The following is a 56,135-nucleotide window of genomic DNA, read 5'->3' as shown; positions in this document are numbered from 1 at the left end:
CTCCTGGGGGGCGGGCGCTGCGCCGATACGTTTCAACAGGGACAGCAGCGGCTCCGGGTCCTCCTGTGCCACCTCCGCCAGCTGTTCCACCGCGACGGCGGTCGGCAGCTGCTTGCCGTTGAGGAACCGTTCCCACGACGAGCGGCTGTAGTGCGTACGGTCGGCGAGGCGGCCGAAGCTCAGCCCCGAGGCGTCCTTGATCCGCCGCATCTCCGCGAGCAGCCGGGTCCGCGCGTGGCGCTCGTCCTCGCCGCCGGGTCCCGCCGACGTGTGCTGGGCTTGGTCGTTCAACAGACAGTCCCCGCGTCGTCCCCTGTTCCGGCCCCCTGGCCGACGTGATGGGCATTCTAGGGCGCCGAAACCGGCCGTGTGCGGACTCTGACGAACAGTCACCAGCCCTCTTCCCATGGCGTTCCGCCACGCGGATGGCGTATCCCCGGGACGGCGATGACTGGAGGGAGGGCGGGGTGCCGTGCAGAGTGAGAGGGCGATCGCGTCGTCCGAACACCCCGCCTACTCCTCCGTCTGGAGAGACCCTTGGTATCCATCGATGCGTCCTGGGGCCACAGCCACAGCCACAGCCACAGCCACCGCCACAGCCACAGCCACCGTCACCCGAGCCGCCGTTCCCTCCTCTCCGGCGCGCTCGTCGTCGGTGCCGCCGCGCTGTCCCCGCTCGGCACCGCCGGCCGTGCCCACGCCGCCGGACCCGTGATCGCCGACTGCGCGACCTGGGGCGCCCGCCCGCCGAGCAGCCCCGTCCGGCTCACGGCCACCCGCCCGCACAAGATCCTGGTCCACCACACGGCGACCGCGAACTCCACCGACTACTCGCAGGCGCACGCCTACGCCCTCGCCCGGTCCATCCAGAACGACCACATGAACCGTCCCGGGTGGATCGACAGCGGCCAGCACTTCACCGTCAGCCGCGGCGCGCACATCATGGAGGGCCGCCGCGGCAGCCTGTCGACCCTTCAGGGCGGCACCCGCATGGTCGAGTCCGCGCACTGCACCGGCCAGAACACCGTCGCCATCGGCATCGAGAACGAGGGCACGTACACCAGCGTGAACCCGCGCAGCCGGCAGTACGCGGCGCTCGTCGACCTCTGCGAGCAGATCTGCCGCCGGTACGGGCTGCGCGCCTACCAGATCTACGGCCACCGGGACTTCAACAACACCGCCTGCCCCGGTGACCGCCTCTACGCGCTCCTGCCCCAGCTCCGCCGGGATGTCGCCGCGCGCGTCGGCGGCGACCCGACGGCCCCGGTGTGGCCGGTCGTCCGCGACGGCGACTCCGGGGAGCGGGTGCGCACCCTCCAGTACCTGCTGAGCACGAGAGGCGCCGCGCTGGTCGCCGACGGCCGGTTCGGGCCCGCCACCGAGGCCGCCGTACGGGACTTCCAGACCACCGTGCGCGCGTCCGTGGACGGCATCGCCGGCAACCAGACCTGGAGCCAGCTCAACCTCCCGCTCGCCCGGGGCGCGACCGGGCAGGCGGTGGAGGCCGTGCAGAGCCGGCTGGCGGCCCACTCCCTCCCCACCGCGGTCGACGGGATCTTCGGGTCCGGTACCGAGGCCGGGGTCGAGTCCTTCCAGTCGTCCCATGGCCTGCCGTCCGACGGCGTCGTCGACGCCCGCACCTGGAGCCGTCTGCTCGCGTGAGCTCGCACCCGGCCTTCCACGACGGGAGGGCGGCCCCTCGGAGCCCTTGCGCTCCGAGGGGCCGCCCCGTCCCGTACGCGGACGTGCTCGCCGCGCGTGCTCACACGACGCCGCTCTCCCACCACCAGGACTGGGCGCCGTACGGATACTCGACCCGGCTGTCGACGTGCTGCCAGGAGCCGTTCGCCACTCATCATCGGCGCTGATCCACGCCCCGGGGTGTCCCGCGGCGGGGTCCGGGACAACGTGGGACGGCCGGGACGTGAGACGCCCCGGTCAGGGCCCGGGTCCGTGGCGTACTCGCCGGGCTTCTCGACGGTGACAGATTGCCTGCGCCCGCGAGCACAGCCGTGCGGGTTCAGCTCGTCATGTGGTCGGTCGGCAGACCCGTGGCCGGAGGGGGCGGATCCGGTATCCATGGCTGGTCTAGACCCCTTGACAGGTCCATACCAGTGCGGTGGAGTGACCGCCATTCCCACGCGAAGGAGTGATGACGTGTCACGACGCTTCGGTGCCCTCCTGGCCGCGTTCGCCATGGCGATCGGCCTCACCGCCCTCCTCCCGGCCGCAACCGCGACCGCCGCCGAATGCGCGGCCCCGTGGAGCTCGTCCGCCGTCTACTGGGGCGGCAACACGGCCTCCTACAACGGCCACAACTGGCAGGCGAAGTGGTGGACCCAGAACGAACGCCCCGGTGCGGCGGACGTCTGGGCGGACCAGGGAACCTGCGGCTCCGGAACCCCCGACCCCGGCCCGACGAACCCGGACCCGTCCGGATTCGTGGTGTCCGAGGCGCAGTTCAACCAGATGTTCCCGAACAGGAACCCCTTCTACACGTACAGCGGCCTGAAGGCGGCGCTCGGCGCGTACCCGGCGTTCGCCACGACCGGCGGCGACACGGTGAAAAGGCAGGAGGCCGCGGCCTTCCTGGCCAACGTCGGCCATGAGACGGGCGGTCTGGTCCATGTCGTGGAGCAGAACACCGCCAACTACCCGTACTACTGCGACCGGAACCAGCCGTACGGCTGCCCGGCCGGCCAGGCCGCGTACTACGGCCGTGGCCCGATCCAGCTCAGCTGGAACTTCAACTACAAGGCGGCGGGCGACGCGCTCGGTATCGACCTCCTGAACAACCCGTACCGCGTGGAGCGCGAGGCGGCGGTCGCCTGGAAGACGGCCCTCTGGTACTGGAACACCCAGAACGGCCCCGGCACGATGACCGCCCACAACGCGATGGTCACCGGCGCCGGCTTCGGCCACACGATCCGCGCGATCAACGGCGCCCTGGAGTGCGACGGCAGGAACCCGGCGCAGGTCCAGAGCCGCGTGAGCAAGTACCAGCAGTTCACCCAGATCCTCGGCGTCTCGCCGGGCGGGAATCTGTACTGCTGAAAGCGCTCACTCACAGGAGTGAATTAGGCATATGCACGGAGGGCGGCCACCGGTCCGGTGGCCGCCCTTTCGTGTGGGTGGGGCCGGAAAACAGCAGGTGGGGCCGGGGGTCTGGTTTCCGGCGGCCGGTCGCTCAACGTTCGTATGACTAAATGGAGTTGGCTTGCGTGAACAAAGGAACGTGCGGATAGAGTCACGTCAGCAAAGCGTCATGGCGTCATAGCGCCAAAGAGAAAGCCCCCGCGGTGCGCCAACACCCGAGGGCCAGACACCAGGAGAAACGCCTCCGGATGCGAATCCACCGTACAACGCGCACGCGTAACTTCACCACGGTCGGCAACGAACTCCTCCGTGACCCGAACATCTCGTTCGTGGCCGCCGGAGTTCTCGTGTACCTCCTGAGCCTCCCCGAGGCGGCCTGCGTAGACATCCGCACCCTGGCCAAACGCCGACGTGAGGGCCGTACGCGCATCGGCAGGGCACTCCACGAGCTGGAGGCCGCCGGGTACCTGCGCAGGGAGTCGTACCAAGACCCCCGTACGGGTTACTGGTTGACGACGTACGACGTGTACGACACCCCGTTCGAAGATTCCCCCGCGGCGCCCACGGCGCCCGCGGCGCCGGCTGCCCCGCCCCCCGTCCGGGAACCGGCCCCCGGAAACCCGGACGCCGGAGACGCGGGAGCTCTCCCTCCGGTCGAAAAGACCGGGGTACAAGAACCTCCCTCCCCGTCCCCGACGCCGTCGCGAGCGGTGCAGCTCCTCACGTCCCTGGGGCGGCGGGAGCCGAGGCTCGCGGCGGGGGAGGGCGAGATGGCGAAGCTGGGGCCGCTGGTGGAGGAGTGGTTCGCCGTCGGCGCGACCGAGACGGCGGTCCGAGAGGCCCTGACGGCGGGCCTGCCCGACCCGGTCTACGCACCGGCAGCCTTGCTGGCCGACCGCCTGAAGCGCAAGAAGCCGGCCCCGCGCCCGGAGGCGCCGGTGCGACAGGAGTGCCCCGACTGCGGCCGCCCGACGCGGCCCGGAGGGCCCTGCCGCCACGGCGCGGCCCCGCCGGGGCCCTCACTGCCCGCCCCCGTCGCCGCCTTCGTCGCGGCCACCGGCCGAGGCGCCGCCATGACCCGCGAGGCCCTCAGGCGCGCCGCCGATGCCCTGCCGGGCGCGGAGGCGTCGCCGGGCGCCTGCTGAAGCTCCCGGCCGCGTAGGGCGGCCGGGTCCACCGAAGGGAAGGAGAGCCATGACCATCGCACTCGTGCGCCCGGAAACGGTATACCGTCGGTATACTTTCTATATGGCTGACACCACGATCAAGGTCGACACCGCAGTCCGCGACCGCCTCCAGGAGCTCGCCAGGGAGCGTGGCATCACCATGCGGGAGCTGGTGGCGCAGCTCGCCGGTGCGATGCCCACCAAGGAGGAGCTCGCCGAGCGGCGGGAGGAGACCAAGGCGTACATCGAGGAGCACTTCCTGGGTGAGCCGTACACCGAGGAAGACGCCGAGGCGGGGCAGCGGCTGTGGGCGGACATCGTGTCCGGCCGCGTGGGGGAGGTCCGGTGAAGCAGGACAAGTACCCGCTGCCGAGGGCGGTCGTTCTCGACGAGACCGCCGTGCTCGCCCTGGGCGCCGGTAACCGGATGGCGTCCCGGCTGGTCGTCGAGGCCGAGAACGACGCGACGCTTCGGATCTGCGTGCCCGCCGTGTGTCTGACGGCCGCTGAAGGCGAACGAGCGGGGGTGGCGGAGCACGTAGGGTCGCTGCCCTCCGTTGACATCGAGGCGCTGAACTTCGTGGGCGCGGCCGCGGTGGGCAAGCGCCTGCGCATGTACGGCGACGAGTGGAGCGGGGCGCACGCCGTGCACCTGGCGCAGCCCTCCGTCGAGTGGCCGAGGGGCCGCCCGGTCCTCAGCGGTGACCCCGAGCGGTACCGGGGGACCGGCGTGCGCGTCATCGCCCTGGAGAAGTAGCCCACGCGGGGCGGGGCCCGGACGCATCCCGGGCCCCGCGCCGCCGTGCGACCGTACCGGAATGTCGCCCGCCCGGCCGGCCGGCGATGCGGGTGTGGGCGGGTTTCGTGGACCGCCCCGGTCCAGTGCACCGGCGGCGACTTGAGCGGGCAGCTCGCCAGGATGCCCTCCGCTTCCTCCAGGGCGGCGGGCGAGAGGCCGGTCCCGGAGCGTCTCGCGGACCCGGGTTCGCTCGGGAGTCCCCCAGGGTGCCCGACGCCGTCAGGTCCTCGTGTGGTCGAGGATCGCCTCCGCGAGCGGGGCCAGTACCTGCTGCGGCAGCGCATGGCCCATGCCCGGGATCTCGACCAGCGACGCGCCCCGGATCACCTGCGCGATGTGCCGCGCGTGCGGCGGCGGGAACACCGGCTCGGCCGGGCCCGAGACGACGAGCGTCGGGACGCAGGTCTTCGCCAGGGCCTCGGTGCGGACCATGCCCGAGTCGTCGGCCTGGGCGTGGGCGGTGCTCACCCGGTGGTGGCCCGTGTGCTCGATGACGCGCCGCTCCATGGCGCGTGCGGCCTCCTCGTCGTACGGGATCTGGTCGCCGGCCAGCAGCCGCCCGTGCTCCACCCGCCAGTCCACCTCGGGGGCCAGGTCCTGGTCCTCGGCGCGGTGCGCCCAGATCTCCAGCAGGCGCGGGTCGATGCCGGGCAGTCGGTCGGGCGGCGTGCGGGTCCCGTCGGGGTGGGTGTACGGGGTGGTGCTCAGCGCGCAGGTCCCGATGAGCGTGGCGCTCAGGAGCCGCTCGGGGTGGTCGGCGATGAGGAGCTGGGCGAGCATCCCGCCCAGGGACATGCCGACGACATGCGCCCGCTCCACCCCGAGTGCGTCCAGCAGGGCCACCGCGTCGCGCGCGAGGTCCGTGAGCGGGTACGGCTCCTCCGTGTACGACCAGGTCGACCGGCCGGTGTCCCGGTGGTCGTACCGGATGACCCGGTGCCGCACGGCGAGCGCGTCGACCAACTCCTCGGGCCAGGCGACCCCGGAGGCCATCGCGCCCATGACGAGCAGCACCGGAGGCGCGTCGACCGGGCCCCGCTCCTCGGCCCACAGGCGTACGCCGGGCGCGGCGTCGACGAGGTGCTGCCGCGGGTGGTGCGGTGCGGGTTGCTGCTGCATGGGCGTCCCTCTCTATAAGACGAGACGTATCGTCTCGTTACTCACGCCAATGTAGCGCAGGCGCGCGTGCGAGGTACTGGTTTTCCCAGGAAGGGGGGTGGGCCCTCCCACGGCTGCGGCGCCCCCGCGCCGGCGTGGACCGGAACGGCGGGCGACCCCTCGGCGGCGTCGGCATCGGTTCACCCCTGCGACCGCACGACACCGCAGCGGCCGGCAGGGGCCGCCCCCCCGGCAACTTGCTGATTCACGCCGGGAAATGAGCGACAGAGTGCCCCTGCTAGGGTGCGCCGATGTCATCGATAAAGCAGTTCCAAGTCACCTTCGACTGCGCGGAACCTGAGCGCGTCGCTCGCTTCTGGTGCGAGGTGTTGGGGTACGTCGTACCGCAACCACCGGCGGGGTTTGCCACGTGGGACGATTTCGATAGCTCTCTGCCGCCTGAGCGGCAGGGGTCAGGGTTCGCCTGCGTTGATCCCTCAGGCGTGGGCCCGCGGCTGTACTTCCAGCGCGTCCCCGAAGGCAAGGTCGCCAAGAATCGGCTGCACCTTGACGTGCGAGTCGGCGCCGGGCTCGTGGGTGAGGAGCGCCTCGCCACGCTCGAAGCCGAGTGTGCACGACTGGTCGCGCTCGGCGCGGTACGCGTGCGATTGCTGCTTGCCGATGACCACAATGAGTCGTGCCTCGTGATGCAGGACATCGAGGGCAACGAGTTCTGTCTCGACTGAGCATCCTCCGGGACGGCGAGGCGGGAGCCGTCTCGCCAGGAGGGTGAAGCCTGCCTCACGCTCCAGCCGCAGATCGTGGCCTTGTTGGTCGCGGACGGTGCGTAAGGGACCTCGGGGCCTGTCGCGTAGCGGACGAAGAGGAGAGATGAGGGTCATGGCTGGACAGGTATTGACCGAGGTCAGCGCTGTCGTATCCCCCGAGCGTGAGAGTGACCTCGTGGCTGCCTACCGCGAGCTTGTCGCCGGCCCCCTACCCGATGGGCTGATGCGAACCGAACTGCTGAGCGGGCAGGACGGGCGCTGGCGCATCCAGACGTTGTGGCGGGACCGCGCCGCTCTGGACGCGATGCGTACGGCCCCGGACGGCCCAGCGGCGCCTCGACTTTTCCGCCAGGTCGGCGCTGAACCCGGGCTCGCACTGTTCGACGTGAAGGCCGGCTTCATCGCGCCGGTCGAACCCAGCTGACACGTTACGGGCCACCCACCGCAGCAGCCTCAGAGATATACGACGCGGACGACCGTGACCGTCAGGACGCTCCGGCTCACGTAGTACCGGATCACCACACCCGACACCGTGGCCTCCCGCCGGTCCTCGTCCCGCCCTATGGGCGCCGAGCCGTGCCCGTACGGGTCCGGGACCAGCGACGTGCGCATCCCGGCGTCGAAGCGCGTGCGCAGGCCGCCGTCCATGGTGTCGAGGGCCAGGTCCGCCGGGGGCGCGTACTGAAGGCGGTAGCCGCTCACTCCCGTACGTCCTCGCCCCGCGCCAGCCGCTCGAACAGCTCGCTGTCCTCCCGGTCCGCCTCGGTGGTGGACAGCGCCCAACGCGCGAGCGCCACGGGCAACTCGGCCACCGGTACGTGCGGGATCTCCGCGTCGAACACCTTCACCCGGTCCGCGTCCAGCGCGGCCCGGATCGCGGCGATGGTGCCGGGCAGTTCGACCAGCTGCCCGGCGATGACGGTTCTCAAGGCCGTACGGTGCCGGTCGCGGCGCCCGTGAGGAACGCCGACCAGGCCGACGGGGTGACGGCGAACGTACCGCCGTCAGGGTTCTTGGAGTCACGGACATGGACGGTTTGCGGGCAGGCGGCGACCTCTACGCACTCGCCGCCGCTGTCGCTGCTGTACGACGACTTGCGCCAGTCGAAGGCCACTTCGATGCAGTTGCCGCCACTGGAGCTGCTGTAGCTGGACTTGAACCACTGGAGGGTCCTGCTCATTACTGATCTCCTGCCAACCGCTCGATGAGGCCCAGCGATTCACGCGGATCCAGGGCCTGTGCTCGGATCCTCGCATACCGCTGCATGTACGTACTCACCTTCGCCGGGTCGCTGATCAGGAGGCTCTCGTCCTGGGGTTCCAGGTAGGCCAGGTGCTGGTGCTCTGAGGTTTCCACGACCGTGAGCGTGCCCCGGCCTCCTGCGTACTCGCCGCTGAGGGCAGAGTCCAGGGGGAGTACCTGGATCGTTACGTTGCGCCTGCGGGCGCACTTCGCGAGGGACCTCAACTGGTCGCGCATGATGTTCCTGCTGCCGATGGGGCGGAGAAGTACCGCCTCGTCCAGCACCAGTTCGATGAGCGCGGTGGGGTCGCGTTCGAAGATCTCCTTCCGAGCCATCCTCGCCTCCACCAGTTCCTCGACCCTCTCTTCCGGGAGGATGGGGAACCCGCCTGCGATGAGCGCCCTCGCGTAGTCCTCTGTCTGGAACAGGCCGTGGATTACCGGCGTCGCGAAGAGGTACAGGTTCAGCGCCTCGCGCTCCAGGAGCGCGTAGTTCTTGAACTGCGGCGGGTACTTCTCGATCCGCATGTACACCCGCGCCTCCTCGAAGAAGCCCAGCTCCCCACCGATCGTCTCCTCCAGCTTGACCAGCATCTGGTCACTCGCCGGCTGGGCGCAGGTCTCGACGCCGCTGACCGCCGCGCCCGAGAATCCGATCCTGTCACCGAGCTGTGCCTGTGTCAGACCCATCCGCCGCCGCATTTTGCTCGTCATGTGCGCGACGAGCTGTGCCGTCGGGGTGGCGTTTTCCTTGTTTTCGCGACCTGCCACTTTCGCTCCCCACTGCGACTCGACCGGTCTCAACCGGTCTCAACCGATCCCCGCCGAATTCGACTGCCGATCACTACGTTTGTGCAGGTCAACGCCCCTGTTACGCCTTGCGGCAGTTGCGGAAGACGCTAGCGCGGGGGGCCGACAATGTCCTTGTGAATGCGACAAGTTGCCAAGAGGAACCCGACTGGGTTCCCGCCTCCGGATTTCAATTGCGCAAGGCTGGTGTGCAATTCGACGCCGTACGCGTCGACGGTGACGACGGCCGCCGGGTCGCCGCCTGCCTGGAGCAGCTGACCAACGGCGACCCCGGGCCCGTCGTGACCGAGGCCAACGGGCGGCGCGGGGTGTACTTCCTGGTGCCGCCCGGCAGCACGCTGCACTGCCCGTGGCCCGCCGAGGCCGTGCGGTTCAACGCGGAGCCGGGGCGCGTCGGCTACGTACCGGTGCCCGCGCTGGAGGGGCGGACCTGGCCGCTCGCGTGGTGGTGGCCGCCCACGGAGCCGGGGCGGTTCGTGCACCCGCTGCTGCTGAGGAGCGCCGTCGTCGCCGTACTCACCGTGACGCCTGCCGCCGAGGACTTCGTCAGGCGGGCGGCCGCCGGTCGTGCGGGATCGTCCGACGGGTCGCCGTGACGATCGTCGCGTACCGGTCCTCGCAGGTCGCGGCCTTCGCCGTCAGGCCGTCAACCTCGGCGACCGCCATGGCCGGGGCCGCCTGGCGCTCGCTCGTCTCGAAGAGCAGCACCCCGCCCGGTGCCAGCCAGCGCCCCGCCTCGGCGGTGACGCGGCGCAGGACGTCCAGCCCGTCGGCGCCGCCGTCGAGGGCGACGCGGGCCTCGTGGAGGCGGGCCTCCGGGGGCAGCAGGGGGACCTCGGCGGTCGGTACGTACGGGACGTTGGCCAGCAGCACGTCGACACGGCCCCGGAGGCCGGGCGGGAGGGCCGTGAACAGGTCGCCCTCGTACACGGCCCCGCCCAGGGGCGCGACATTGCGGCGGGCGCACCGGACAGCCGCCGGGTCGATGTCGGCGGCGTGGAGCCGGACGCCCCCGTCCAGCGCGGCGGCCAGGGCGGCGCCCAGAGCGCCCGTACCGCAGCACAGGTCGACGACGACCGCGCCGCGCGGGGCGAGCGCGGCCGCCCGTTCCACCAGGAACTCGGTGCGGCGGCGCGGTACGAACACGCCCTTGTCGACGGCGACCCGCAGGCCGCCGAAGTCCGCCCAGCCGAGGACGTGTTCAAGGGGGTGGCCGGTGGCGCGGCGCGCGACCATGGCGTCGAGTTCGGCGGGCGTACGGGCCGTCGAGAGGAGAAGCTGCGCCTCGTCCTCGGCGAAGACGCACCCAGCGGCGCGGAGGACGGCGGCGACGGTGGTGATGCCGGGAGGTGTTGCGTGCGGCACGGTTGAGCCTTTCGGGAGCCGCTCTGCGAGTGCTCCCGGGGGGTATACCTACGGCGCGGCGACCGTACCGCCCTTGGAGACGAGCACCCTGCCTGACATGGCGTTGATGGGTCTCACCTCCTTCGTCGTACGGCGACCACGGAACCCTACCGGACGTCGATCGCCTCCATCGCCCGCGACAGTCTTTCCAGTACGCGGGCGGTCTCCGCGAACGCCTCCTCGCCCAGCTCCGCCGCCAGCCGGGCCGCCAGGTCGGCGTGGCCGGGGTCTATGCGGGCGAGGGCGGCGCGGCCCTCCTCCGTGGGGCTGAGGAGCTTGGCGCGGCGGTGGGCCGGGTTCGGGGCGTACGCGGCGAGGCCACGCTCCACGAGCAGGTCCGCGACGCGCTGGACGCTCTGCCGGGTGATGCCCATCGCCCGGGCGATCCCGGCGACGGTCAGCGGCTCGCGCAGTACGGCTCCGAGCACCTGCCACCGGGCGGCCGTGAGGCCTGCGGGGCGGGCCAGTTCCTCCGACACGGTGAGGAACTGGCCGTTGAGCCGGAAGACGCCCAGCGCGGTGCGGGAGAGCAGGTCCTTTTCGGCGGGGCTCACGCGTTGAGCTCCTCGTACGCCGCCGGGTCCGAGTCGTGGAACAGCCCGTACCAGGCGTCGAGCTTGCCGCCCTCGAACACGCCCAGCCTGCCGAGGACCTCGCGGGCGAACGCGACCGGCTCGGTCGGCCCTGCGGTGATCAGGTCGCCGGCCGTGACGGCGTCGGCCTCGGTGTAGTGGTCGGCGCCCTTGTAGCCGGAGGCCGCCAGATAGAAGGAGACCGCGCTGGTGTGGGGCCGGTCGTCGAGAAGGCCCTCGCGGGCCAGGCCGAGGGTCGCCCCGCAGATCGCGGCGACCGGCACGCCCGCGTCGAGGAACGTACGCGCCTCGGCGGCGAAGGGCGCGAGGTCGTCGCCCGCGTCCCACAGGTCGGCGCCGGTGAGGATCAGCAGGGCGCTGTCCTCGGCGCGCAGGTCGGCGAGCGCCAGGTCGGGGGTGACCCGCAGACCGCCGATGGTGGTGACCGGGTCGGTCGTCGGGCCGACCGTACGGATCTCGTACCCGCCACGGGCCAGCCAGGCGGTGGCGTGGCCGGTCTCCCAGTCGGCGAACGTGTCGTACACGGCGAGATGGACGGTCTTGCGGGGGGTGGTGGTGCCGGTCATGGCCGCCTCCTGGGCGCTGGTGGCCTGCTCTATATGACAACAGGCTGTCATAATGACAGCTTGCTGTCAATCGCTGGCCGGCGCGCCCGCCGCCCCGGGCGGCCCGGCCCGCCCCGACACCCTGCCGATCCGTACGCCCACCCCCATACAAGATGGCCATGTCCCCGACCGGTCCGCGCTTCCTACCCTCGCCCGCATGACCCCTCTCGCCGATCCGCAGGCGGGCGCCGCCGTCAAGGCCGCCGACCGCGCACATGTCTTCCACTCCTGGTCCGCCCAGGGACTGATCGACCCGCTCGCCGTCGCTGGCGCCCGGGGCGCGTACTTCTGGGACTACGACGGCAATCGCTACCTCGACTTCACGAGCGGTCTCGTCTTCAGCAACATCGGCTACCAGCACCCCCGGGTCGTCGCCGCGGTCCAGGAGCAGGCCGCCAGGCTCGCTGTCTTCGCGCCCGGGTTCGCCGTCGACGTACGCTCCGAGGCCGCCCGGCTGATCGCCGAGCGCACGCCCGGCGACCTCGACAAGATCTTCTTCACGAACGGCGGAGCCGAGGCGGTCGAGAACGCCGTCCGTATGGCCCGGCTGCACACCGGACGCCACAAGGTGCTCAGCGCGTACCGCTCGTACCACGGCGCCACGTCCACCGCGATCCACCTGACCGGCGACCCGCGCCGCTGGCCGTCCGACACGGGCGCGGCGGGAGTGGTCCACTTCTGGGGGCCGTACCTCTACCGGTCGCCGTTCTACTCGGAGACCGAGGCGCAGGAGTGCGAGCGGGCGCTCGCGCACCTGGAGGACACGGTCGCGTTCGAGGGGCCCGGGACCGTCGCGGCGATCGTCCTGGAGACGGTGCCGGGCACGGCGGGGATCATGCCGCCGCCGCCCGGTTACCTGGCGGGGGTGCGGGAGCTGTGCGACCGGCACGGCATCGTCCTCGTCCTGGACGAGGTCATGGCCGGGTTCGGGCGCACGGGGCGGTGGTTCGCCGCCGAGCACTTCGGCGTCGTGCCGGACCTGTTGACCTTCGCCAAGGGCGTCAACTCCGGGTACGTACCGCTGGGCGGCGTCGCCCTCTCGCCCGAGATCGCCGCGACGTTCGAGCGGCGGCCGTACCCGGGCGGGCTGACGTACTCCGGGCATCCGCTGGCCTGCGCGGCGGCGGTGGAGACCGTGCGGGTCATGGCGGAGGAGGGGGTGGTGGAGAGCGCCGACCGGCTGGGTGCGGAGATCCTCGGGCCCGGGCTGCGGGCACTGTCCGAGCGCCACCCCTCGGTCGGGGAGGTGCGGGGCATGGGGGCCTTCTGGGCGGTGGAGCTGGTGCGGGACCGGGAGACGCGGGAGCCGCTGGTGCCGTACGGGGCGGTGGGGGAGGCGAACGCCCCGATGGCGGCGTTCACGGCGGCCTGCCGCGCGCGCGGCCTGTGGCCCTTCGTCAACATGAATCGCACACACGTCGTACCCCCCTGCAACCTCACCGACGCGGAGGCGAAGGAGGGCCTCGCGGCGCTGGACGAGGCGCTGTCGGTGGCCGACGAACACACTGTGTGACATCCGCCTCGCCGAACCCCTTCAAGTGACCCCCTCCGACTGGCTTAAGGTGTCCGAAACCGGACGGAGGGGACCTGCCCATGGTCGCGAGCGGACCTGTGACCCGCAGCACTCTTCGTCAGCAGATCGCGGATGCGCTGCGTGACGAGGTGCTCGCGGGGCGTCTCCAGCCGGGGCAGGAATTCACGGTCAAACAGATCGCCGAGCAGTACGGGGTGTCCGCGACGCCCGTGCGGGAGGCACTGGTCGACCTGTCGGCGCAGGGGCTGCTGGACTCGGACCAGCACAAGGGTTTCCGCGTGCACCAGTTCACGGTCGACGACTACCGGGGCATGGTGGAGGCGCGGTCCCTGATCGTCGACGGCATACTGCGCCGGTACCCGAGGGGCGGCGCGGGGGACACCGGGGCTCCCGCCGCCCCGGGCACTCCCGGTGCACCGGGCACTCCCGGCGTCGCGGGCACTCTCGGTGCCCCGGGCACTCCCGCCGCCCCGGGCACTCCCGGCGTCCCGGGCACTCTCGGCGTCCCAGGGGCCCACGTCCCGTGCGTCCCCGTGGCGGCCCTTGTCTCGGTGCGGCGCCGGGCGGAGGCGGCGGCGCGGGCGGCGCGGGCCGGGGACCTGGACATCCTGATCGGCTACGACCTGAGGTTCTGGCGGGAGCTGGGCGGGCTCGTCGCCAACCACTACATCGCCGACTTCCTGCACCGCCTCCGCGTCCAGGCATGGGTGTTCGCCGTCCCGTACCTGCGCGGCGACCGCAGACTCCGCGACTGGCTGTGGAGCGGCCATGAGGACCTGGTCGACGCGGTGTCCCTGGGCACCCCCGACCAGATCGTCGCCGTCCTGGACGCCTACAACACCCACGCCCTCCGCTGGGCCACCCACCTGGAGTGCCTCCCGACGCCCCGGCCTGCCCCGGACCGCCACGCCTAGCCATCGCCTGGCCAGGCAGTGTCCGGCGGGTCTTTCTCCACCCCGCCCCGGGAAGCGGCGGGGCGGGGGAGATCCGCCGGATACGGCCTAGCGCTCCCGTACGAGGAAGAACACGCCCCGGCTCGACTCACCGTCCGCTCGGCTCCAGGGCGCGGTGACGGACCCCAGGGCGCCGTCCTCGGTCGCCCGGGGCACGCGCACCGCCTCGACGGCGACGCGGTCCGGGTCGAACTCCCCGTCGAGACGGGCGGCGACGGTCGGGTCCGGGGTGTCGCTCTCGCTCTGCGCCTGCGGCTCCGCCTTGCCCTGGACGAGCGCGAGGACCTGGGTGACGAGCACGGGGTCATGGGTGCCGTCGTAGACCCAGCGCGTGCCCAGCACTCCGTGCTCGGTCGTACCGATCAGGGCCTCGTCGGCTCCGTCGAGCGGGGCGCCGCGGTAGGTGAGCGGCACATGGTACGAGCGCGGCTCGTCGCCCGAGGTGTCGGTGACCACCATGAACTCGATGCCCACCTCGCCCTCCGGGTCGTCGAGCCGGAACCCGCCGGCCCTGGCGAGCTCCGGCTCACGGCCCGCGACGCCGCCGTACCAGGACCGGCCGGGCAGCCAGGCGGCGAGGAGCTCCAACTTGGTCGGACTCATCGTGGTCTTGTGAATGATCGCCATGACGGGTGAACCTCCGGCGGCATGGTGATGTTCCCCGGAGTACGGGGTGCCGCCCTCCCGGCGTGGGGCGTCGGCTCGCGCCTGGCGCGCCGGAGCGCCGGGTCACGCGGGCCCCAGCCTCACGTGGGCGAGGAGACCACGCTGCTGTCACTGGACGACGCCTCCGACTCACGCCCGCCGTTCCAGCGGTGGTGACGTGCCGTCAGGCGCATCAGTCGACCGGAACGCGGCGGTATTCGTACCGGATCCGGTCGGTGTACATACCGTCGGTGATCACGGACACGGTGCGCCGCAGCCGGTCGCCCTCGACCGCGACGATGTCGGTGATCGTGGTGTCGCCGTCGTCCAGACGGGGGCGTATGACATCGGTGTCCCGGTAGGGCGCGGCATAACTCACCGGCTCGCGCAGCAGCAGAAAGCTGCCGACGGCCGTGGTGACGATCCGGCCGCCGAACGGTACGGCCTTGGACTCACGCACCCCATCGTCGGTGAACCAGTCCACCGGGGCGCCGCCGGTCTCGGCGAAAGTCAGATCGGGTGCGACGGTGAGCGAGAGCCCGGAGGCGGGCCGGAGCGGCGGCACCTCCTCGAAGACCTGGCCGGCCAGCCACCGCCGGTTGAACTCCCGCAGCGGCATCCGGAGATCGCCGACGACCGCGGCGGGCTCCTCGCCGTCGGCGAACTGGTGCTTTACCGGGGAGCCCGTCGACACTGTGCCGTCCAGCTCCCATCGACCCGTGAACTCGTGCATGGGTGTTCTCTCTCTCGGCTGCTGTCGTGCCCTGCCCGCCCGACATTAGAGGGGAGGTCTGACAACGCGCCGTGGGCCGTCGGCGGGCGGGTGCCCGGTGTCCGCCGTGCCGCGCCCACGCGCTCCGGGCCGGCCCGCGCGGCATGTGCGCCGGGGATGGTCAGGCGGGCGGTATGGGTAAGGGTCCTGCACTAGTCTGTCCGTCGCCCCGACCCGAGAGCGAGTCAACCGTTGGCCTGTGACCTGTGGCTGGTCCCCCTTGTCGATGTGCTGTGCCACAGCCCCGACAACCCCTTCGCCGAGGAGATCGCCGCGTACGACCGGGCGTTGACCGAGTCCGGTCTGCCGAACGTCCCCGTCTTCGCGTACATGCCGGGCCTGTCGGGCGATGTCGCGCCGGTCGCCGGGTTCGACTACGACGCCCTGCACTTCCTGCGCCGGGCGTATCTGCTGCAGCTCTGCGGGCTCGCGGTGACCCCGGTCGACGAGTTGGGCGGCGACTACGAGCAGTTGCTGGAGATGTTCGAGTCGACGGCGCAGCAGTCGCACCTGGTCTGGCACTACGACCACGCGGGCGCGTACGTGCCGGTGGACTTCCCGGCGCCGCTGTCCACCGAGGAGCTGCTGGCCGGTGGCGGTCCGCTCGGCTCCGCACAGGGCCTGCTGCGCGAACTCGAGTACGTCGCCCCGTCGATCGGGATCGACCCGGCGAACCCGCCCTCCGCGCCGGAGCCGCCGCGGCACCCCACGTCGCTGGAGGAGCCGGCGGCCCCGATGGCGCACGACGACAACCCGTTCGCCCGTGAGCGGCATGTGTGGCTGGGCCTGCACGCGGCGGCGACCCGGAGCCTCGGCCAGGGCTCGATGATCATCTTCAGCTGACGCCGCTTGCCGGGGCCGGCGCCGGCGCCGCGACAGAGCCGACCGGCTCGGGGCCGATGGCCGACGACTCCGGCTCAGACGCTTCGGTTCAGCGGCCCGGACTCAGCGGCTCGGGCTCGGACGCTCCGGTTCAGCGGGGCTCCGGGGGGCGCTGGCGGGGCATGTTCGGGCGGGCCGCCGGGGGGAGCGGGAATCGGGTCCCCGGCGTCTGTCCGCCGCCCGCCTCCGGTCGCTGCGGGGCGGTGTTCAGGCCCTGTGTCACCAGCGGTGCCGGTCCCGACCGGAACTCCACCATCCAGTCGGCCGTCTCGGCCCGGACGAGTTCCGTCACGTCCTCGGTGAACCGCCGCAGCACGCCCAGGCAGCGCTCCGCGGCCTCGCCCGCCGTGCCCTCGGCGGGGCCGAGCACCTCTCGTACGCTCTCCGACGCCCAGTCGAACTGGAGGGTCTGGAGGCGCCGCTGCACCGCCTGTGCCGTGGCGACGTCCCGCATCCAGCCGGATGTGAGACCGAAGTAGCGGTCGCACGCCATGCACGCGGCGGCGAGCAGCAGCGACAGATAGCCCCAGCCGGCCGCGCCGTCGAGGGCGCCCGTGAGGTCCAGGAGCGGCAACGCGGCGCCGAGGACCGAGCCCAGCGCCGTACCGGCCCGCAGGGCGCGGGCGCCGCGGCGCTTCCACACCCGGTCGGCCAGATACCAGTCGGCGGTGCGCAGGGCGTTTCCCTCGACCCACCGGTAGAGCTCGTGCAGCCGCTCGGCCGGCTCGCCCCAGTCACCGAGCGGGAACGGCCGTCCGCTCAGATCCTCCCCCCGGGCGGGCCCCCCGGGCTGCATCTCCGGCTGGCTCACCGGGGCACTCCTCTGCGCTCTGCGTGACAATGCGTGACGTGCGGTGATGTGCGGTCCGTGGCGGTCCCTGGCGGTGGGTAGCGGTGGGTAGCGGTGCGTGGTGCCAGCCCTTCCTACCGCCGAATGGTGGTCCACGGGGGCGAAACCCCAGGATTTCCGCCCGCAAGTGGGGCTTGATCAGGTAGGGGGCGCGCCAGTCTTTCACCCTAAAGAGTGTCTCGGCGTGCGTGGGGCGAGCCGCCCGGTTAACACGTAGGCTCGGCCGTAACCGAAAAGAATCGTCTCGACGCGCCAGGAGTGACCGTGATCCCCGGTGGTGGCCAGCCCAACATGCAGCAGCTGCTCCAGCAGGCCCAGAAGATGCAGCAGGACCTCGCGCAGGCCCAGGAGGAGCTGGCGCGTACGGAGGTCGAAGGACAGGCGGGCGGCGGCCTGGTGAAGGCCACGGTCACCGGCGCCGGCGAGCTGCGGGCCCTGGCCATCGACCCCAAGGCGGTCGACCCGGAAGACACCGAGACGCTCGCCGACCTGGTCGTCGCGGCCGTGCACGCCGCGAACGAGAACGCGCAGCAGCTGCAGCAGCAGAAGCTCGGCCCGCTGGCCCAGGGGCTGGGCGGCATGCCGGGCCTGCCGTTCTGATCCGTACCGCCACCCGCTGAGGCTTCTGCGGCGCACCCCCAGCAACTACCGTAAGCACCAAGACTGCACTCCCGGAGAGGCGTTCCGTTGTACGAAGGCGTGGTCCAGGACCTCATCGACGAGCTGGGCAGGCTGCCCGGCGTCGGTCCCAAGAGCGCGCAGCGGATCGCCTTCCACATCCTCCAGGCCGAGCCGACGGACGTACGGCGGCTCGCGCACGCCCTGCTGGAGGTCAAGGAGAAGGTCCGGTTCTGCGCCGTGTGCGGCAACGTCGCCCAGGAGGAGCGGTGCGGCATCTGCCGGGACGCCCGCCGGGACGACGCGGTCATCTGTGTCGTCGAGGAGCCGAAGGACGTCGTCGCCATCGAGCGGACGCGGGAGTTCCGGGGGCGGTACCACGTTCTCGGTGGCGCGATCAGCCCGATCGAGGGCGTGGGCCCCGACGATCTGCGGATCCGTGAGCTGCTGGCCCGGCTCGCGGACGGCACGGTCACCGAGCTGATCCTGGCGACCGACCCCAACCTGGAGGGGGAGGCCACCGCGACGTATCTGGCACGGATGGTCAAGCCCATGGGCCTGAAGGTCACGCGCCTCGCCAGCGGGCTGCCCGTTGGCGGAGACCTGGAATACGCCGACGAGGTCACGCTCGGGCGAGCGTTCGAAGGGAGACGACTCCTCGATGTCTGACGCCACACTCCACGCCCACTCGCTCGACCCGGACAGCTTCGCCGTCCAGGTCGCCGACTCCATCGAGTCCTTCATCGTGGCCACCACGGAAGTGGCAAAGGGCGACGAGCCCGACAGTGCCATCCCGTTCCTGCTGCTCGAGGTCTCGCAGCTGCTGCTCTCCGGCGGCAGGCTGGGCGCGCACGAGGACATCGTCCCCGACGAGCGCTACGAGCCCGACACGGGTCCGGACATGGACGTGGACGATCTGCGGGAGCGTTTCGCCGCGCTGCTGGACCCGGTGGACGTCTTCTCGGAGGTCTTCGACCCGTACGAGCCGCGCAAGGCGCCGGTGCCGTTCCGGATCTCCGACAACCTGGCCGACATCATCATGGACCTCCGCCACGGCCTGGCCCACTACCGGGCGGGGCGTACGACCGAGGCGCTGTGGTGGTGGCAGTTCTCGTACTTCTCCAACTGGGGCCCGACGGCCTCGGCGACCCTCCGCGCCCTCCAGTCCCTCGTCTCCCACGTCCGCCTGGACCAGCCCCTGGAGGCGCTGGACGGCCTGGACACGGACGAGGACCTGGCGGACGAGGAGCTCGCGGAGGAGGCGGGCCGCGTCATGGCCGAGGAGATCGCCGCACCGCTGGGCATACGCTCCCACAAGTGACTCACCGCCGCCTCGGGCCGCCCGGGCGCGGGGCCTCCGGCCTCGGTGAGGCGGGCCGGAAGATGCCTGCCCGCGATGTGAGACAGCACACGTTCCGCGTAGGCGGCGTGGACCGGGGCAGGTGCTCGGCCGAGCGACCGGGTGCCCGGGATGATCACAGAATGAGCGGGACATCTCACGATGTGACTGTTCAGGGGCGTTTCCCGGTCGCTCGTTAAACTGAGCCGACCGCAAACGGATTGAGCGAGGAGCGCACGTGGGCCTTGTCGTGCAGAAGTACGGAGGCTCCTCCGTAGCCGATGCCGAGGGCATCAAGCGCGTCGCCAAGCGAATCGTGGAAGCGAAGCAGAACGGCCACCAGGTGGTCGTCGTCGTTTCCGCGATGGGCGACACGACGGACGAGCTGATCGATCTCGCCGAGCAGGTATCCCCGATGCCTGCGGGGCGGGAATTCGACATGCTGCTGACCGCCGGAGAGCGTATCTCCATGGCGTTGCTGGCCATGGCGATCAAAAACCTGGGCCACGAGGCCCAGTCGTTCACGGGCAGCCAGGCAGGCGTCATCACCGACTCGGTCCACAACAAAGCGCGCATCATCGATGTCACGCCGGGCCGGATCCGAACGGCGCTGGACGAGGGCAACATCGCCATCGTCGCCGGCTTCCAGGGCGTCTCCCAGGACAAGAAGGACATCACCACCCTCGGCCGGGGAGGCTCGGACACCACCGCCGTGGCGCTCGCCGCCGCCCTCGACGCCGAGGTCTGTGAGATCTACACCGACGTCGACGGTGTCTTCACCGCCGACCCCCGGGTCGTGAAGAAGGCCCGGAAGATCGACTGGATCTCCTTCGAGGACATGCTGGAGCTCGCCAGCTCCGGCTCCAAGGTGCTGCTGCACCGCTGCGTCGAGTACGCACGCCGTTACAACATCCCGATCCACGTCCGCTCCTCCTTCTCAGGGCTCCAGGGCACGTGGGTCAGCAACGAACCGCAAGGGGACCGCAAGGTGGAGCAGGCCATCATCTCCGGTGTCGCCCACGACACCTCCGAGGCGAAGATCACCGTCGTCGGCGTGCCCGACAAGCCGGGCGAGGCCGCCGCGATCTTCCGCACCATCGCCGACTCCGAGATCAACATCGACATGGTGGTGCAGAACGTCTCCGCCGCGTCCACCGGTCTGACGGACATCTCCTTCACGCTGCCCAAGACCGAGGGCCGCAAGGCCATCGACGCGCTGGAGAAGCAGAAGGCCGCCATCGGCTTCGAGTCCCTGCGCTACGACGACCAGATCGGCAAGATCTCGCTCGTCGGCGCGGGCATGAAGACCAACCCCGGCGTCACCGCCTCCTTCTTCGAGGCGCTCTCCGACGCGGGTGTGAACATCGAGCTGATCTCCACCTCGGAGATCCGCATCTCGGTCGTCACCCGCGCCGACGACGTCAACGAGGCCGTCCGCGCCGTCCACACCGCCTTCGGGCTGGACAGCGACTCGGCCGAGGCGGTCGTCTACGGCGGCACCGGCCGCTGACGACGCACGGCTGACGGTGACGCAGTCATGAGCCGCAAGCCGGCGCTCGCGGTCGTCGGAGCGACCGGAGCCGTCGGCGCGGTGATGCTCCAGATCCTGTCGCAGCACGCCGACGTCTGGGGCGACATACGCCTGCTCTCCTCGCCGCGCTCGGCCGGCCGCAAGCTGGCCGTGCGCGGCGAGGAGACAGAGGTCCTCGCGCTCGACGAGGAGACGCTCAAGGGCGTCGACGTCGTGGTCTTCCTGGCCCCGGAGGAGGTCGCCGCCCGGTGGGCGCCGGTCGCCGCCGCCCAGGGCGCCGTCGTCGTGGACGCCTCACCGGCGTTCCGCACCGACCCGGACGTGCCGCTCGTCGTGCCCGAGATCAACCCGCACGCCGTACGGGTCCGCCCGCGCGGCATCGTCGCCAGCCCCGGCTGCACCACGCTCGCGCTGATCGTCGCGGTGGGCGCCCTGCACGCCGAGTTCGCGCTGAGCGAGCTGGTCGTCTCCGCGTACCAGGCCGCGAGCGGCGCCGGGCAGGCGGGAGTGGCCGCGCTGCGCGGCCAGCTGTCGACCGTCGCCGGTACGGAGCTGGGCGCGACGCCCGGCGACGTCCGCAGGGCCGTCGGGGACGACGGGACGGGGCCGTTCCCCGCCCCCCTCGCCCTGAACGTGGTCCCGTGGTCCGGCACCGTCCAGGAGGACGGCTGGTCCTCGGAGGAGCTGCGGATCCGGGCCGAGACCCGCAAGATCCTCGACCTGCCCGGGCTGCGGGTCGCCGCCACCTGCGTACGCGTGCCCGTCGTCACCACCCACTCCGTCGCCGTGCACGCCCGCTTCGAACGGGCCGTGACCGTGGCGCGGGCGCACGAGATCCTCGCCACCTCGCCGGGCGTCGTCCTGTACGACGACCCCGCCGCCGGCGACTTCCCGACACCCGCCGACGTCGTCGGCACCGACCCGACGTGGGTCGGCCGGGTGCGCCGGGACCTGGACGACGAACGGACCCTGGAGTTCTTCGTGTGCGGTGACAACCTCCGCAAGGGCGCCGCGCTGAACACGGCGCAGATCGCGGAGTCGGTGGCGGCGGAGCTGGCCGCCGCAGGGTCTTTGTAGGATCTGTGAACGCCCTGTGTGAAAGTCTTCGGCCGGTACCGCTTGAACTGGGGCGATGGCATGTTCGAGGATGCTTGTCCCCTCTGCCGCAACCGGTGGTCGGTGGGAAGCGTCTCCGCGGTCGCCCCTGAGCGCTGCCGCGAACGGGGCACTTGAGGATGAGCGGATACGCATGAGGGCGAACGACGCACCGTCAAAAGCGGAGCAATGCGCGTACAACCCTGACGGGGGGCAACGTGTCCAACAGGCGTGGCAGAGGTACTCGACATCACAACAGCGGCTCCGTTCCGCGCCGGCTCGGCGGTTCTCCCGCTCGTGCGGCCGCCCCAGCGGACCCCGCGGAAGCGGCGGCGCGGCGGCGGCATGCCGGTGATCGCTCCCATGCCCGCCACGCGGCGTGCCCGCGTTCCTTTCGCGCGTGAAGACGCCGACGAGACGATGACGTCGGGTACCACCGTCGACCACCTCACCGAGACCTACCGCGCCCACTACCGGTCGCTGCTCGGCCTCGCCGCGCTCCTCCTCGACGACACGGCCTCCTGCGAGGACGTCGTCCAGGAGGCGTTCATCCGGGTCCACTCCGCGCGCAAGCGTGTCCGCGACCCCGAGAAGACCCTCGCGTACCTGCGCCAGACCGTCGTGAACCTCTCCCGGTCCGCGCTGCGCCGCCGCATACTCGGACTGAAGCTGCTCTCCAAGCCGATGCCCGACATGGCCAGCGCGGAGGAGGGCGCGTACGACCAGCTGGAGCGCGACGCGCTGATCAAGGCGATGCGCGGGCTGCAGCGCCGCCAGCGCGAGGTGCTGGTCCTGCGCTACTTCGCCGACATGACTGAGGCACAGGTCGCCGAGACCCTCGGCATATCGCTCGGCTCGGTGAAGGCGTACGGCTCCCGAGGCATCGCCGCACTGCGCATCGCCATGGGGGCGGCGTCATGACCGACCGCGCGCAGAGCGACGAGCACAACGACCACGGGCACCACCGGCCGGACGGGCCGTCGGACGACCGGACTGGAAACGAGACTGTGAACAGGGAGCAGGACGCGGACCGGGACGGCGGGGCGGCTTCGGGGGCCGCCGGGCCGGACGAGGTACTCGGCGGCGGCGCACTGGCCGGCGGTGGCGCGCGGGGCGGCGACGCACTGGCCGACGACGACGCCCCCGGCGCGGACGATCCCGACGCGGACCATCTCGGTGTGGACGAACTGGCGCTGCGCCGGTTGCTCCACGGCGCCGTGAGCGACCTGGCGCCCTCCGAGGGCGCCCTGGACCACCTCCGCCGGGCGGTCCCCGCGCGCCGCGCCCGCAAGCGCCAGGCGCTCGTCGGGGCGGCCGCCGCGGTGATCCTCCTCGGCACGGGAGTCCCGGCCTTCGTCCACGTCGCCGGCTCCGGCGGCACCTCCGACGCCAACCCGGTCAACGCCGGCCACGGCGAACAGGTCCAGGGCGGCACCGGCGACCACACCAGCGGTACGGCGGGCGAACAGGCCGCCGGCAACCCCTCCGGCGAGCTCGGCGTCGCCGGCAAGGACGGCAAGGACACCAAGCCGAAGCCGCCGCGGACCGCGTCCGGCACGTCCGACGGCGCCGCCGACGGTACGGCCGACCCGGCCACGTCCGTACCCGCGACCCTGCCCGTGTGCGAGGCCGACCAGCTCGGCGTGATCTCCGCGGACGCGGGAGCACCCGGCCCGAACGGCAAGGTCTACGGCACCTTCCGCATCGCCAACGTCTCCAGCGCCGACTGCGTTGTGGACGGCGCGGGCACCGTCGGGTTCCGCACGACCGGTGCGGCGGACCCGGCCCGCATCAGTGTCGTCCCCCACACGTCGGGCGACGCCGCGAGCGGCCTGCCCGACCCGTCGGCGTCGGTCGCCGGCCTGGCGCTGAAGCCCTCGGCGGCGTACGAGGTCAAGTTCGCCTGGGTCCCGAGCGAGACCTGCCCCGTCAAGGACGGCCCCACGCCCGAACCCAGCACGTCCCCCACCGAGGGCTCCCAGACCTCGACGGGCGGCTCCGCCACGGGCTCGACGGACGGCGGCACCGACACAACGACGCAGACCGAGCCCCAGCTCGCCACGTCGGAGGGCACCTCCGAGGGCAGCGTCCAGGTCACCCACACCCCCCAGCCCGGCGCCCCCCACACCGAAACCACCGTCCCCGACGCCTGCACCGGCACGATCTACCACACGGGCCTGCTGCCGGCGGAGTAACGCGGTGCTCGCCGCGGCCACTGCGGCCGGCCCGGGTGCGCCCCCGCCCGAGCCGGACGACGGCCCCGCCCGGTGGCCGCGCACGAGGGCGGTGGGTGGGTCGGGCCCCTGCCACCGGGACGGTGCCCAACGGCCCGGGGGCATGCCGGGGGTTCATCCCCGCCGCGCGCCCCTCAGGCCACGCCCTGGGGCTCCGGGTCCAGGCCGAGGGCGCGGTCGCGTTCCGCCTCGGCCTCGCGGCGCATGAGGCGGAACCACATGAAGAGCACGAAGCCCGCGAAGACGAACCACTCGCCCGTGTACCCGAGGTTCTGGAACGCCTTCAGGTCCAGTCCGGTCCCCGCCGCCGCGGCCGCCGGGACAGGTGTCAGCCCGGCAGGGGACTCCGCGAGGGTCACCCACGCGTCGTACACCTCGTCCGGCACCAGGTTCACCAGCGATGCCGCGCTGATGATGCCCAGCTGCCCCGCGGGGAGCCCGCCCGCCGCGCGCACACCGTTGCTCCCGGCGTGCTCCGACGCCTGCAGCGCACCCGTCACGGTGACCTCGCCGTCCGGCGGAGCCGGGGCGGCGGCGCCCGCCGGGAGCCAGCCGCGCACCACCGGCAGGGCCTTGCCCTCCGAGGTGTGGAGCAGCGTCAGCACATAGGACCCGGTCCTGCCGTCCAGCTCCCGGCCGGGCACGAGGAACTGCTTCCCGTACGTGCCGCTGGCCACCGCCTGCCGCCCGGACGTCTCCTTGTCGACCGGCAGCAGCTCACCCAGCGGCGCCGCCGCCTCCGCCGCCCCGGCGGCGGGCCGCTGCTCCGCCTCCCTGTGCGAGTCGACGCGGTCCTCGAACCTGCCCAGCTGCCAGATCCCCATGAACAGACAGAACGGGATCGCCAGCAGCACGAAGACGTTGATCCCCCACCAGCGGGGTGTCGTCAGGAACCGGTACACCCCTCCACGGTACGGAACACGCTCACCCCCCTTCCGGCCGGGTCCCGCTCGCCGCGGGCACGTGCCGGCCGGCGAAGTCCAGCTCCTGCCGCAGCTGCTTGATCCGCTCCTCGACCACGAGGGAACCGTGCCCCGCGTCGTACCTGTACACCTCGTGCACCGCGCCCCGGGCCGTGAGCCGGTCCACGTAGTTCTCCACCTGGCGGATGGGGCACCTCGGGTCGTTGACGCCCGCCGCGATGTACACCGGCGCCCGCACCGCGTCCACATGCGTGATCGGGGACGAGGCCATGAACCGCTCCGGGACCTCCTCCGGCGACCCGCCGAAGAGCGTCCGGTCGAGTGCTCGAAGCGCCTCCATCTGGTCGTGGTACGCCGTCACGTAGTCCGCGACCGGGACGTCCGCGATGCCCACGGCCCACGCGTCCGGCTGCGTGCCCAGACCCAGCAGGGTCAGATAGCCGCCCCAGGAGCCGCCTGTCAGGACCAGCCGCTCGGGGTCGGCCAGGCCCGAGGAGACGGCCCACTCGCGGACGGCCGCGATGTCCTCCAGTTCGATGAGCCCGATCCGGTGCTTGAGGGCGTCCGTCCAGGCCCGTCCGTACCCGGTGGAGCCCCGGTAGTTGACCCGCACCACCGCGTACCCGTGGTCCACCCACGCCGCGGGTGCCGCCGCGTACGCGTCGCTGTAGTGCCAGGCAGGGCCGCCGTGGACGTCGAACACCGTCGGCAGTGGGCCGGTCGCCCCCTCCGGGCGCTGGACCAGGGCGTGTATACGGCCACCGGGGCCGTCCACCCACACGTCCTCCACGGGCACGGACGGCGGCGCCTCCAGACCGGGCGGGTCGAGGATCACCTCGCCCGACGTCGAACGGACCACGGGCGCCAGCGCCGCCGACGACCACAGATACTCGACGGTCCCGTCCGGTCGGGCAGTCGCCCCCGACACCGACCCGGACGGCATGTCGATCCGCACCAGCCGCCGCGACGCGATCTCGTACCGCCACAGCTCGCTGCGCGCCTCGAAGCTGTGGACGATCAGCAGCCCGGAACCGTCCGGGTACCACTCCGCCGACACGTCGCCCGGCAGATCCAGGCCCAGGTCCGCCTCCTCGCCGGACGCCACGTCCCAGATCATCGGCTCCCACCGGCCGCGGCGCTGGTGCCCCACCAGCAGCCTCCGGTCACCGTCGACCGGCGCGAAGCCCAGCACCGTCAGGCCCAGCTCGACCGTGCCGCCCTTGGTGTCGTCGAGCTCCGCGACCAGCGAACCGTCCGGTCGCACGACCCGCAGCGCCGAGTGCATCGCGTCGCCGTGCTCGGTGTGCTCGATCGCGATCAGCGTCCCGTCGTGCGACAGGTCCCCGACCCCGGCCGACTCGCGGTGCCGGTAGATCTCCACGGGCGTGCGACCGGGCCGCACCACATGGATCGTGGAGCCCTCCTCCTCAGTGGACCGGCCGACCACCGATGTCCCGTCCCGCCCGATCGCCAGCCCCGCCGGGTACGACGGGTCGAGCCCCGGTGCCGCCGGCTCGTCCGCCCCGCCCCCGAACGGCTGCCGCAGCCACACCCCGAACTCGTCGCCGTCGGTGTCGGAGAACCACCAGATCCACTCGCCGTCCGGCGACAGCACACCGTCCGTGGTGCCGTTCGGCCGGTCCGTGGCCTGCCGCTGCTCACCGGTCTCCCGGTCCCAGGCGTACAGCTCGTAGGTCCCCGTCGCGTTCGACACGAACAGCGCTCGGCTCGGCGCGTCCAGCGCCCACTCGGGCAGGGACACACGCGGCGCCCGGAAGCGCTTCTCCCAGTCGGGCGTGGCGGGCATGGCGGGCGCGGCGGGCATGGTCACGTTCGTCTGTACGTCGGTCGGCTCAGTCATGTCGTCCATCATGCTCCGACCCGCCGACATCCCGCCCCGCCTGTGGATAACCCTCCTGGGCTCCACGGCCGGCGAGCGGTCGCCGGGCCGTCACGGCGGGCGGATCACTCCCCGCCCGGCCGCCGGGCCGCGTGGCGGGCCTGCGGGTTGGCCAGGGCCGTGCGCGGATCGGTCGCGCGGCTGATCGCCGACTCGATCGCGGCGATCCGGTCCGCCAGCAGCCCCAGCGCGGCGACCGCCCGCACCACCGGGTCCTCCTCGTCGCCGCCCAGAACCCGAGCCCGGGTGTGGGCGGCCTTCAGCTCGGCCCAGCGGGTGGCCTGCTCGGGCGTCATGGTGCCCTGGAGCTCGGCCAGCTTCAGCAGGTTCGCCTCGGCGCCGGCCGTCAGGGTCTGGGCCTCCGCCGTGTAGTGGTCCCGGACCACCGCGGCCAGTTCGGACTCGTTCATGACCGGCGAGATCCGTGCCGCGATCTTGTTCATGTCGCGGTACGAGCCCTGCAGCTGGAACCGCGGCTCGGTGCGCGTGTCGTCGGACTGGGCGGCCGACGCGATGTAGGCCGCGTTCACCGCGAGCACCGTCCGCCGGGCGGCCAGCAGATGGCGCAGCACCGCCAGGACGCCGTCCAGCTCCGACGCCGAGTACGGGTGCGTCAGCCGGTCCGCGTCGGCGGTCGGGTCGCCCGCCGCCAGCCGGGTCAGCACGCCCAGGTCCGCCAGGTCCCGGCCCGCGAGCGGCGCCAGCGCCGGGTTGGCGGTCAGGGCGTTCTCCACGAAGCTCAGCGCGAACGCCTCCTCCTTGCCGGTCAGGACGTCACCGAGGTTCCACACGTCGGCGCGGTTCGCGAGCATGTCGGGGATACGGAACCGGCGGCCCGACTCCGTGTACGGGTTCGCCGTCATGCACACCGCGAACCGCTTGCCCCGCAGGTCGTGGCCGTCCAGCGTGCGCGTCGCGTCGCACAGCGGGATGAACTTCTGCAGCAGCTCCGGGGACGTGTGCTGGATGTCGTCCAGGTGCAGCAGCACGTTGTTGCCGGCCGCCAGCGCGAAGCGGATCTTCTCCAGCTCGCGTCGCGCGGCGGAGTTCGGCGCGTCCGCCGGGTCCAGGGACGTCACCTCGTGGCCGAGCGCCGGGCCGTCCACCTTCACCAGCAGCATGCCGAGACGCTCGGCGACGTACTCCATGAGCGTCGTCTTGCCGTAGCCCGGCGGGGAGATCAGCAGGAGCAGTCCGTGGCTGCCTGGGCCCATCTGCTTGTCGAGGCTGTCGCCGACCAGCGGCAGGTACACCTCGTCGACCAGCCGGCCGCGTACGAAGGAGGCCATCGCGCGCGGGCGGTACGTGTCCAGCGCCAGCCGGTCCCGCTCGGCCGCCACCAGTGCGGCGCGACGTCGCTGGTAGGCGCGGTACGCGGGCGCGGTGTGCGTGGTGAAGTGCGCCACGCGCGCGAGGAGCTCGTCGAGGCGGACCTCCAGGGACCGCCCCCTGATGCGCGGGTGTGTGCCCAGGAGGCCGTCCACCGTCTCCGTCAGCGGCGCCTCGTGGTCGTAGCGCGGCAGCTCCGGGCACAGCTCGACCGCGACCGCCTCGGCCAGGTCGCCGGGCGCCGCATCGAGACCGCTCGCGGCGGCGTACGCCGACAGCCACGACTCGATCAGCCGGCGCCGCGCGTCCACCGACGCCACGCCCGCCAGGTCGTCGCCGTACGCGGCCGTGTCCACCGCGGCCCGGAACTTGTCCACCAGGGTGCGCGCCGCGGCCCCCGTCACGAAGCCCTCGGGCGCGGCGGCCAGCTCCTCCACCAGGTAGGCGGCGGCCTGCTCGTCGCCGACCGCCTCGCACAGCTCGGCCCGCAGCCCGTCGAGGCCCGGCGCCGTACCGAACGCGGCACGCGCGCGTGCCAGGGAGCGGGCCCGTACCGTCCACTCGTCCCGCGCCGCCGCGTCCGCGCCGTGCGCCCAGAACTCCTGCGCCGCCGCACGCGCGCGTGCCGGGTACCGCAGCAGCCCGGCACCGGCGTGCAGCCGCAGCAGGGCACCCAGGACGAGCGTCGCGTCCCGGTCGTGGACCCCGTGCTCGTACCCCTCGTCGTACGCGCCCTCCGCGGCCTCCCGCACCAGGGCACCCAGGTCGGCGGAGGCCCGCAGCGCGTCCGCGCCGTGCTCGGTGAGCAGCCGGGCCGCCAGGTACTCGCCCCGGTACACCTCGGCGTTCTCCGACGGCAGGCTCTGCTCCCAGAACGCCCTGGTCTCCGCGAAGTCCTGGTCCGAGTCCGTGACGGGCGCCCGGTAGTCCGTGCCGGTCACGGCGAACGCCGGACCGTCCTCGCCGTACGGGACGAGCGTCAGGTCCAGCGGCTGGGTGTTCACCGCGAACCGGTGCCGGCCCAGCCGGATCGCCGCGCCGCCGTCCGCGTACAGGTCGGTGCGGTCGCGCAGGGCCCGCGCGGCCTCCTGCCGGGCGGCCGCGATCCTGCCCTCCAGCTCCTCGGCCCGCACCAGGTCGCCCAGCCCGCGCAGTTCCTCCGCGCTGCGGCGCACCTTGGCGACCAGCGGGTCGGAGGCGAAGTACGTGTTGATCTCGTCCGTGTCGGCGAGCGACGCCAGCCGCCGCGTCACCGTGTCCAGGACGCGCGCCGCCGACGACGCGAGCCGCTCCGCGTGCCGCGCCCGCTCGTCCTGAAGTGTCTGCTTGCGTGCCGCGAACGCCTCGTACACTTCGTCGCGCTTCGCGCCCAGCACGCCCAGCGCCTCGTCGGACGCGCCGAACCGCGCCTCCAGGTTCTCCAGCCGCAGCAGCAGCCCGGCCAACTGGTCGTCGCATGCCTCGGGTGTGTCCGCGGCGGCCAGCGCGCCCGTCACGGCCTGCCCGAGGAGCGCCGTCTCCGCCGCGAACTCCGCGCGGGACTCGCCCGCCGCCAGCTCCCTGCGGCGCGCGTCCAGCGTGGCCCGCGCCCGGTTGACACCGGCGAGGACGGTGGAGATCCGCTCCAGGATGGCGGTCCGTACGGTCGCGTCGCCGATGTCCAGGCCCGTCACGACCTCCGTGACCGTGCGCAGCCCGGCCGACTGCTCGTCGATCCGCGCGGCCAGCGGCTCGGCCTCGGCGGCGGTCGCGATGTCCTCCGCGTCCGCCGTGAGCCGCTCCACCTCCTCGTCGTACGAGGCCAACGCGTCGTCCCGGGACAGGAACTCGACCGCCCGCCCGCCGAACGCCGCCAGGTCGCCGTCCACGTCCGCGGCCAGCTCGTCGATGCGCTCCGTGTCGGCGTACCGCATCTCCTTGAGCGTCATCAGACGGCCCTGGGCGCGGCGGAGTCCGGTGAGCCGCTCCACCCACTCGGGTGCGCTCCGCGGCACCTCGCCGCGGGTGCGCCGTACGAGCGTGGCGATCCGGGCGGCGGCCTCGGCGAGCGCCTCAGCGGCCTCCTGCCGCAGCGCGCGAACCGCCGCGAACTCGGTGAGGACCTGCTGGGCCGTCTCCCGCATCCCGGTGAGCGGCTCCAGCACGCCGCCCAGCTCCGGGTCGCCCAGCCAGTGGTACGCGTCGGCGGCGCGGACGCACCCGGCGAGCAGCTCCTCGTACGCCTCGGTCGTCGGCTCCGCCCGGCCGGAAGCCGCCTCGGCCAGGGACAGGCAGTCGGAGATGCCGCGGACGAGGTCGGGGTTGCCGATCCGCTCCAGGGGGCCGGTGCCGGCCGGGCGGCTCGCGGCGTACGTGTCGGATACGTACGGGCTCCGCCACACCTGCACCGGGTGCACGCGCGCGTGCTCCTCGGAGCCCGGTCCGGAAGCGGCGCCCCGCAGGACGTGCAGGGTGCCGTCGTCGAACAGGGCGTACCCGAGGCACGTGACGGGCGCGGCGACGGCCTTGCGGATGAGGTTGTAGGGGAGCAGGAGCGTACGGCCCTCCACGCGCGCGTGGAAGGCGTACAGCACGTCCTCGCCGTTCGGCGAGACGATCGCCCGCTCGAACTCGAGCCCGGATGTGTCGGTGGTGTCGAAGGTCTTGTGGCCGCCGTCGGACAGGCAGTAGCCGCCGGGGAAGACGACGCCCTGGTCGTCGGGGAGGCGTCGGCACGCCTGCCCGATCCCGTCGAGCCGGACGACGCCCCGGCTGGTGGTGTGGAAGACCAGGTACCGGTCGGTGTCCTCCTTGTACGGGCGGACGCGCAGCAGCACCAGCGCCCCTACGCGCGCGTGGGCGATGTCCGCGTCGGCGAGGGACTGGAGGGGCTCGGTGACCGGCTCCGCGTGCACGGTCCGGTCGTCGCACCGCACGGTCAGCGCCCCGCCGGTCGTGCCGACGAGGACGTCCACGTCCCCCGGGACCAGGGCATAAGGGGTGCCGTCGACGGTCCGGTGGTCCTCACGGGTCGTCGTCGTCCACGTCACGTCGTGGGCGGGCGGCAGGACGTGGTCACGCTCCCCGCGCGCGTCGATGAACTCGACCGTCCCGTCGGTCCGCAGCCGCCAGCGCAGCACCCGGATGTCGGCGGCGGTCTCGCCCGTACGGAACACGGCGAGCAGCTTGCCGTCGACGAGTCGCAGCCGCAGCAGCCGCGACTCGCGGTAGTAGCGGTACAGTGCCTGGAACTCCCGTACGAAACCGGGGTCGTCCAGCAGCCCCGGCACCGCGTCGTACGGCAGCGGCTCCAGGTCGTCGCGGCCGTGCAGCGCGAAGACGTCGGCCACCCCGACCTCGCCCACGACCGTGCTGTTGTAGCCGAACAGCAGGGCGTCACCGACGGCGACGACGTCCCGCCCCGCGGCAGGGCCCTCGGTGCGCAGCCGCTCCGTGCCGGCCAGCCGCAGCTCGGTGGAGCCGAACACCTCGATCCGTCGGTCGTTCAGCGCCTCGGCACGGCGGGCGAGTTCGGCGCCCTGGGCGGCGAGCCGCTCCCGGAGGACGTCGTAGGAAGCGGCGTCGACGGTGGTTTGGGTGCTGCTGCTCATCCTCGCTGGTCTCCCTCTTCGAGAAAAACGGCCCGGAGCTGCTGCCCCCCGTGACGGCAGCTCCGGGCCCTGTACGCCTGTCAGGTCCGATCAGACCTCGGCGGGCGTACCGTTCAGTGCGGCCACGGGCGTCTCCGACAGCCCCAACCGGTCAGCCGCGTCCAGCAGCCTGCGCAGCTCGGGGCTGCTCTCGACGCCGCCGCCCTGCCCCATGAGCTTCATCAGCAGCGCGGACACGGTCATGTTCTGCACGTCGCCGGTGGACAGCGAGCTGAGCACCCGGGTCACGTCCTCGGTGAAGTCCGCCGACCCGTCCAGCCACGGCTTGGCCAGGGTCTGCGCGGTCTTCGACTGGTCCATGAACCCGTCCACGCTCTTGCCGAGCGACATCGCGCCGACGATGCGGTCGAAGAACGCGGACTCGCCGCCGACGATGTTGATGTCGGCCTTCTCCAGTCCGGTGGCGAGCACCGTGGCCTGGGCCTCCGCGATCTGCCGCTGGGCGTCGAGCCCGGCGAGCCGGATGTCCTTCTCGGCCTCCAGACGGAGCCGGTACTCCTCGTGGCCGCGGGACGCCTCGTCGAGGGCGGCCATGGCGACGGCCTTCTCGTTGATGCCCTGGGCCTCCGCCTTGAGCCGCTCGGCGATCGCCTCGGCCTCCGCGAGGGCCTGGGCCCGTCGGCCCTCCGCCTCCGCGAGTGCCTTCGCCCGCTCGCCCTGGGCCTCCGCCTTGAGCCGCGCCTCGGTGGCCTGCGCCTCCGCGAGGCCGGCCTTCTCGATGACCTCCGCCTCGGCGTCGCGCACCTGGACGGCGGCCAGCCCCTCGGCGGCGGTCTCGGCCTGGACGCCCTCCGCGAGCCGCAGCTTCGCCTGCGCGTCGAGGTCGGCGGACTTCAGCCGGGCCTCCGCCAGGGTCAGCTCCTCGGCGGCGCGGTGCACGGCCGCCTGCTCGGCGGCCTCCGCGGCCTTGATGTCCTTGACCAGCCTCTCCTGTGCCTCCGCCTCGGCGGCGATGATGACGGACTGGCGCTCGCGCTCGGCCTCCTCGACGGCGCGCAGCCGCTTGATGGACTCCTCCTGCTCGGCGACCGTGCGGTCCACGGCGACGCGCTCCCGGATCACCTCGGCGATGTCGCGGCGCTCGGCCTCGACCTCCTTCTCGGCGGAGATCCGGGTCAGCGAGGTCTCCCGGTCGCGGGCGATCGCCTCCAGCTGGCGGTCCTTCTCGATGCGCTCGTTCTCGATGGCGATGACCCGCTCGCGGTTCTTCTCGGCGACGGCGATCTCCCGGGCCTGGTTCTCCCGCTGCACGCCCAGCTGCTCCTCCGTGCGGAGGAAGGCGCTCTGGGCCCGGAGCCGCTCCTCCTCGACGACGCGCGCGGTCTCGGCCTCCTCACGGGCCCGTACGGTCTCGATCTCGCGACGCTGCTTGATCTCGGCGTCGGCCTGGCGGCGTTCCAGCTCCAGGATGGCCTCGCGGGCGTCGACGTTCTGCCGGGTGATCTCCTTCTGTTCGTGCTGCCGGAACTCGTTGGTGCGGACGTGCTCGACGGCGGTCAGCTCGGTGATCTTGCGGATGCCCTGTGCGTCCAGGATGTTGTCGGAGTCCAGCTGGCTGAGGGGCGTCTGCTCCAGGTAGTCGATCGCCACGTCCTCGAGGCTGTAGCCGTTGAGGTCGGTGCCGATGACGGCGATGATCCGGTCCCGGAGTTCCTGCCGCTGGTCGTAGAGGTCGGAGAAGTCCATCTGCTTGCCGACCGTCTTGAGCGCCTCGGAGAACTTCGGCGCGAAGGTCCTCTGGAGCATCTGGATGTCGCTGGCGTGGGCGGTGCCGATGGCCTGGGCGACCTTGAGGACGTCCTCCACCGTCTTGTTGACCCGGATGTAGAACGAGATCCGGATGTCGGCGCGCAGGTTGTCACCGCAGATCAGGCCCTCGCGGCCGATGCGGGCGATCTCGATCGTCTTCAGCGAGATGTCCATGACCTCGGCCTTGTGCAGCACCGGCAGGACGACCTGCCCGGTGAAGGTCACATCGACCTTGCGCATCTTCGACACGATGAGGGCCTGGCCCTGCTCTACCTTCCGGAAGAGCCGGGTGATGACGAGGAGTGTCGCGATCACGATCAGCAGGACAACGGCGATGAGCACACCGATGCCCCAGGTGATGGCATCCATGAAGAATCCTTGCGAGTGAGGCGCGCGCGAGCGGAGCGCGGCGCGGCGCGGGAGCGCGTGGTTACGGGCCCGGGGTGGTGGTCGGGCGAGGTGGTCGGGCGAGGTGGTCAGGCGGCGCCGAGAGGCTGCGGGGTGACCCAGAAGAACCCGCCGTCGTCGTCGTACGCGTACAGCAGTCCGGTGGAGCCGCGGGTGAGCGGCGGCTCGCCGTCCTGTTGCCGGACCTGGACGACGGCCGTGGAACCGTCCCGCACCGCGACCTCCGCCTGGCCGAATCCGCCGTCCACCCGCCCGGTGCGGATGGTGCAGGACTGCCCGATGAAGTCACGCCGGGACGGCGCGGGTTCATGAGGACGGAGGGAGTGCCACAGCCGGGCGAGCAGCCGCGTCACCTGATGGGCCGCCAGGAGCGCGACGGCGAGCAGCACGACCGAGAGCAGGGCGCGTACGAGCCCGGGGCCGGTCAGCCGGTTGAGTACGACCGTGCCGGCGAGGCCGGTGAACCAGCCGGTGACGGTCACCGCGGACACGGCGACCGTGACGGGCAGCCCGCCGAGTCCGAGCGCGCCCAGGGGGACGTCCCCGTCGAAGCCGTCGGCGTCGGCGGCGCCGAACAGCACCAGGAGCCAGAAGCCGATGACGATGACGAGCGCGGCGGTGAAGAAGAAGGTGGGGAAGCCGATCGACGCGGTGTAGAACTCGCGCATCTCTCCGGCCTCCCTTGCCACTCCGATCCAACGGAGTCACCGAGAAACCGATGCCGGGGCATGCGCGCTTCCGCATCCCGGCACCGGCTCGGTGCCCCCGTTTCCGATGTATGCATCCTGACAGGGGGAGGGGGGCTTGTGCATTGCCGGATTCCGGCAATCTTTACGGCGCCTTGATGCCGAGGACGCGCCGGCCTACTGACGTGTCATCAGGGCTCAGTGGAGTGCGGGAGGGGTGTCGACGCCGGCCAGCGCCCAGATGACGAACACACCGATCGCGATCGAGATGAAGCCCCAGACCGGCTGGTAGGGCAGCCAGACGAAATTGGCGATGACCGCGAGCGCGGCAAGCGCCACACCGGTCACCTTCGCCCAGGACGCGCCGCGCAGGACGCCCCAGCCGACAGCCGCGAGGAGGAGGCCGAGGGCCAGGTGGATCCAGCCCCACGTCATGACGGTGAACTCGAAGACGTAGTCCCCGATGATCCTGCCGTACACATCGTCCTCGACGATCCCGACGATGCCCTGGAGCGTCCCCAGCACGCCCTCCACGAGGAGGAGCACCCCGGCGAGCATCGCCCCCGCGGACGCCCAGCCGCCCGTGGCCGGAGGCGGGGGCTGGCTTTCGTGGTGGGCCCGGGCGTGTCCGGGGGCTTGATCGTGCCCGTGACCCGCTGTGTCGCTCATGGCCTGCCCTCTCGCCGTATGCGGACGGGGTGCGTCTGCGCCCGCGTGTACGTGCCTGCGTGTATGTGGCTGCGTGTACGTGTGGATGTACGTGTACGAGCAGCGTGCGGCGGCCGGGGCCGCGCGGCGACCCGGCGACCCCCGACCGGGCGAACGCGCAGCGGTCGCGGCATCGGTGGCACCGTGTTGTGCTGGAGACGTGAGCGCGCCAGCAGTACGGACCGCCCGTGCCTCGTCGTGGCTCCGGCGCCGGGACCTGGTCACGGGATGGGCCCTGATGGCCCTGCTCGCGGCGCTCGCCTGGCTGCTCACGGTCGCCCAGGCCCGTGACATGGGGCCGGGCATGGAACCCGGCACGATGGGCCTCGCGCTCCCGCTCTTCCTGCTCCTCTGGGTCGTCATGATGGTGGCGATGATGTTTCCGTCGGTCGCCCCCGTGGCCATCACCTGGGCGCGGGCCATCGGGCGGCAGTCGACGGGCGTGGTCAGGGCGGTCCGGATCACCGAGTTCGCCGGGGGCTACCTGCTGGCGTGGACCGCCTTCGGGCTGGCCGCGTACGGGGCGCTGGCGGGCGCCGGGTGGCTGGTGGAACAGGACCCGGCGGCCGGGCACTGGCTGGGCGCCACCGCGTTCCTGCTGGCAGGGCTCTACCAGCTGGGTCCGCTCAAGTCCGTCTGCCTGCGGCACTGCCGCGACCCCTTCGGTCACCTGATGCGCTACGCCGGTTTCCGCCCCCGCGGCCGTGACCTGCGCGTGGGCGTGCACCACGGGCTGTACTGCGTGGGCTGTTGCTGGGGCCTGATGATCGTCCTCGTTCCGCTGGGCATGATGAACGTGGCGGCCATGGCCGGGCTCGCGGCCGTGATCTTCCTGGAGAAGCTGTGGCGCTGGGGGCCGTGGCTGGGCCGGGGCATCGGGGTGGCGTTCGTGGTGCTGGGCGTGCTGGCGGTGTTCCAGGACTGGATGCTGCCGGGGCTGCAGGCGGCGCAGCACGGCGGGATGTGACGTACGCGCGCGTAGCGGCGGACATGCGGAGGCGGGACACCACTGGTGTGGCGTCCCGCCCTGGTGTGCTGCGTGGTGTGCTGTGCTGCGTGATGTGCCGCGTGCGCTCTGGTCGCTTCGCTCAGGACCTCAGCCACGCCCGGCGGGCGCGCCCTCGGGCTGCTCGCTGCTGAACCGGAAGTCACCCCTTTCCCCGTAGGCGGCGTCGAAGGAGAGCCCGAAGGCGTTCGACTGGCCGGAAGCCCTGCCGATCCCGTACTCCGGGGCGAACCCGAACGGCGCGTTCTTCACCGTGGTGGGGCTGCCGTCGGCTCCGGTGACCGGCTCGTACTCGATATCGGTCTTGCCGCCGACCGATATCCGCGTCTTCTCCCCGTCCGACAGCCCCACGGCCGCACGTTCCAGGCCGAGGTACTCGCCGAAGAACTGCGACAGTTCGCCGAAAGTGCCGCCCTCGTCGCCGGAGAGGATGCGCTCCAGCGCGGCGGCCTGTCCGTCGCTGGCGCCCTCGTCGACGACGATGCCGACCTTCCAGCCGCCGGACGTCAGATTCGAGGGGAAGTGGTTGTAGAGGGCGAAGTCGACTCCGGACAGATCCGTGTCGTCCAAGCGGCCGTCGGCCACATGGAACACGGTCATGCCCACGCACTCCTCACGGCCCTGCGCGTCGCGCGGCTTCGCGTCGACCGGGCATCCGCAGACGACCACGCACGAGCAACCAGCCGCGTAACTGCCGGAGATACTCCACGTCATGGTGATTCATCCTCCCGCCTCTCTGGACTGCTCCCCGAGCGAGGTGGAGGTGGAGCGGAAGGACCCGGCACAGGGGTATCGAGCCGCCCGTTCACGACCTCCGCACCCGTTGAACTGCCTACAACTCCACGCTAGGCGCTTCGGCACCCGGCGCAAGCGGTGCCGACGCGGTGGCGAACAGCTCGAAGAACAGGGGGAAGGTGCCCAGTACACCGATACCGACGAGTACGAGGGCGACGACCAGCGCGCGCGTGGTCTCGACCGCGCGCTTCCGCAGCGCCAGATGGAGTCCGGCCCAGGCCACGACCCAGACGACGAGCGCCAGGAGGACCTTCCCGGAGAGCGGCCCGACGGGTCCGCTCCACGCCAGCCACTCCTTGACCGGCTCACTGGCCTCGGCCAAAGACGTGAGAAGACCGAGGGCTGCCGCCCCGACCCCCGCGGCGATGATCGCCGCGGAAACGGGTCCCTCCGGCTTGTCGCCGTGCGGGGACGCGTACGGAATCACAGCACCCACTCCTCCCTGACGCCTAGGTGACCGGCTCGGCCTTGGTGATGAGCGCGCCGAGGGCGCCGGCGACGGCCGCGAAGGCGAAGGCGAGCACGAACAGCACCATGACCGTGCGCCGGACGCGCTGGTGGCGGATGAGCAGGTCGCCGTAGTAGAGGACGGTGAAGGCGACGACGGTGGCAAGGATCGGGCTCAGCCACGCGATGTGTTCCTTCCACTCCATGCCGAAGGTGTGCCACTCGGCCGTCTCCGGGTCCGCCAGCAGCCGTGACCTGGCACTCTCCGGTACGTCCTCCCGGTACCACGGGTACACCACCCATGTACCGGTCACCACGGTGCCCCAGGCCGCCACCGCCATCGCCGTGACACCCACCTTCAGCCGCCGCATCCGCTCCGTGATCCCGGCCCCGGTGACGAGGGCACTCCGCAGCCCGTACAGATCGGCCAGCCCGCCGGCGAAGGCCAGCAGGAAGACGGCGCCCAGCACCATGCCGTGGATCAGGGTCCACACTTCGCGCTCGGTGAAGCTCATGGCAGCCTCCCAGTGCCTGCCCTTCAGCGTCGCACCGCACGACGCCGGCGGCTGGGCGGAAGGGCCGCACGGGTGAGGGCTCATCGACGCCCGACCGGGAGGTTCCAGTGGCGCCTGCGCCCCCGGCCGGGGGTCGTTCGGCCGGGGGCGCAGGCTGGTCAGGGGCTCGTGGGGGAAGGCCCCTGCGGGTTCCGTCGCGTCAGCCGGTGGGGGTCCAGCGCTGAGCGGCGGAGCCCGAGCAGGTGGTGAGCTCCAGCTCGGTGCCGTTGGCGGTGCCCGCACGGACCGGGGCGAGGCAGCGTCCGCCGCTCGTCACGGCCGACCGGGCGCCGAGTCGCCACTCCTGGGTGGCGGAGCCGTCGCAGGGCTGGACGGTGACGGTGGCCTCGGCGGCGTCGAGGCAGACGCCGTCCTTGCCGGTGAGCGTCCCGCTCGTGGTGAACGTCCAGCGCTGGTTGGTGCCGCCGTGGCAGGTGTAGAGGGTCGGCCGGGTGCCCGGGGCCGTGGCGCCGTACGGCAGGTCGACGCACGTGTCCGAAGCCCCGTTGACCAGGGTCGCGTTCGCGGGGAGCGGCGTCGCCCGGCCGGTCGCCGAGATCTCCGCGGCGCTCGTCCACGGTCCCCGGTCGCCCGCCTCCGTCAGGGCCCTCAGCCGCAGGTGGCGGCCCGTCTTCGGGACGGTGGCGACCGTCTTCTCCGCCGCGTCGTCGGTGAACGTGCCGACGGCGACGGGGCTGCCCCAGTCGGCCGTCGTGTCCGACACGTACACCTCGTACCTCCCGACGCGGCCGTTGCCGCCGCCGTCCTGGCGGGGCAGGTAGGAGAGGCCGCCGACGTCGTACCGCGCGCCGAGGTCGATCTGGATCTCGTGGGGGAGGGGCGCGGCGGTGGTGCCGGAGTACGCGGTGTGCCACATGGTGGCCGGGTCGCCGTCGATGGCGTTGGCGGCGGACCCGCTCTCGGCCGAGGTCTCCTGGCTGTCGGTGTACGCGACCTTCCAGGCGGCCTTGGGGATCGGCACCCCGGAGGATCCCGGGACCGGGTCGGCCGGAAGCAGCTCCAGGCCGGACGCGGTGACGGCGAACGCCCCGGACCTGCCGCCCGCCTTGACCCACAGGGTGCCGGAGCGGTCCGCGGCGTCGAAGTACCAGCCGGTGGCGGCGGAGTCGTAGGCGCTCTTGGAGGACAGTGCCTGGAGGGCCGCGCCGTCGACGGTGACGCCGGTGGGGGCGGCGGCCGCGTGGACGGTGAACTCATAGCCGCGCGACGCCGGCTTGCCGCTGTACGAGCCGGTGCTCGCACCGACGTCGATGCGCACGTCGCCGGTGCCCGAGGCGGGGGCGGTGACGTCCACCTTCTGCTCGGCGTAGGCGCCCTTCTCGTACTGGCGGGTGAGGCCGTCGTCCTCGTACAGCGTGAAGGTGGACGAGCCGCGCGGGTACACGTCGTACGTGAGCGTGTCGACGGGCTTCTCGCCCGTGTGGTTCATCTGGGGCCACATCGGCACGATGCCGCCGCCCTTCACGAAGAGGGGGAGCGTGTCGAGCGGCGCGGAGTAGCCGTTCAGCACCCCGGGACCGGCGTACGTCCTGCCGGTCCAGTAGTCCGTCCACGTACCGGCGGGAAGGTAGACGCCGTCCCGGGTGGTCGTGTCGGAGACGACGGGCGCGACGAGGAACGAGTCACCGGACATGAACTGTCCGCTCGTCAGATCGCCCCGCGCCACCGGGTCGTCGGGGTACTCGAGGACCATGGCGCGCACGGTGGGCGTACCGGTCTCGGCGGCGACGCGGCTCATCGAGTACAGGTACGGCATCAGCCGCATCTTGAGCTTCAGGTACTTGCGGTTGATGGACAGGTACGGGTCGCGGAAGCGCCAGGGCTGCTTGTCCTGGTAGCCGGCGGACGGGTTGGTGGCGCCCCAGCCGGACATCGTCATGAACGCCGGGGTGAAGGCCTTCCACTGGAGGTCGCGGACGTATGTCTTCGGACCGCCCTGGAAGATGCCGTCCACGTCCCCGGCCGCGTAGTTGAGCGCGGACAGGCCGGCGCCGGTGATCGCCGGGACGTGCCAGCGCATCGCGTCCCAGGTGCCCGGGGTGTCGCCGGTCCACACGACGGCGTTGCGCTGCGTGCCGGCCCAGCCGTCGACGGTCCACACGAAGCGGCGGGCGTCGGAGTTGCGCTCGATGCCGTCGACGGCCTGCTGGACGCTGTCGAAGGCGTACTTGTAGCCGGAGCCGATCCACGCCACGTCCGTCTTCACGCCGCGGCTTCCGGCGACGCCGACCTCCTGGTCGATGTCGGCGAGGCCGGTGGAGGTCCACAGGCCGGTGTGGAAGCCCTTGGCCTTCAGCCCGTCGACGGTCGCCTTCAGGTCGGTGTAGCCGCAGCCGTACCCGTCGTTGGGCAGGAACCAGCCGGAGGGCATGTCGGCGGCGCGGGCGTCGGCGGCGTACCCGAGGACGTCCTTCGTCGTCTGGTGGCGCGGCCGGTCGTGGTCGCCCTGGTAGTCGGGGTCGGAGGCGTTCCAGCAGTCGGCGTTGCCGAGCTCGAAGCCCCACATCGGGGCCAGGAACGGCTTGCCGCTGACGTCCGTGTAGGCGTCGAGCACGCCCTTGAGGGAGTTCCCGACGAAGTACCAGGCGTCGAAGCGGCTCTCGTTGTGCGTGAACGTGCCGGGCGCGCCGAAGGAGTACGTGCCGGGGGCCCAGGTGTTGCGCATGACGCCGTAGCCGTTGGTCGACATGTAGAAGGGCGCCGGGCTGGCGTTGGTGTTCTCCTTCCACGTGTTGGCCACGGAGACCGGCACGGTCTTGCCGCGCAGCGCCCACTCCCCGAGGCGGAGGCCGGTGCCGTAGAACTGCTCGTCGGCGCCCCGCGTGAGGTACTGGCTGGTCCGGGTGCCCGTCCAGGAGAGCGGCCGGTCCTCGGCCCAGACGAGCGTGGTGTTGTCGGAGCGGTGGACGGAGAACCGCAGGGGCGACTTGTCGACCCGGATGTTCAGGGCCGGGGTGCTGATCCGGTAGTGGGTGCCCGCGTCCGTGACGTCGGCCGTCACCGGCCCGAAGTCGGTGTCGACGGCGAGCGCGTCGCCTGCGGGGTCGTCGGTGAAGCGGCCGTCGGGCGACAGCCAGATCCGGAAGATGTCCTGCCGGGCGACGACCACCCTGACCTTCGCCGCCGTCGACGTACCGATGGTGAAGGTGTTCCCCGACCGGCTGACCCCGGTGGCGTCACCGGGGCCCCTCGCGGCCGCCGCGTCGGCTGAGGTCGCCGCGTCGGCTGAGGTCGCCGCGTCGGCTGCGTCGGCCGGACCCGTCGAGGTCGCCGCGTCGGCCCGGGGCGGGGGCCCGGCGACCGAGAGGACTGCCGCCACCATGGCCGCCACCAGGCCCAGGACCGTCGGCCGTCTGCCCCTGACGGCCGGGCCGGTGACCTGACGCCACCGGCCTCCCGCTGAACTCCGTTGCATCACAGCCGCCCTTCCGGCCATGCGAGCGCCGCGCTGCTCGTCGGCGGCGCTCGCCGACAACAGGTGCTGACGTACTGCGCGATATGAGAGCAGCCGCTCCGATTGACGTCAAGTGCTCATTCGGGCCGCGTTCCGAGCAGTTGCGCGCACGATTTTCGGGTCGGCGAGCTCCGTCGAGGCGAGTTCGGGGAGGTGGTACGTGCTAGACGCGGTGGACGTCGACACCCTGGCCGGTGAGCTGTTCGACGAGTTCGGCGGGGGCGTCGTGGTCGGTGACGAGGACGTCGATCTCGCGGATCGTGCAGACCCGGGCGAAGGCACGCTGCCCGAGCTTGGTCGAGTCGGCGACCACGATGACCTTGTCGGCCCGCTCGGCCATGGCGCGGTTCGCGCTCGCCTCGCCCTCGTCGTGGGCGGCTGCGCCGAAGTGCGGGTCCACAGCGTTCACGCCGAGGATGGCGAAGTCGAGCGAGAGCCCCTGAAGCACGGCGGCCGCGAGCGGCCCCGTCAGCTCGTACGAGTGCGGGCGGGCGACCCCGCCCGTCACGACGGTCTTCACATACGGGCGTACGGCCAGCTCGTTGGCGATGTTGACGGCGTTGGTGACGATCGTCAGCGCCGTACTCCCGGCGTGCTCGGCGAGGTCGGCCCGCGTCGCCAGCTCCCGCGCGACCTCCGAGGTCGTCGTCCCGCCGTTCAGTCCCACCACCGAGCCGGCCGGGACGAGAGCGGCGGCGGCGCGGGCGATGCGCCGCTTCTCGTCCGCCTTGCGCCCGGTCTTGTAGCGGAGGGGGAGGTCGTATGTCACGCCGGACAGCACGGCGCCGCCCCGGGTGCGGGTGAGCAGCTGCTGCCGGGCCAGCTCCTCCAGGTCCCGGCGGACCGTGGCGGGGGAGACGCCGAGCAGCTCGGCGGCCTCGGCGACCTCGATGCTGCCCTTCTCGCCCAGAGCGTCGAGCAGCCGCGTCCACCGCTCGTGCGTGCCCATCACCGTTCTCCTCGCCTCGCGACTTCCGGGAGCCGAGCGTAACCCGCAAGACCATGAGCGCTCCTGCGCATGCTTGCTCAAATCTGCGCGTAGGGCCTATAAAAAAGCCATCTGCAATCACATGAACCACTCGGAGGTTGCTGTGAGCCATGTCGACCGGGAGATCGCCGACCAGCCGGGATGCTGGCGCCGTGTGCTGGAGATTCACGCGACGGGGCCGCGACCGGCCGGACTGCCGCGGGACGGCGAGCGCGTGGCCGTCGTGGGCTGCGGGACCTCGCTCCACATCGCGCAGGCGTACGCGGCGCTGCGCGAGTCGGCCGGCCTCGGCGAGACCGACGCGTTCCCGGCGTCCGAGTTCCCGGCGGCCCGCCGCTACGACCGGGTGCTCGCCATCACCCGCTCCGGCACGACGACGGAGGTGCTCACCGCACTGGAGCGGGTCGCCGGAGGCACCCCGACCGTCGCGCTCACGGGCGATGTCGCCACGCCCGTCCGGGACGCCGCCGACACCGTCGTGGACCTGGGCTTCGCCGACGAGCGGTCGGTCGTACAGACCCGGTTCGCCACCACCGCCCTCGTCCTGCTGCGCGGCGGCCTGGGCCTGGCGCCCGCGGACCTCGCCGAACAGGCCGAGCACGCCCTGCGCGTCCCGCTCCCCGAAGGGGCCCTCGCCGCCGCCCAGTTCACGTTCCTCGGCATGGGCTGGACGACCGGCCTGGCTCACGAGGCGGCCCTCAAGCTCCGCGAGGCGTCCGGCGCGTGGACCGAGTCGTACCCCGCCATGGAGTACCGGCACGGGCCGATCAGCGCCACCGGACCGTACAGCGTCGTCTGGTTCTTCGGCGAGCCGCCCGCCGGGCTCCTCGACCAGGTCCGGGCGACCGGCGCCCTCGCCGTCCACGCCCAGGGCCACCCGCTCACCGACCCGCTCGCCGACCTGGTACGCGCTCAGCGCCTCGCCGTCGCCCTCGCCGAGCGCCGCGGCCTCGACCCGGACCGGCCCCGCAACCTGACCCGCTCGGTCGTCCTCACCGGCTCGTGACCGCCATCGCGGCGTCGGCGTCGGCGTCGGCGAAGGAGAAGGCGAAGGAGAAGGAGAAGGCGTCCGGGATCGCCCTACCCACCCCCTCACCCAGGAGACCGCCATGCCTCTCGTAGGGACGGGCGACATCGTCGCCCCCGCCGCACGCACCGGAGGCGGCGTCGGCGCCTTCAACGTCATCCAGCTCGAACACGCCCAGGCCATCGTGGCCGGTGCGGAGGCCGCGGGCGCGCCCGTGATCCTCCAGGTCAGCGAGAACACCGCCCGCTACCACGGTGCGCTCACCGCCGTCGGCACCGCCACCCTGGCTGTCGCCCGGGCCGCGCGGGTCCCGGTGGCGGTCCATCTCGACCACGCCACATCGGTCGACCTGGTCCACGAGGCCGTGGAACTCGGCTTCACATCCGTCATGTTCGACGCCTCCGCCCTCCCGTACGAGGACAACGTCCTCGCCACCGCGGCGATCAGCGCCCACTGCCATGCCTCCGGCATCTGGGTGGAGGCCGAGCTGGGCGAGGTCGGCGGCAAGAACGGCGTCCACGTGCCGGGCGCCCGCACCGACCCGGCCGAGGCGGCCGCGTTCGTTGCCGCCACGGGCGTGGACGCCCTCGCCGTGGCCGTGGGCACCTCGCACGCCATGCCCACCCGCGACGCCGCACCGGACTTCCCCCGGATCGCAGCCCTGCGCCGGGCCGTCCCGGTCCCCCTGGTAATGCACGGCTCTTCGGGCGTCGCCGACCACGACCTGACCGCCGCGGTCGACCACGGCATGACCAAGGTCAACATCGCCACGCACCTGAACAGGGTCTTCACCACCGCCGCCCGCCGAGCCCTCGCCGCGGACCGCGCCCTGGTCGACACCCGTCACTACCTCGGTGCCGGCCGGACCGCGATGACCCACGAGGTCACCCGCCTGCTCGCCGTCCTCAAATCCCCGGTCGCCCGGAAGCCGACCGACCCCTGACACACGACGGGGCCGCCCAGGTGACCGCCGGTGTTCGTGGGGAGCAGTGGCCCGGTTCCATGGCGCGTCACTCCTATCGTGGGGCGTCGGTACAGTGACGGTCGGCGCGAGGCGGGCAGCACATGAGGAAACCGCAGATCGACTACGCGGCGGTCTTCCACGCCCTGCCGGGCATGGTGGCTCTGCTCACTCCCGACCTGGTGTACGCCGACGCCAACGAAGACTTCCTCCGGCTGGCCGGGCGCACCCCCGAGCAGCTGCTGGGCCGCTACATCTTCGACGTCTTCCCCGAGAACCCCGACGACCCGGCCGCGGCAGGCATGCGGGAGACCCAGGCGTCGATGCTGCGCGTGGTGGCGACCGGTGAGCGCGACACGATGGCGCTGCTGCGCTATGACATCGAGGATCCCGAGCGGCCCGGCCACTGGGTGGAGCACTTCTGGAGCCCGGTCAACGCACCCGTGGTGGGCCCGGACGGTCGGGTGACGCTGATCGTGCACCGCGTGGAGGAGGTCACCGAGCTCATCCGAGCCCGCGGCGGCGCGGGCAGCGACAGCAGCCGGACCCGCGTGCTGGAGGCCGAGCTCTACACCCGCTCCCGTGAACTGCAGGGACTCAACGAACGCCTGCGCCGGGCTCAGGTGCGCGACCGCGAGGTCGCCCTGGCTCTGCAGGAGGCGATGCTGCCCGCCCCCACGCCGGTCGGGCACCACCGGGCGGCCGTGCGCTACCGGCCGGCTGTCGGCACCCTGAACGTGTGCGGTGACTGGTACGACATGGTCGACCTGCCGGGTGACCGCATCGCGGTCGCTGTCGGCGACGTCGTCGGCCATGGCCTGGAAGCGGCCTGCGTCATGGGGCAGCTGCGCAGCGCGCTGAGCGCGGCTGCCCGTGTCGCCGACGGACCGGCCCGGGCGCTGGAGGCCCTCGGACTGTATGCCCGCCGTGTCGACGGTGCCGAGTCGACCACTGTGGTGAAGACCTTCATCGACTGGGGCACCCACACCCTCACGTACAGCAGCGCGGGCCATCCGCCACCCGCCCTGCTCCACCCCGACGGCACCGTGACCTTCCTCGACCAGGCGACCGACCCTCCCCTCGGAGCGCGCCCCCAACACGTCCCGCGGCCGGAGGCCAGTACTTCCTTCGCCGAGGGCGCCACCCTGGTCCTGTACTCCGACGGCCTGATCGAACGCCGTTACGAGGACATCGACACCGGCCTGGCCCGCCTCGCCGACGCCCTCGTCCGCCACGGGCAAGCCGACCCCGAGGCCCTGGCCGACGCCCTCCTGGCCGAACTCCTCCCACCCACCGGCAACACCGACGACACGGCCCTGGTCATCATCCGCCTGTGACCTGTGTCGTCCGCAGTCAGAGCCACGCCGCGGCGGAAGACAAGAATCGGAGTCGCTCCCGGTCAGGACCCACTTGCGCTGGCCCGGGAACTCCACTCGCCGTGACAGTCTCCACCGGTCGGCCGAGGTCACCCGGTCAGGGTGATGTGCCGCAGCGTACGACGGCACAGCATGAGTATCCGGGGGCCCGGAGGGACCACATCTGCGAGGGATGCGCGCTCATGCAATACGAGATCCGCGTCGAGGGACAGATGTCGAGGACGATGACCGACGCGTTCCCGGAGCTGGAGAGCTGCATCGTGGCCGGGCAGACCCTGATGTTCGGCCAGGTCACCGACGAGGCGCATCTCTACGGGCTGCTCGCGCGGTTCCAGTCGCTGGGCCTCCACGTGGTGGAGATGCGCAGGACCGCTCCCTGACGTGCCGTGCCGTGCCGTGACGTGCCGTGACGTGCCGTGACGTGTCTGACGCGTCTCACGTGTCGGCGCTACCGGCGACTCGCCACGACGGGCCTGCCGTGGCAGCGTGCCCACTTGCGTCCGCTCCCGCACGGACAGGGCGTGTTGTGCGGCCGTCGCGCGTCGGCCTCCTCGTACTCGCGCATGATCAGTGCGGGGGCCCGCCCCTGGCGCAGCAGCCCGGCCATCGTGCGCATCGGGCGGTCGACGTGGTGGAAGAACGCCTTGAAGCCGACGCACAGGTGGTTGAGGCCCGGCTCGCCGTCCGGCGTGGTGTCGAAGCGGTCCTTGGGGCAGCCGCCGTGGCAGGCGAAGCGGACGTCGCAGTCGAGACAGTGACGGGGCAGGGAGTCGTACTTGTCCTGGCCGAACTTCCGCTGCCTCGGTGAGTCGACCAGCTCCAGCATGTGCCGGTCGCCGATGTTGCCGAGCAGGTGTTCCGGCTCGACGAAGTGGTCGCAGGAGTACAGGTCCCCGTTGTGCTCCAGGGCGAGGGCGCTGCCGCACGTCCTGGAGTGCACGCACAGGGAGGGCGGCTCCCCGTACCAGTTGGCCAGCGCCACGTCGAACATCTGGACGTAGACGCGGCCGACGTCGTGGCGCACCCAGTCCTCGAAGACGTCGATGAGGAACCGGCCGTACTGCTGTCCGGTCACCGACCGGTCGGTGACGCGGTCGCCCTCCTGCCGGTACAGGGGCCGGTCCGTGGCGCGGGCGCCCCAGCCGTCGTTGGCCAAGGGCAGGCCGTGGGCGGTCGCGCGTTCCACGATCGGGATGAACTGCATGTGCTCGGCGCCGCAGTCGTCGCGCAGAAAGGCGTACACCTCGCGGCCATGCCCGGCGTTGGCGTCGTGCAGGGTGGTCAGCGCGTTCCACCGCACGCCGTGTTCGCGCAGGTGACCCAGTCCGCGCATGACGTGGTCGAAGGTGGGCTTGCCGCCCTTGTCGACCCGGTAGGCGTCATGCAGCTCGCGAGGGCCGTCGACGGAGAGCCCGACCAGGAAGTCGTGGTCCCGGAAGAAGCGGGCCCATTCGGCGTCGATGAGCGTGCCGTTGGTCTGGATGGTGTTGACGATCCGCTGGCCCGGGCGGGCGTATCGACGCTCGTACTCCACGGACCGGCGGAAGAAGCCGAGGCCCATGAGAGTCGGCTCCCCGCCCTGCCAGGCCACCGTGACCTCGGGCGCGGGGCCGTGCGCCTCGATCAGCTGCCGGATGTAGGCATCCAGCAGTTCGTCCGCCATACGGAATCTGCTGCCCTCGTACAGCAGCTCCTTGGACAGGAAGAAGCAGTAGGTGCAGTCCAGGTTGCAGATCGCGCCCGCCGGCTTGGCCAGCAGGTGGAAAGGCCGGCGCCGGACGGCCGGATCGGGCAGCTCTACGATGCTCATCGGCCCAGGGTGGGGCTCCTGCGCCGCTCCCCGCGTCACCCGGCACGGGTAACGCGGGGAGGTTCCCTCGTACGCCGTCAGAGGTGCCCGCGAGGAGAGCGCGTCGCGCCACCACTGCGAGCAGGCTGACGCCGGGCACGGCGAGGCGAGCAGGGCGACGAGCACGCCCTCACTTCCTCTCACGGGCGGGCGGCGCTTCGGCGCCCTCCGTCATTCCTTTCGCACGACGCACAGGGCCCAGATGACGAAGGCGTACAGCGCGATCAGGGTGAGTGACCACACTGGGTAGTACGGGATCGACAGGAAGTTGGCGATGATCAGCAGTCCGGCGATGCCGACCCCGACGACCCGGGCCCACAGGGCGCGAGAGAAGAGGCCGACGCTCACCGCGATGGCGATCACGCCGAGGGCCAGCTGGATCCATCCCCAGCTGGTCAGGTCGAACTTGAAGATGTAGTTGGGGGTGGACACGTAGACGTCGTCCTCGGCGATCGCCATGATGCCGCGGAAGAGATCGAGGATGCCGGCGATGAACAGCAGGACCCCGGCGAACGTCACCAGCCCGACGGCGGCCGGCTCGGCCGTCTGCGAGCGGTGATGGGTGGTCGTTGTCATGTTCGCTTCCTCACTTCCCAGGTGAACCGTGCACCCAGTGGTGCGCCTTCGAGCATGTGGGGTGATCCGGGCAGGTTGATCACCCATGACGGGTGAGGTTCGCGCGGCGGATCGCTGGGGGCGACGGGCGCGTTCTGGCGGACGCTCGTGCTGAGCACGGCGCTGGGGCTCCCGGCCTCGATCAGCCTGCTCGTCTTCGGCGCGGTGCTGCTCGGTCCGACGCCGTAGGACCTGGGCCGGCGGATCGTCGGCCATGCGGTGCTCAGCCTCACCGCCGTGCGGATGCCGCCGGTGGCCGTCGCCGCCGACCCGACGAGACCACGGCCGTGGGCCGGGAGCCGCACGAGGCGACCCTCGTCCCCGAGGCCGCCCAGCGGCGCATCACCGCTCGACGACGCCGTACGCCTACCCCGCGGGACGGTGTGCCGGCCCGGTGCTCTGTCACCCATAAGGGGTGAGGTGAGACGGGCCGCCCCCGGCCATGGTGGAGGGACACCCGGATTCAGGACTCGCGGCAGCGAGGAGAACCGTCATGGCCAAGCCGTTCAAGGGGAAGATCGCCCTCGACATCCGTGACTCGCAGCCGGACTGGGCGCCTTTCCTCGCACCGGAGGCGGCTGAGAACGCCCCGAACGTGCTGGTGATCGTGTGGGACGACGTCGGTTACGGGACCATGGACTGCTTCGGCGGCCCGGTGAAGACGCCGGCGATGTCGCGGATCGCAGACATGGGCGTGCGCTACGCGAACTTCCACACCACGGCGCTGTGCTCCCCGACCAGGGCCTCGCTGATGACCGGCAGGAACGCGACATCGAACGGAATGGCGACGGTCGCCGAGTTCAGCTCCGGCTTCCCAGGGATCTCCACTCGCATTCCGTTCGAGAACGGCTTCGTCTCGGAGGTCCTGAGCGACCGCGGCTACAACACGTACTGCGTCGGCAAGTGGCACCTCACCCCGGGCGACGAGACCAACATGGCCGCGTACAAGGGGCGCTGGCCCCTGGGACGCGGCTTCGAGCGGTTCTACGGCTTCCTCAACGGCGAGTCGAACTGCTGGTACCCGGACCTGATCCACGACAACCACCCGGTCGACCCGCCGGCCACGCCCGAAGAGGGCTACCACATCGCGAAGGACTTCTCCGACAGGGCCATCGAGTTCATCCGGGACGCCAAGGCCGTCGAACCCGGCAAGCCCTTCTTCATGTACCTCTCCCTCGACGCGGCTCATGCGCCGCACCACGTCTTCAAGGAGTGGGCCGACCGGTACAAGGGCGTCTTCGACGAGGGCTACGAAGCCATCCGGCCCGGGATCCTGCGCCGTCAGAAGGACCTGGGCCTGCTGCCGGAGAACACCGAACTCTCCTCGATCAACCCCCACGGCGAGCCCGCGGCGTCCGGGCCGGACGGTCAGCCGTGGCCGCTGCTGGACACCGTCCGGCCCTGGGACGACCTCAGTGCCGACGAACGACGGCTGTTCGTCCGTATGGCCGAGGTCTTCGCCGGTTACGTCTCGTACACCGATGACCAGCTGGGCCGGGTGCTCGACTTCCTCGAATCCGCCGGCGAGCTCGACAACACGATCATCGTGGCTGTCTCCGACAACGGGGCGAGCGGCGAGGGCGGTCCGGACGGCACGTTCAACGAGTGGCGGTTCTTCAACGGCATGGACACGCCGGCCGAGCTTTCCCTGGAGCACATCGACGAGCTCGGCGGTCCGTCGTCGTACAACCACTACAACACCGGGTGGGCCTGGGCGTTCGACACACCGTTCCCGTACTGGAAGCGCTGGGCCGGCTACGAGGGCGGCGTGGCCGACATGTGCCTGGTCGCCTGGCCCGCGGGGATCGAGGCCCGGGGAGAGGTGCGCCGGCAGTACGTCCACGCGGTGGACGTCGTGCCCACGCTCTACGACCTGCTCGGCATCGAGCCGCCCGAGGTGCTCAAGGGCTACCGGCAGAGCCCGATCGAGGGCGAGAGCTTCAGGGCTTCGCTCACGGACTCCGGGGCGCCGGGACGGCAGACCCAGTTCTACGCGATGCTGGGGCAGCGGTCCATCTACCACGAAGGGTGGCTGGCCTGCACGGTCCATCCGCCGCTGAGCGGTTGGGGCGACTTCGCCCACGACAAGTGGGAGCTCTACGACCTGACCACCGACCGCGCCCAGTCGACGGACCTGGCCGCGCGGGAACCGGCCCGGCTGGAGAGCCTCAAGAGCCTCTGGTACTACTACGCGGGCATCTACAACGGGCTGCCGCTGGACGACCGCAGCGCCCTGGAACAGGTACTGGCCGAGCGCCCGCACGGAAGCCGCGAGCGCGACCGTTACGTGTACTACCCCGACTCCGCGGCGGTGCCCGAACAGGCCGGGGTGGTGACCAGTGGCCGGTCGTACACCATAGCCGCCGGGGTGGACGTCGGGTCGGCCGATGCCGAGGGCGTTCTCTACGCCCACGGCGGTGTGGCGGGCGGCCACAGCCTCTACGTCAAGGACCATCGCCTGCACTACGCGTTCAACTGGGTCGGCAGCACCCTCCAGGTCGTGGACGCCGACCGGGACATTCCGCCGGGCAAGCACGTGCTCACGGCCGAGTTCGCGGCGAACGGACGCAGCGCCGACCTCACGATGCCCGGTGCCGCGGGCACCCTCACCCTCTACCTGGACGACCAGGAGGTGGGCCGTGACGACATCGTCACGCAGCCCGGCTCCTTCTGCCTCGTCGGGGACGGGATCTGTGTGGGACGCGACGACGCCTCGCCGGTCACCCCTGACTACGAAGGGCCGTTCCCGTTCACCGGAGGCACCATCGACAAGGTCGTCGTCGACGTCTCCGGCGAACGCTACGTCGATCACGAGGCCCAGGTACGCGGCTGGTTCATGATCGACTGACCGTGGGATGCCACGGCGCCCACGGCGCCCACGGACTGCTGACCCGCATCGCCGCGCAGGTGGCCATGGGAGCCTCCCCCGCCTCGTACCTGGCCTGCGGCACCGAAGAAGCCTTCGGGCTGCCCCTGCTGCCCGGCGGAGGCGAGGAAGAAGGAGCGGTGACATGAATCTTGCCTACGACTACCCGGTGCTCGGAGCGTTCTGGACAGCCATGTGGATCTTCCTGTGGGTCCTGTGGGTCGTCCTGCTCTTCCGGATCATCGGAGACATCTTCCGGGACGACACGCTCAGCGGGGCGGCCAAGACGGGGTGGCTCGTCTTCGTGATCGTGCTCCCCTTCCTCGGCGTGTTCGTCTACGTCCTCGCCCGCGGCAAGGACATGGGCAAGCGCGAGACCCGGCATGCCCGGGCCCAGCAGCAGGCGCTCGACGACTACATCCGCGAGACCGCCGGCTACGGCACGGGACCCGCGACCGAGGCAGAGCAACTCGCCAAACTCTCCGAGATCCGTTCCAAGGGCGACATCACCGACGACGAGTTCCGGCGGGCCAAGGAGAAGATCCTCCACTGAGCCCAGAGCCCAGAGCCCAGAGCCCAGAGCCCAGAGCCCAGAGCCCAGAGCCCAGAGCCCAGAGCGCGCCCCTGCGCCCGCCCGTGTCCTGCCCCCGAAACCGTGCTGATCGTGGTTGTTTGTGGGCGTGATCAGCAAAGTTCGCGCCCGTGTCCTTCCGGCCCCCCAGCGCCGCACGCTGGACGAACTGACCCAGGATCTGGTCCTGTCGTCCGGGGACACCACGTCCAAGCGTTCGGCCTTCTGGACCATGTTGACGCTGTCGTCGGTCATCGCGGGCGGCGGAGTGCTCACGGACTCGACGGCGACCGTGATCGGCGCGATGATCATCGCGCCCCTGGCCACGCCGATCATGGGCATCGCCCTGGGCTCGGTGCAGCGCCGCCGCACCGGATCGGCCAGGGTCGTCCTCCTCGCGTGCCTGCTGGTGATCGTGGTCGGGATGGCCATGTCGATGACCCTCCCCAGTGGCTACGACCTGCTGTCCAACAGCCAGATCTCGTCACGGACGTCGCCGCGCCTGATGGACCTGATCGCCGCCCTGGCGACCGGTCTCGCCGGCGCGGTGGCGCTGGCCCGTCGGGACGTCGCCGCCGTGCTGCCCGGCGTCGCGATCGCCATCTCCCTCGTCCCGCCCCTGGTGGTGGCCGGGGTGTGCCTGGGGCAACTGTCGGGATGGCTGGCGCTGGGTGCGCTGGTGCTGTTCGTGTCGAACCTCTTTGCCCTGGTCTTCGGGGGCATGGTGGTCTTCGCCTCCCTCGGTTACGGCGCGGAGGCCGACAAGGCAGCCGGACGGCCCGCCCGGAGGGCATATGTCGGCATGGTCCTGCTGTTCGCCGTCGCGTTCGTTCCGCTGACGGCCAACACCGTGGTCACGCTCCTGCTCAACACCTGGACCGGCCAGACCAAGGACGCGGCGGAACAGTGGCTCGCCGACGAGCCGGGCGCGTCCGTCACGAGTGTCGACGCGACCTCCCGGACGATGTACATCCACGTCCGCACCCCCGGAGACCTCCCGCCGGTGGAGTCTCTGCTCGAACGGCTCAAGGGACGGATCCCGGACGGCACCCCCGTCGTGGTGGACACGTCACGCGGCCGACGCATCGACGCGGGAGCGGTCGGCGACTGAGCGTCGCACCGGCCAGCTCCGGCCATGCCTGTCGTCCGCGACGGGAGCGGGGGCACTCGGCGGCCCCCCCGTAGCCGTAGCGGCAGCCGACTCCCAACTTTCACCGAGTGGCCGCACGGGAACCGGCCAGGGGCCGGCCGTCAGTGCGCGGCGGAATCGGCCCCGGAGGCGGCGGGCGGTGCGGAGGGGTCGTCCAGGAATTCGCGGATCGCGAAGCCCACCAGCGTGATCACCGCGGTCCAGACCACGACTGCCGTGGTCGGGTAGCTCCAGGTGAACAGGACGACCGCCGCGATCACCAGGACGGCGACACCGATCCAGTGCTTGAAACGATGGACGAACCGCCCGACCGCACCCGCCCGGAACCCCGCCGACCCCGCCACATCGCGCAGCGCGCCGATACTCCTGCGGCAGCCGGTACGAGTGAGAACGGCGATCCGGGACGGGCCGACGAGGAAGGCGCCGACGGCGGTGAAGAGGGCGACCGCGGCGAGCGCCCGTACGCCGGCGCGCAGGAACCTGACCAGGGCGTCGTACACGGCTCCCGCGGCCGCCTGGGAGGTCCCGGGTGGCAGCCGGTCGAGGTAGACGTCACGGGCGACGGTGAGGCCGATACCGAGAACCAGCATGGCGACGAACACGGCCAGAGCCGTCCCGATCAGCGCGTTCCGACGGTTGAACGCCACGTAGACTCCGGCGGCCGCGATCAGGAGCGCGATGACGGGCAGCCAGCCGCCGAGGAGTTCCAGCACTCTCACATAGGTCTTGATCTCGCCGACGTCCTCGGACGCGAACACCACGAAGTCCGTCCGGACGTCAGGGATGTTCGCGGCGGGCGCGAACCCGGCGTCGACCAGTTGGTTCTTGACCTGCTCGACGATGGGTCCGACGTCGATGACGACCTGGTTGTCCTCCAGCTTGATCGCGCCCTGGCCTTCGCCGGTCAGCGCCTCGTCCAGCGCCGCGTGCGCCCTGCGGTTGGCCTCCACCCAGACCGTCTCGAAGGCGCTGCTGGTGACCACCCGCTCCACCGTGTTGCTGACCAGCTGTCTGAGGCCGCTCTCGATCGGGCCGTCCAGGTTGGTCAGCAGCTCGGCCGCCTGCGGGGGCACGCCCTGCGCCGATGCCGCGTCCGTCAGCCGCTGGACCAGCGCCTCCACGTCGACGCGATCCAGCACGGCGGAGGTGACCTGGTCGGTGACCGCCTCCTGCACATCGGGATCGCTCGCCAGCGGCCCGACAGTCGCGACGTACCGGTCCGTGTCCTGCACGATGCTGTTCGCCCACACGGCGACGACGGACAGCAGCGACAGCAGCGCGGCGAAAAGGATCAGCAGGACCGAGCCGAGGGAGCGAAGCGGATGATGCCGCGCCGCCCGGGGCGGACCAGCGCTCTCCAGGGCGTTCACCCGCTGCCGCAGTTCGTCCAGCTCACCGCGCTCCCGGGCCGAGAGCCCTTCGTCACCGCTGTCGCTCACTGCCCCAGCAAACCGATGCGGCGCACAGCCCGCGACCCGGGCGAGCCGGTCGGGTGAACGGCGCACCAAGGTGCGACGGCACGCGGACAGCAGGGGCGGTGTGCCGCGCAGCAGGAAAACGGAGCGCCCGCACCGCAGCCGGCGCACCAGGCCGAACCGCCCGCGGCTCCGGCGGCCCCGACATGACCAGCAGGATCGAACAGCTGAAGCAGCTCGGCGAACTCAAGGACCAAGGAGTGCTCACGGAAGCCGAGTTCGAGGAACAGAAGCGCAGGATCCTCGGATCACGACCTGCTTCGGATGACGACCGCACAATCGATCAGCGGCCTCCGGCCCGGTAGGCGCGGGCCATGGTGGTACCGGCGTCACGGAGCGGGCCCGCCCTCACGGGCACTCGCCAACTGGTGGAGCGGGTGAGCGAGAGGCCGCCGCCCAGGCGGAAGCCGCTCCCCGAGTTCGGCTCCCAAGGAGCCCCCGAAAACCACTCAGGGGCCTGACCCGCTCTCGCGGATCAGGCCCCTGACCTGGTGTTTCAGCTGTCGGGGTGGCGGGATTTGAACCCACGACCTCTTCGTCCCGAATGAGGTTCGGGCAAGATCGACACCTGGTCGCCTTGCTAACCGTGCAGGTCAGGGGCAAGTTTTGGGTTGGTGTGGCAAGGGCTCGGTCGGCCTGCGGGGGAAGATCATCTCCCAGAATTCTCCCAAGTCCTGGTGCTGTGACCGCCTCCGCGAAGCGGCGCCGCTCCCGCCGACCGCTTCGCAGAGGCGAGTTTGCACGCTGCTTAGGGGGACTCGGGTACTCCTGCAGGGTGGCATCGACGGGCTTTGCGTCCTGACCCGCACGGGCAGGGCGTGTTCTTGCCAACGCTGCGGCCCGGCCCGACGGGCCTTTGCTTGGGAATCGTGCGCCCAGACACCCGCTGCTTCCCGAGGTCTCGCCACAGTGACAGCACAGCAGGGACGTCATTGCCCTTGTCCAGGAGCCATTGTGCTGCTGCTTTGCCGGATGCGTCAGGGAAGGTCGCTGCGGCTTCAGTAAGCCCGCCGCGCTCCAGGAACTGCCGAGCGATAAAGCCGTACGAGTCGCGTTCGTCGAAGCGCCGCATCCCCTGGACCCGAAAGATGTCGGGCGCGAAGGCGGCGCCGATCATGACGGCGGCGCCAGCTACCACTGCGCCCGGGTCACCGGTCGGCTCGTCCGGGGTGCTCATCACGTTGAACCGGTCGATGAGCACCTTCTCTGCGGCCGGGATTTCGATAGGCAGTTCTGCCGCCAGGAGATCCTCGTACCGCTCCGTGACCTCCTCCGGGCCGCTGTAAGCGAAGGAGTCGATCACCTTGTCGTGGAAGAAGTGCAGGACGAAGAGATCGTCCTGGAGCGAGGAACGGAACGCCTCAACCGACTTGGTGCGGCTGTATCCGACAACCTGAACGGTTTCCTCGCGACGCGTACCGCGGCGCTTGTCATCCCCCAGCCGTGCGCCTTGGGACGACAGGAATGGGCACACCTGTGCAGAGTAGACAGCGCAGATCTCGTGTACGGGTGCCTCTGCGAGCCCAACTTCTTCGGGAAGAGGTGTGTCGCCGAAGTGGGGGAGCACCTGCCAT

At 71.6% G+C, this 56,135-nt stretch carries 54 protein-coding genes and 1 pseudogene (2 of these 55 cut by a window edge); 28 read left to right on the top strand and 27 right to left on the bottom strand.

Annotated features, from left to right (window positions below; genetic code table 11):
- Window positions 1–291 carry the 5' end (the start) of a helix-turn-helix domain-containing protein gene (locus tag FVS66_RS11985; protein ID WP_262386937.1) on the bottom strand. The gene continues 600 nt to the left of window position 1, outside the view, so 291 of the gene's 891 nt are visible here — the first part of the coding sequence; the start codon lies at window positions 289–291; its stop codon lies beyond the left edge, outside the window.
- Between the two features lie 246 nt (window positions 292–537).
- Here FVS66_RS11985 and FVS66_RS11980 point away from each other — a divergent pair, with 246 nt between their 5' ends.
- The 5 genes from FVS66_RS11980 (at window position 538) to FVS66_RS11960 (ending at window position 5,018) form a co-directional block, all read left to right on the top strand.
- Window positions 538–1,662: an N-acetylmuramoyl-L-alanine amidase gene (locus FVS66_RS11980; protein WP_262386936.1), complete on the top strand. Its 1,125-nt coding sequence runs from the start codon at window positions 538–540 to the stop codon at window positions 1,660–1,662.
- 534 nt (window positions 1,663–2,196) lie between these two features.
- Window positions 2,197–3,054, top strand: coding sequence for a glycoside hydrolase family 19 protein (locus tag FVS66_RS11975; protein WP_149181144.1), 858 nt, complete (start codon window positions 2,197–2,199; stop codon window positions 3,052–3,054).
- A gap of 290 nt (window positions 3,055–3,344) precedes the next feature.
- Window positions 3,345–4,241, top strand: a complete 897-nt coding sequence (locus FVS66_RS11970) for a helix-turn-helix domain-containing protein (protein ID WP_149181036.1) — start codon at window positions 3,345–3,347, stop codon at window positions 4,239–4,241.
- Window positions 4,242–4,344: 103 nt separating this feature from the next.
- A complete protein-coding gene (locus FVS66_RS11965) occupies window positions 4,345–4,611 on the top strand; it encodes a hypothetical protein (RefSeq protein WP_262386935.1) in 267 nt (88 codons plus the stop codon).
- Complete coding sequence (locus FVS66_RS11960) at window positions 4,608–5,018, top strand: hypothetical protein (protein ID WP_149181032.1); 411 nt, start codon at window positions 4,608–4,610, stop codon at window positions 5,016–5,018. The genes FVS66_RS11965 and FVS66_RS11960 overlap by 4 nt, the downstream gene beginning before the upstream one ends.
- Before the next feature lie 261 nt (window positions 5,019–5,279).
- On the opposite strand, the gene FVS66_RS11955 is transcribed toward FVS66_RS11960, so the two are convergent.
- Window positions 5,280–6,179 (bottom strand): alpha/beta fold hydrolase, encoded by a 900-nt coding sequence (locus FVS66_RS11955; RefSeq protein WP_149181030.1) that lies wholly within the window; start codon window positions 6,177–6,179, stop codon window positions 5,280–5,282.
- Window positions 6,180–6,469: 290 nt separating this feature from the next.
- On the opposite strand from FVS66_RS11955, the gene FVS66_RS11950 reads away from it, so the two are divergent.
- The gene (locus tag FVS66_RS11950) at window positions 6,470–6,904 is read left to right on the top strand and encodes a VOC family protein (protein WP_149181028.1); all 435 of its coding nucleotides are present in this window, start codon (window positions 6,470–6,472) and stop codon (window positions 6,902–6,904) included.
- A gap of 154 nt (window positions 6,905–7,058) precedes the next feature.
- Complete coding sequence (locus FVS66_RS11945; protein ID WP_149181026.1) at window positions 7,059–7,370, top strand: hypothetical protein; 312 nt, start codon at window positions 7,059–7,061, stop codon at window positions 7,368–7,370.
- 29 nt (window positions 7,371–7,399) lie between these two features.
- On the opposite strand, the gene FVS66_RS11940 is transcribed toward FVS66_RS11945, so the two are convergent.
- Genes FVS66_RS11940 through FVS66_RS11925 form a run of 4 tightly spaced genes read right to left on the bottom strand, consistent with a single transcriptional unit; the run spans window position 7,400 to window position 8,959 of the window.
- Complete coding sequence (locus tag FVS66_RS11940) at window positions 7,400–7,594, bottom strand: hypothetical protein (RefSeq protein ID WP_149181142.1); 195 nt, start codon at window positions 7,592–7,594, stop codon at window positions 7,400–7,402.
- Window positions 7,595–7,644: 50 nt separating this feature from the next.
- Complete coding sequence (locus FVS66_RS11935; RefSeq protein ID WP_149181024.1) at window positions 7,645–7,875, bottom strand: hypothetical protein; 231 nt, start codon at window positions 7,873–7,875, stop codon at window positions 7,645–7,647.
- Window positions 7,872–8,126 carry a DUF397 domain-containing protein gene (locus FVS66_RS11930; RefSeq protein WP_149181022.1) on the bottom strand — a complete coding sequence of 85 codons (255 nt, stop codon included), beginning with the start codon at window positions 8,124–8,126 and terminating at the stop codon, window positions 7,872–7,874. Before FVS66_RS11930 ends, FVS66_RS11935 begins: the two co-directional genes overlap by 4 nt.
- On the bottom strand, window positions 8,126–8,959 hold the full coding sequence (locus FVS66_RS11925; RefSeq protein WP_149181020.1) for a helix-turn-helix transcriptional regulator: 834 nt from the start codon (window positions 8,957–8,959) through the stop codon (window positions 8,126–8,128). The genes FVS66_RS11930 and FVS66_RS11925 overlap by 1 nt, the downstream gene beginning before the upstream one ends.
- Window positions 8,960–9,114: 155 nt before the next feature.
- Here FVS66_RS11925 and FVS66_RS11920 point away from each other — a divergent pair.
- Window positions 9,115–9,516: pseudogene (locus FVS66_RS11920) on the top strand (hypothetical protein); the annotation flags it as partial.
- Between the two features lie 28 nt (window positions 9,517–9,544).
- Here FVS66_RS11920 and FVS66_RS11915 read toward each other — a convergent pair.
- The 3 genes from FVS66_RS11915 to FVS66_RS11905 form a co-directional block, all read right to left on the bottom strand.
- Window positions 9,545–10,363 carry a putative protein N(5)-glutamine methyltransferase gene (locus FVS66_RS11915; protein ID WP_149181018.1) on the bottom strand — a complete coding sequence of 273 codons (819 nt, stop codon included), beginning with the start codon at window positions 10,361–10,363 and terminating at the stop codon, window positions 9,545–9,547.
- Between the two features lie 146 nt (window positions 10,364–10,509).
- On the bottom strand, window positions 10,510–10,956 hold the full coding sequence (locus FVS66_RS11910) for a MarR family transcriptional regulator (RefSeq protein ID WP_149181016.1): 447 nt from the start codon (window positions 10,954–10,956) through the stop codon (window positions 10,510–10,512).
- Complete coding sequence (locus FVS66_RS11905) at window positions 10,953–11,561, bottom strand: type 1 glutamine amidotransferase family protein (protein ID WP_149181015.1); 609 nt, start codon at window positions 11,559–11,561, stop codon at window positions 10,953–10,955. The genes FVS66_RS11910 and FVS66_RS11905 overlap by 4 nt, the downstream gene beginning before the upstream one ends.
- Window positions 11,562–11,757: 196 nt before the next feature.
- On the opposite strand from FVS66_RS11905, the gene FVS66_RS11900 reads away from it, so the two are divergent.
- Together FVS66_RS11900 and FVS66_RS11895 are read left to right on the top strand one after the other, a co-directional pair.
- On the top strand, window positions 11,758–13,113 hold the full coding sequence (locus tag FVS66_RS11900; RefSeq protein WP_149181013.1) for an aspartate aminotransferase family protein: 1,356 nt from the start codon (window positions 11,758–11,760) through the stop codon (window positions 13,111–13,113).
- A gap of 80 nt (window positions 13,114–13,193) precedes the next feature.
- Window positions 13,194–14,048: a GntR family transcriptional regulator gene (locus tag FVS66_RS11895; protein ID WP_149181010.1), complete on the top strand. Its 855-nt coding sequence runs from the start codon at window positions 13,194–13,196 to the stop codon at window positions 14,046–14,048.
- Window positions 14,049–14,135: 87 nt separating this feature from the next.
- Here the strand turns inward: FVS66_RS11895 and FVS66_RS11890 are convergent, their stop codons facing one another.
- Entirely contained in the window at window positions 14,136–14,714 is a 579-nt protein-coding gene (locus FVS66_RS11890) for a maltokinase N-terminal cap-like domain-containing protein (RefSeq protein WP_149181009.1), read from the bottom strand.
- A gap of 211 nt (window positions 14,715–14,925) precedes the next feature.
- Window positions 14,926–15,465: a hypothetical protein gene (locus FVS66_RS11885; protein ID WP_149181007.1), complete on the bottom strand. Its 540-nt coding sequence runs from the start codon at window positions 15,463–15,465 to the stop codon at window positions 14,926–14,928.
- 231 nt (window positions 15,466–15,696) lie between these two features.
- Here FVS66_RS11885 and FVS66_RS11880 point away from each other — a divergent pair, with 231 nt between their 5' ends.
- A complete protein-coding gene (locus tag FVS66_RS11880; RefSeq protein WP_149181005.1) occupies window positions 15,697–16,347 on the top strand; it encodes a hypothetical protein in 651 nt (216 codons plus the stop codon).
- A 130-nt stretch (window positions 16,348–16,477) separates the two neighbouring features.
- Here the strand turns inward: FVS66_RS11880 and FVS66_RS11875 are convergent, their stop codons facing one another.
- On the bottom strand, window positions 16,478–17,197 hold the full coding sequence (locus FVS66_RS11875) for an SLATT domain-containing protein (protein WP_399225364.1): 720 nt from the start codon (window positions 17,195–17,197) through the stop codon (window positions 16,478–16,480).
- 303 nt (window positions 17,198–17,500) lie between these two features.
- On the opposite strand from FVS66_RS11875, the gene FVS66_RS11870 reads away from it, so the two are divergent.
- The 7 genes from FVS66_RS11870 (at window position 17,501) to FVS66_RS11840 (ending at window position 24,014) form a co-directional block, all read left to right on the top strand.
- Window positions 17,501–17,836: a YbaB/EbfC family nucleoid-associated protein gene (locus tag FVS66_RS11870; protein WP_149181003.1), complete on the top strand. Its 336-nt coding sequence runs from the start codon at window positions 17,501–17,503 to the stop codon at window positions 17,834–17,836.
- Window positions 17,837–17,923: 87 nt separating this feature from the next.
- Complete coding sequence (gene recR / locus FVS66_RS11865) at window positions 17,924–18,523, top strand: recombination mediator RecR (protein WP_058940820.1); 600 nt, start codon at window positions 17,924–17,926, stop codon at window positions 18,521–18,523.
- Entirely contained in the window at window positions 18,516–19,175 is a 660-nt protein-coding gene (locus tag FVS66_RS11860; RefSeq protein ID WP_149181001.1) for a DUF5063 domain-containing protein, read from the top strand. The genes recR and FVS66_RS11860 overlap by 8 nt, the downstream gene beginning before the upstream one ends.
- A 256-nt stretch (window positions 19,176–19,431) precedes the next feature.
- Window positions 19,432–20,703, top strand: a complete 1,272-nt coding sequence (locus FVS66_RS11855) for an aspartate kinase (protein WP_149180999.1) — start codon at window positions 19,432–19,434, stop codon at window positions 20,701–20,703.
- A 27-nt stretch (window positions 20,704–20,730) separates the two neighbouring features.
- On the top strand, window positions 20,731–21,801 hold the full coding sequence (locus FVS66_RS11850) for an aspartate-semialdehyde dehydrogenase (protein ID WP_149180997.1): 1,071 nt from the start codon (window positions 20,731–20,733) through the stop codon (window positions 21,799–21,801).
- A 249-nt stretch (window positions 21,802–22,050) separates the two neighbouring features.
- Window positions 22,051–22,740, top strand: a complete 690-nt coding sequence (locus FVS66_RS11845) for a SigE family RNA polymerase sigma factor (protein WP_187645487.1) — start codon at window positions 22,051–22,053, stop codon at window positions 22,738–22,740.
- Window positions 22,737–24,014, top strand: coding sequence for a hypothetical protein (locus FVS66_RS11840; protein WP_262386934.1), 1,278 nt, complete (start codon window positions 22,737–22,739; stop codon window positions 24,012–24,014). Before FVS66_RS11845 ends, FVS66_RS11840 begins: the two co-directional genes overlap by 4 nt.
- 173 nt (window positions 24,015–24,187) lie before the next feature.
- Here the strand turns inward: FVS66_RS11840 and FVS66_RS11835 are convergent, their stop codons facing one another.
- The 6 genes from FVS66_RS11835 to FVS66_RS11810 all read right to left on the bottom strand — a co-directional run bounded on the left by FVS66_RS11835 (window position 24,188) and on the right by FVS66_RS11810 (window position 35,367).
- Window positions 24,188–24,955, bottom strand: a complete 768-nt coding sequence (locus FVS66_RS11835) for an SURF1 family protein (protein WP_149180995.1) — start codon at window positions 24,953–24,955, stop codon at window positions 24,188–24,190.
- A gap of 22 nt (window positions 24,956–24,977) precedes the next feature.
- Window positions 24,978–26,801 carry a prolyl oligopeptidase family serine peptidase gene (locus FVS66_RS11830; RefSeq protein WP_262386948.1) on the bottom strand — a complete coding sequence of 608 codons (1,824 nt, stop codon included), beginning with the start codon at window positions 26,799–26,801 and terminating at the stop codon, window positions 24,978–24,980.
- Between the two features lie 140 nt (window positions 26,802–26,941).
- Complete coding sequence (locus FVS66_RS11825) at window positions 26,942–31,795, bottom strand: DNA repair ATPase (RefSeq protein WP_149180993.1); 4,854 nt, start codon at window positions 31,793–31,795, stop codon at window positions 26,942–26,944.
- Between the two features lie 90 nt (window positions 31,796–31,885).
- Window positions 31,886–33,973, bottom strand: coding sequence for a flotillin family protein (locus FVS66_RS11820; RefSeq protein ID WP_149180992.1), 2,088 nt, complete (start codon window positions 33,971–33,973; stop codon window positions 31,886–31,888).
- A 107-nt stretch (window positions 33,974–34,080) separates the two neighbouring features.
- Window positions 34,081–34,680 carry an OB-fold-containig protein gene (locus FVS66_RS11815; protein WP_149180990.1) on the bottom strand — a complete coding sequence of 200 codons (600 nt, stop codon included), beginning with the start codon at window positions 34,678–34,680 and terminating at the stop codon, window positions 34,081–34,083.
- A gap of 216 nt (window positions 34,681–34,896) precedes the next feature.
- Window positions 34,897–35,367: a hypothetical protein gene (locus tag FVS66_RS11810; RefSeq protein ID WP_399225358.1), complete on the bottom strand. Its 471-nt coding sequence runs from the start codon at window positions 35,365–35,367 to the stop codon at window positions 34,897–34,899.
- 277 nt (window positions 35,368–35,644) lie between these two features.
- On the opposite strand from FVS66_RS11810, the gene FVS66_RS11805 reads away from it, so the two are divergent.
- Window positions 35,645–36,373 carry a DUF2182 domain-containing protein gene (locus FVS66_RS11805; protein WP_262386947.1) on the top strand — a complete coding sequence of 243 codons (729 nt, stop codon included), beginning with the start codon at window positions 35,645–35,647 and terminating at the stop codon, window positions 36,371–36,373.
- Window positions 36,374–36,502: 129 nt separating this feature from the next.
- Here FVS66_RS11805 and FVS66_RS11800 read toward each other — a convergent pair whose 3' ends face one another.
- The 5 genes from FVS66_RS11800 to FVS66_RS11780 form a co-directional block, all read right to left on the bottom strand.
- Entirely contained in the window at window positions 36,503–37,126 is a 624-nt protein-coding gene (locus FVS66_RS11800) for a DUF1326 domain-containing protein (protein WP_149180988.1), read from the bottom strand.
- Window positions 37,127–37,244: 118 nt separating this feature from the next.
- Complete coding sequence (locus tag FVS66_RS11795) at window positions 37,245–37,634, bottom strand: hypothetical protein (RefSeq protein WP_149180986.1); 390 nt, start codon at window positions 37,632–37,634, stop codon at window positions 37,245–37,247.
- Between the two features lie 22 nt (window positions 37,635–37,656).
- Entirely contained in the window at window positions 37,657–38,169 is a 513-nt protein-coding gene (locus FVS66_RS11790; protein WP_149180984.1) for a hypothetical protein, read from the bottom strand.
- 199 nt (window positions 38,170–38,368) lie between these two features.
- Complete coding sequence (locus FVS66_RS11785; protein WP_222946922.1) at window positions 38,369–41,644, bottom strand: TIM-barrel domain-containing protein; 3,276 nt, start codon at window positions 41,642–41,644, stop codon at window positions 38,369–38,371.
- A gap of 202 nt (window positions 41,645–41,846) precedes the next feature.
- A complete protein-coding gene (locus FVS66_RS11780; protein WP_149180980.1) occupies window positions 41,847–42,632 on the bottom strand; it encodes a DeoR/GlpR family DNA-binding transcription regulator in 786 nt (261 codons plus the stop codon).
- 142 nt (window positions 42,633–42,774) lie between these two features.
- On the opposite strand from FVS66_RS11780, the gene FVS66_RS11775 reads away from it, so the two are divergent.
- From FVS66_RS11775 to FVS66_RS11760, 4 genes are all read left to right on the top strand, one after another.
- Window positions 42,775–43,677: an SIS domain-containing protein gene (locus FVS66_RS11775; RefSeq protein ID WP_149180978.1), complete on the top strand. Its 903-nt coding sequence runs from the start codon at window positions 42,775–42,777 to the stop codon at window positions 43,675–43,677.
- A 103-nt stretch (window positions 43,678–43,780) separates the two neighbouring features.
- Window positions 43,781–44,641 (top strand): class II fructose-bisphosphate aldolase, encoded by an 861-nt coding sequence (locus FVS66_RS11770; protein WP_149180976.1) that lies wholly within the window; start codon window positions 43,781–43,783, stop codon window positions 44,639–44,641.
- Window positions 44,642–44,763: 122 nt separating this feature from the next.
- Window positions 44,764–45,996 carry a SpoIIE family protein phosphatase gene (locus tag FVS66_RS11765; protein ID WP_149180975.1) on the top strand — a complete coding sequence of 411 codons (1,233 nt, stop codon included), beginning with the start codon at window positions 44,764–44,766 and terminating at the stop codon, window positions 45,994–45,996.
- Window positions 45,997–46,217: 221 nt separating this feature from the next.
- Window positions 46,218–46,415 (top strand): hypothetical protein, encoded by a 198-nt coding sequence (locus FVS66_RS11760; protein WP_149180973.1) that lies wholly within the window; start codon window positions 46,218–46,220, stop codon window positions 46,413–46,415.
- A gap of 68 nt (window positions 46,416–46,483) precedes the next feature.
- Here FVS66_RS11760 and FVS66_RS11755 read toward each other — a convergent pair whose 3' ends face one another.
- Both FVS66_RS11755 and FVS66_RS11750 read right to left on the bottom strand, forming a co-directional pair.
- Window positions 46,484–47,845, bottom strand: a complete 1,362-nt coding sequence (locus tag FVS66_RS11755; protein ID WP_149180971.1) for an anaerobic sulfatase maturase — start codon at window positions 47,843–47,845, stop codon at window positions 46,484–46,486.
- A gap of 210 nt (window positions 47,846–48,055) precedes the next feature.
- On the bottom strand, window positions 48,056–48,460 hold the full coding sequence (locus FVS66_RS11750) for a hypothetical protein (RefSeq protein WP_149180969.1): 405 nt from the start codon (window positions 48,458–48,460) through the stop codon (window positions 48,056–48,058).
- Window positions 48,461–48,992: 532 nt separating this feature from the next.
- Here FVS66_RS11750 and FVS66_RS11745 point away from each other — a divergent pair.
- The 4 genes from FVS66_RS11745 (at window position 48,993) to FVS66_RS11725 (ending at window position 53,047) form a co-directional block, all read left to right on the top strand.
- Entirely contained in the window at window positions 48,993–51,347 is a 2,355-nt protein-coding gene (locus FVS66_RS11745; RefSeq protein WP_149180967.1) for an arylsulfatase, read from the top strand.
- Window positions 51,348–51,349: 2 nt separating this feature from the next.
- Window positions 51,350–51,514 (top strand): hypothetical protein, encoded by a 165-nt coding sequence (locus FVS66_RS34940; protein WP_187645486.1) that lies wholly within the window; start codon window positions 51,350–51,352, stop codon window positions 51,512–51,514.
- Entirely contained in the window at window positions 51,511–51,918 is a 408-nt protein-coding gene (locus tag FVS66_RS11735) for an SHOCT domain-containing protein (RefSeq protein WP_149180965.1), read from the top strand. The genes FVS66_RS34940 and FVS66_RS11735 overlap by 4 nt, the downstream gene beginning before the upstream one ends.
- Window positions 51,919–52,045: 127 nt before the next feature.
- A complete protein-coding gene (locus FVS66_RS11725; protein WP_149180963.1) occupies window positions 52,046–53,047 on the top strand; it encodes a TIGR00341 family protein in 1,002 nt (333 codons plus the stop codon).
- A 140-nt stretch (window positions 53,048–53,187) separates the two neighbouring features.
- Here the strand turns inward: FVS66_RS11725 and FVS66_RS11720 are convergent, their stop codons facing one another.
- Window positions 53,188–54,525, bottom strand: a complete 1,338-nt coding sequence (locus FVS66_RS11720) for a hypothetical protein (RefSeq protein WP_262386933.1) — start codon at window positions 54,523–54,525, stop codon at window positions 53,188–53,190.
- Between the two features lie 182 nt (window positions 54,526–54,707).
- Here FVS66_RS11720 and FVS66_RS36555 point away from each other — a divergent pair, with 182 nt between their 5' ends.
- On the top strand, window positions 54,708–54,866 hold the full coding sequence (locus tag FVS66_RS36555; RefSeq protein WP_149180960.1) for an SHOCT domain-containing protein: 159 nt from the start codon (window positions 54,708–54,710) through the stop codon (window positions 54,864–54,866).
- A gap of 443 nt (window positions 54,867–55,309) precedes the next feature.
- Here FVS66_RS36555 and FVS66_RS11710 read toward each other — a convergent pair whose 3' ends face one another.
- On the bottom strand, window positions 55,310–56,135 hold the 3' portion of the coding sequence (locus tag FVS66_RS11710; RefSeq protein ID WP_149180958.1) for an SEC-C metal-binding domain-containing protein. Its footprint extends 128 nt past the window's final position; the window shows 826 of its 954 coding nt (coding positions 129–954); its start codon lies beyond the right edge, outside the window; it ends in the stop codon at window positions 55,310–55,312.

The sequence above is a fragment of the Streptomyces sp. TRM49041 genome (assembly GCF_008271805.1).
Taxonomy (GTDB): domain Bacteria; phylum Actinomycetota; class Actinomycetes; order Streptomycetales; family Streptomycetaceae; genus Streptomyces.
The sequence above is the reverse complement of the archived record's forward strand: the minus strand, read 5'-3'. Positions and strand labels throughout refer to the sequence as shown.

Excerpts from the sequence above, each read along its gene's own strand:
- FVS66_RS11975 (WP_149181144.1), top strand. The coding sequence starts at position 2,197 with ATGGCGATCGGCCTCACCGCCCTCCTCCCGGCCGCAACCGCGACCGCC.
- FVS66_RS11970 (WP_149181036.1), top strand. The coding sequence starts at position 3,345 with ATGCGAATCCACCGTACAACGCGCACGCGTAACTTCACCACGGTCGGC.
- FVS66_RS11965 (WP_262386935.1), top strand. The coding sequence starts at position 4,345 with ATGGCTGACACCACGATCAAGGTCGACACCGCAGTCCGCGACCGCCTC.
- FVS66_RS11955 (WP_149181030.1), bottom strand. The coding sequence starts at position 6,179 with ATGCAGCAGCAACCCGCACCGCACCACCCGCGGCAGCACCTCGTCGAC.
- FVS66_RS11950 (WP_149181028.1), top strand. The coding sequence starts at position 6,470 with ATGTCATCGATAAAGCAGTTCCAAGTCACCTTCGACTGCGCGGAACCT.
- FVS66_RS11945 (WP_149181026.1), top strand. The coding sequence starts at position 7,059 with ATGGCTGGACAGGTATTGACCGAGGTCAGCGCTGTCGTATCCCCCGAG.
- FVS66_RS11940 (WP_149181142.1), bottom strand. The coding sequence starts at position 7,594 with ATGGACGGCGGCCTGCGCACGCGCTTCGACGCCGGGATGCGCACGTCG.
- FVS66_RS11930 (WP_149181022.1), bottom strand. The coding sequence starts at position 8,126 with ATGAGCAGGACCCTCCAGTGGTTCAAGTCCAGCTACAGCAGCTCCAGT.
- FVS66_RS11905 (WP_149181015.1), bottom strand. The coding sequence starts at position 11,561 with ATGACCGGCACCACCACCCCCCGCAAGACCGTCCATCTCGCCGTGTAC.
- FVS66_RS11900 (WP_149181013.1), top strand. The coding sequence starts at position 11,758 with ATGACCCCTCTCGCCGATCCGCAGGCGGGCGCCGCCGTCAAGGCCGCC.
- FVS66_RS11895 (WP_149181010.1), top strand. The coding sequence starts at position 13,194 with ATGGTCGCGAGCGGACCTGTGACCCGCAGCACTCTTCGTCAGCAGATC.
- FVS66_RS11890 (WP_149181009.1), bottom strand. The coding sequence starts at position 14,714 with ATGGCGATCATTCACAAGACCACGATGAGTCCGACCAAGTTGGAGCTC.
- FVS66_RS11885 (WP_149181007.1), bottom strand. The coding sequence starts at position 15,465 with ATGCACGAGTTCACGGGTCGATGGGAGCTGGACGGCACAGTGTCGACG.
- FVS66_RS11860 (WP_149181001.1), top strand. The coding sequence starts at position 18,516 with ATGTCTGACGCCACACTCCACGCCCACTCGCTCGACCCGGACAGCTTC.
- FVS66_RS11850 (WP_149180997.1), top strand. The coding sequence starts at position 20,731 with ATGAGCCGCAAGCCGGCGCTCGCGGTCGTCGGAGCGACCGGAGCCGTC.
- FVS66_RS11840 (WP_262386934.1), top strand. The coding sequence starts at position 22,737 with ATGACCGACCGCGCGCAGAGCGACGAGCACAACGACCACGGGCACCAC.
- FVS66_RS11830 (WP_262386948.1), bottom strand. The coding sequence starts at position 26,801 with ATGCCCGCCGCGCCCGCCATGCCCGCCACGCCCGACTGGGAGAAGCGC.
- FVS66_RS11825 (WP_149180993.1), bottom strand. The coding sequence starts at position 31,795 with ATGAGCAGCAGCACCCAAACCACCGTCGACGCCGCTTCCTACGACGTC.
- FVS66_RS11820 (WP_149180992.1), bottom strand. The coding sequence starts at position 33,973 with ATGGATGCCATCACCTGGGGCATCGGTGTGCTCATCGCCGTTGTCCTG.
- FVS66_RS11815 (WP_149180990.1), bottom strand. The coding sequence starts at position 34,680 with ATGCGCGAGTTCTACACCGCGTCGATCGGCTTCCCCACCTTCTTCTTC.
- FVS66_RS11810 (WP_399225358.1), bottom strand. The coding sequence starts at position 35,367 with ATGAGCGACACAGCGGGTCACGGGCACGATCAAGCCCCCGGACACGCC.
- FVS66_RS11805 (WP_262386947.1), top strand. The coding sequence starts at position 35,645 with ATGGCCCTGCTCGCGGCGCTCGCCTGGCTGCTCACGGTCGCCCAGGCC.
- FVS66_RS11800 (WP_149180988.1), bottom strand. The coding sequence starts at position 37,126 with ATGACGTGGAGTATCTCCGGCAGTTACGCGGCTGGTTGCTCGTGCGTG.
- FVS66_RS11790 (WP_149180984.1), bottom strand. The coding sequence starts at position 38,169 with ATGAGCTTCACCGAGCGCGAAGTGTGGACCCTGATCCACGGCATGGTG.
- FVS66_RS11785 (WP_222946922.1), bottom strand. The coding sequence starts at position 41,644 with ATGCAACGGAGTTCAGCGGGAGGCCGGTGGCGTCAGGTCACCGGCCCG.
- FVS66_RS11780 (WP_149180980.1), bottom strand. The coding sequence starts at position 42,632 with ATGGGCACGCACGAGCGGTGGACGCGGCTGCTCGACGCTCTGGGCGAG.
- FVS66_RS11770 (WP_149180976.1), top strand. The coding sequence starts at position 43,781 with ATGCCTCTCGTAGGGACGGGCGACATCGTCGCCCCCGCCGCACGCACC.
- FVS66_RS11765 (WP_149180975.1), top strand. The coding sequence starts at position 44,764 with ATGAGGAAACCGCAGATCGACTACGCGGCGGTCTTCCACGCCCTGCCG.
- FVS66_RS11760 (WP_149180973.1), top strand. The coding sequence starts at position 46,218 with ATGCAATACGAGATCCGCGTCGAGGGACAGATGTCGAGGACGATGACC.
- FVS66_RS11755 (WP_149180971.1), bottom strand. The coding sequence starts at position 47,845 with ATGAGCATCGTAGAGCTGCCCGATCCGGCCGTCCGGCGCCGGCCTTTC.
- FVS66_RS11750 (WP_149180969.1), bottom strand. The coding sequence starts at position 48,460 with ATGACAACGACCACCCATCACCGCTCGCAGACGGCCGAGCCGGCCGCC.
- FVS66_RS11745 (WP_149180967.1), top strand. The coding sequence starts at position 48,993 with ATGGCCAAGCCGTTCAAGGGGAAGATCGCCCTCGACATCCGTGACTCG.
- FVS66_RS11735 (WP_149180965.1), top strand. The coding sequence starts at position 51,511 with ATGAATCTTGCCTACGACTACCCGGTGCTCGGAGCGTTCTGGACAGCC.
- FVS66_RS36555 (WP_149180960.1), top strand. The coding sequence starts at position 54,708 with ATGACCAGCAGGATCGAACAGCTGAAGCAGCTCGGCGAACTCAAGGAC.